Genomic DNA, 56010 nt, shown 5'->3' with positions numbered 1-56010 from the left:
TCAACAACCGCTATTTTCGCCTCTACTGCCAGGTCCAGCACAAGCATGATCTGACGGCCCAGATTGAAGAAGCGTCGTTCGACTGGAACCGTCATCGGCTGTCGGTGACCGGGATGCTGGCGAATCTGGCCGGACAAAGCGGCCATGAAAGTCCGATCCCGGCCAGCCATCTGATTCAGTATACCGGGCTGCTGGGGATGAAGCTGACTTGCCCGCTGGCACTGAAAGCCATGCTGGAAGATTACTTCTCGGCGGAATTTGCGATTGAGCGCAGCGCGCTGGAATACCTGCCGCTGACCCCCTGTTCCCTGACGCAGATCGGGCGGACCGGACAGAACCGGCAACTGGGTATGGGCGCGCTGGTCGGGAAAACCACGCCGATGGCCGGACAGAAACTGAAGATCAAAATCTGCCCGAGAGATTATGACCATTATCTGGCGATTCGCCATGACAAAGCCATGATCCGTGCGCTGGACCATCTGGTGCGCAGTTACATGGGGGTCAATACCAAGTACGCCCTGTATATGAAAGTGAACAGCGAGTATCTGCCGCGCGTGAGACTGTCCGGGCGCAGTGACAGCGCATTACGTATCGGCCAGTCGGCCTGGATGAATCATCAGACGGAGCACCGGCAGTTTGTCGAGATGCCACTGACGTTAAGTTAGGAAAACCCATGATCAATATCGAATTACAGAGTCTGGTCAAAAGGCTGACCCCGTTGCTGAAAAACGCGCTTGAAGCGGCAGCAGGCGAGTGCGTCAGTCGCGGCCATTTTTCCATCGAGCCACAACACTGGTTTTTGCATCTGCTGCAACAGTCCAAAGGCTGGGAAACCGCATTAAATCAGGCCTCGGTGGCCAAAGAAGCGTTGCTGGAAGGTCTGAACACCTATCTGTCCGGTCTGACGCGGGGCAATGATGCGTCACCATCCCTGTCGCCTGAGCTGGTGGAGCTGCTGAAAGATGCCTGGATGATTGCCTCACTCAATCAACAGCAACTGAGTGTCAATGAATTTCATTTGCTGATGGTGCTCAAGCAGCGCCGTGAGCAAGGCGCTTACAACGGCCTGCTCAGTCAGTGGGTCACCGTGCTGTCTTCGGAATGGCTGCGCAGCCAGTCGCTGGCGGTGAGCGCGCCCAGTGAGATGAACACCGGTGCGGTTTCCCAGACGGCCGCTGAGCATGGGGACACCGCGACACCGGCACTCGACAAATACTCACAAAACCTGACCGAAGCGGCGCGAAGTGGCCGTCTGGATCCGATCTCGGGTCGGGGTGATGAGATCCGCAAAGCGATCGATATCTTGTGCCGCCGCCGTCAGAACAGTCCGATTCTGGTCGGCGATCCGGGCGTGGGCAAAACGGCGATTGTTGAAGGTCTGGCACAGCAAATCGTTGACGGCAACGTGCCGCCGGCGCTGGCGAATGTGGAACTGCGCAGTCTGGATCTGTCGCTGCTGCAGGCCGGTGCCAGCATCAAAGGCGAGTTCGAAAACCGCCTGAAAGATGTCATCAATGAGATCAAACAATCCAGCACCCCGATCATCATGTTCATTGATGAAGCGCACACTCTGATTGGTGCCGGTGGGACTGCAGGCCAGAACGATGCGGCCAATATTCTCAAGCCTGCGCTGGCGCGCGGAGAGTTCCGTTCGCTCGCGGCGACCACCTGGGCCGAGTACAAACAGTATTTTGAATCCGATGCGGCACTGACCCGCCGTTTTCAGGTGGTGGCAGTCGGCGAGCCCAGCGAAGCCGATGCCGTGCACATGCTGCGCGGAGTGAAAAAGAGCTTGGAGCAGCACCATAACGTCAAGGTGATGCAGGAAGCGATCGATGCGGCGGTGTCCCTGTCGGTACGTTATCTGCCGGAGCGCAAACTGCCGGACAAAGCCATCAGCCTGCTCGACACCGCGTGCTCGCGGATTGGCCTGAGCCAGAGCGCGACGCCGCGTCAGATGGAATCCATTGCGGAGCAGATTCGCTATGCGGACAACGAAATTGAAACCCTGACGCATGAAGCGGCGCTGTGGTCGCTGGAGGATCCGCGTCTGCAGGAAGCGAAGCTGCGCCGTGAAACGCTGGCTGAGCAGCATGATGATATTGCCCGCCGCTGGGCGCAGGAATCTCAACTGGTGGAAGAAATTCTCGCGCTTCAGTCCGCTCTGGATACGCAGTTCCTGGCTGGCGAAGACCTGGAAGCCGGTAGTGAACGGGCGCAACTGGCCGAAAAAATGGCGCAGCTGCATGCCATTCAGGGCGAGCAGCCCCTGGTACTGCCGCAGGTCTCGCAGCAGACCATCGCCGAAGTGGTGGCGCTGTGGACGGGGATTCCGGTCGGCAACATGCTGAGCGCGGAAGTCGAGCGCCTGATGCATCTCGAATCTCAGATTGGTCAGCGGGTGATTGGTCAGGTGACGCCGATTGCGGAAATTGCTCAGGCGATTCGCATGGCCCGGGCCGGGCTGACTGATCCGCGTAAACCGGTCGGCGTCTTTCTGATGTGCGGCCCGAGCGGGGTGGGTAAAACCGAAACCGCGCTGGCGCTGACGGATCTGTTGTACGGCGGTGAGCGCAACATCACCACCATCAATATGACCGAGTTCAAAGAGGAACATAAAGTGTCGATGCTGCTGGGTTCACCGGCCGGTTATGTCGGATACGGCAAAGGCGGTGTGCTCACAGAAGCGGTGCGTAAAAATCCGTACTCCGTACTGCTGCTGGATGAGATGGAAAAAGCGCACCCTGGGGTGCACGACATCTTTTATCAGATCTTCGATAAAGGGACGATCTCCGACAGTGAAGGCCGCGAAATCGATTTTCGTAACACCATCATCATCATGACGTCGAATGCCGCCGATGGCGCAGTTGTTCATGCGTGCCAGGATGGTCGTCCTTCGGTCCCGGAACTGACGCAGACGATTTTCCCGGAGCTGCAGAAGTTCTTCAAACCGGCGTTTCTGGGCCGGGCGACCATCGTGCCTTATTTCCCGCTCAATGATGAGGAAATGGCGCAGATTTCAACCCTGTCCCTGAACCGCATCCGCAAACGCGTCGCGGCACATTACGGTGCCAGCTTTGAATACCATCCGGACGTGGTGCAACTGCTGGTCGCGCTGAATCAGTCTCCGGAAACCGGTGCCCGTGCGGTTGAGCAACTGATCAACCGGCAACTGATGCCGGAACTGGCGAATCAGTGCATCGTGCGCATGAGCGAAAGCAAGCCGGTCAAAGCGGTGCGGGTCGATGTCGAAGACGGCCGGTTCCGGATTCAGATTGACTGATCACCAGCGGGTTACCCGGGTAACCCGCGCTCAGCTGCAATCACCAGATAACAATCACCAGAAAGCAAGCACCAGATAACAAGAACCAAAACACCAATTGTTGCCGCACCAGATGCCAGACGTCTGATTAATTGAGCAACGCATACGACGAGTAGATGACATGACACATTCAGTTTTTTCGCAGACACAACTGGCGTGGATACGCCGGCATCTGAAAGTGGCCGTGATTCATGGGGGCGACAAAACGCAAACCGGTAGTTTTATTTTTGAAAACCTGAGCCCGCGTTCAACCAAAACCTATGCACCGGTCGCCCATGATATTGCTCAGGCGCTTTCGGAATCCGGCTTTTGTCATGTTGAAGTGCTTGCGGAAGACATTCATCTGGCTCAGCAATTGCGTGAAAAAAGCATTGATCTGGTGATCACCAACAGTGGCGGCCTGCAAGGGTTTGACTCGATGTGTCATCTGCCTTCCATGCTGGAGATGCTGGGCGTGCCGTACGTCGGGCATTCCCCGATGACCGCCGGGATTCTCGATAACAAACATCTGTTCAAGCATGAGATCAAAGCGGCCGGGCTACCGACGGCGCCGTTTGTCACTGTCGGCATTGATGAAAGCTTCGATGACCCGGGCAAGCAGTCCGCCATTGATGAGATTGCGGCGGGCTTTCACGAGGGATTTATCGTCAAGCCGGTCTCGGGGCGCGCTTCGGTTCATGTCTACCCGGTGTTTGACCGTCGTGAGCTGGCTTCGGTGGTGGAAAAAGTCCGTCTGGCAACCAACAACACGGTGATGATTGAACCGTTTCTCGGCGGACGCGAGTTTGTGGTCGCGGTCGCCGGAGAGTTCGTCTTTAAAGACGGCAGGCTGATGCAGTCGACGACGCCGCTGGCGTTTTCGATCACCGAGCGTTTGCTCGACGCGGACGAGCCGATTTTCACGTCGATGGACGTCAAACCGATCACGCAGGACCGTCTGGTGGCGGTCGACGAAGAGCCGCTGCGCGGTCAGTTGGCGGCAATTGGTCAGAAGATTTACCGCCAGCTTGGCTTGCAGACGCTGGTCCGGGTGGATTTACGCATGGACAAGCAGGGCAATCTGTATGTGCTGGAAACCAATCCGAAACCTGATCTGAAGCGCCCGGCAGGGAACCAGGTCAGTCTGGTCTGCCATGATCTGGCGCGTGAGGGGATGAGTTATACGGATCTGGTTCAGTCGCTGGTGTTCAACCGCCTGTCTTTCCTGAAAGCCAGACGTCCGCTGGCGCTGGCCCATTGTCTGACGGCGCAGTTTGATGCGCTGGCCGATGTTCAGGGGTGATGATTGAACGCGATGAAGCAATACAGCCGACTGCTGCTCGGTGCACTGCTGGTGGTTTTGTCTCTGTCACTGATTTGGGTGGTTGGTTACGCACAGGCGCAGAAAAGTTATCAGCAGCAAAGCCGCGATGCGATTCTGGCCCAGACGGAAGCGGCAAGAATCGGTATCGAGCAGATCCTGAGCTCGGGCGTGCCGCTGCACGAGATTGCCGGGCTGGAAAAAGTGCTGGCGCCGATTGCGCAGTCGGATGCCTCGGTCGTGGATTTACGGGTCGTGTCGGGTCAGCAGGCGTTGTATCGCTACACCACCGAGCAGATGGAAGGCAGTCTGGTGAGCATTCCGCTCAACAATAAATTTGCGCAGGCGGGCGTGCTGGAAATTCTGCTCAGCAATGACGAGACCGAAAAAGTCATCGATGCACACTTTCAGCCCATGTTGCTGTTGGTGGCATTGCTGGCCGGGCTGTTTGTCTGGCGGGTGCTGCGCAGCATCCGTCCGAACCGCTATCTGACGGCCTTTGGTCTGGTGTTTGCGGTGATGTCGCTCAGTGTGATCCTTATGGTGGGCGTGCTCTATCAGTCGGGGCTGCAGCATAAAGCAGACTCGATGGCCAACATCGTGACGCAGCGACTGGCGCCTGTCCTCCGGCTGGGGATCAGCCCGCATCAGGTCAGCGGGATGGATACCATGCTGGACAGCTTTCGTCAGTCCAATCCGGAAGTCTCCCGCATCACGGTCACGCACAATGAGGTCATGATTGCCCGCAGCCAGAGCCCGTCAGACATGCTGTCGGCGGAGGGGATGGCGCAGTTTTCGGTGGCAGATCACCGGGACAATCTGGTGACCATCGCATTTTACCCGAAGGCAATACTGGCTCAGCTGGCGCACATCCTGAAAAATTTCGCCATCCTGTTCGCCGGGTGTGCCCTGATTTGTTTTGCGTTTGTCCGGCTGCTCAGTCACGCCGGGACACAGTCGCGCAGCGAGCAGGTGCTGGCAAAAATCAAGCCCTTGCTGCTGGTGACGGTGCTGATGGAAGCGCTGATGGCGCCGGTATTACCGCAGTACCTGTCTGAGATTGCAGTGCAGAACGGCGGCACAGCGAGCTGGTCGTCGTATTTCTTCACGCTGTATTTTGTCGGATTTGCAGCCATGTTATTGCCGGCAGCACGTATGGTGGACCTGTTTGATATCCGCCGCGTGCTGAACGCAGGGATCGCCTGTTCCGCGGTCGGCTGTCTGATGCTGGCCTTTGACGTGCAGCTGTGGTCTGTGCTTGCCGCCCGGCTGATTTCCGGCATGGGCCAGGCGATGATTTTTATTGCCGCGCAGGGGTATCTGCTGCGGTTCAGTGACCAAACCAACAAAACCCGGGCCGCCGGCATCATCGTTTTTTGTTTTAACGCCGGCTTTATTGCCGGAGCGGCAATCGGGGCCTTGCTGGCAGAATCGCTGGGTGTTCAGGGGATCTTTCTGCTTTCAGCGGCGGTCGGGGTGTTGATGTTCCTGTTCGCCCTGAGCCTGCCGTCTATTTCTCACAAGACAGGTTCTCAGAAGACAGGGTCTCAGAAGACAGGGCGCCAGTATCCAGGGCACAGCGCCACGCCGTCTCACGGCTCACTGGCCGAGAACCTGCGGGTCATGGTGCAGGACTCGGTGGCGCTGATCCGCGTGCCGTCTTTCGTCCGGACCATGCTGCTGGTCGGGATTCCGACCAAGATGATGCTGACCGGCGTGGTGTCGTTTGCAGTGCCGATTTTGCTCTCAAAGCAGGGCGTGGCGAAAGAGAGTATCGGCCAGGTGCTGATGGCTTACGCCTTTGCTGTTTTGTTTGTCAGCGGGAAGGTTTCCCCGCTGATTGACCGGATGGGTTCGGCGAAATGGGCCTTGTGTCTGGGCAATGGCGTTGCTGCCGTGTCTTTGGTGGTGCTGGCGTCAGCATTCTCGTTTGAAAATATCACCGCGCTGGTGGCAACCGCCACGGCTGCAATGCTGATCATGGGCGTCTCGCATGGCCTGATCAACGCACCGGTGGTCACGCATGTGGTGTCGGTGGCCGGAGAAAGCAACGCTAACGCCGTGGCATCGACCTACCGCTTTCTCGAGCGGATCGGGCATGTGGCGGGGGCCGTTGTTGTCGGTACGCTGCTGGCGCAGTTCGGCCAACTGGCAGCCTTCTGGAGTCTGGCGGCATTCTTTGCGCTGGCCGGGTTACTGATGTGGGGTGCTGACCGCACACCGACGCAGGAGGCGACCGCATGATCAGACCGTTAATTTTGATCGCCGGGATGTTGTTTTCCGCACTGGGGTGGGCGCAGTGGCCGCAGTGGCCGCAGTGGCTGGGTGAGCAGCTGAATGAGCAACATCAGCAGCGCTGGGAGATTGAAGCCGGAGCCGATTCGGTCACGTTCACACCGCGCGGTGTGCATCCGCAGGTATGGGTGCTGATGTCGCGCAAGGCCAGCGCTTACGACACCGCACTGTCTTCCTTACTGACGACGTTTCGCCGTGACCTGCCCAGCGCCTCGTTCCGGGTGTTTGTGCTGCCGCAGGAGCCATCAGAACTGGAACGCTGGACAAAGCGCGCGGAGCAGGAAGCTAGCCTGATTTACAGTGTTGGCTCCCAGGCCACTGCGTCCCTGTACCGAGTCTATGCCGGAGGCAAATTGCCGGTGGTTTCGGTGAACGCGAAAGATCCGGTATTGCTCGGGCTGTCCGACGGGTATGCCAGCAGCGGGAACAACTTTGCGTTTACGTCGCTCAATTTACCCGCGGATATCACGTTCAGCTTTTTGCGCCGTTTTCGTCCGCAACTGACTCAGATTGGCGTGCTGTACGCCAGCGCGAACACCAGCGCCTATCTGACTCAGTATCTGCCGCTGAAAACGGAAGCCGAACGCCGGGGCGTCCGGGTGTTCCCGATTGAGGTGGATGAAAGTCACCCTGATCAGGGGCTGGAAAAAGTCCTGAAAAAACAGGTAGCCGACATGAGAAAACAGGACGAACACCTGGCGCAATCGCTGCTGTGGTTGACCGGCAGTTCGAGCCTGCTGGAGCGGATCGGTGCGATCAACGCTCATTCCGGGGGCTTACCCCTGCTGACGGCGGTGCCGGATGCGGTGAACGGTTCGGCGCAGAGCGCCCTGATGTCCGTGGGCGTCGGGTTTGAAAACAATGCGCATCAGGCCGCGCTGTACGGGATCCGCATTCTTCGGGATCACACACAGCCTGCTGCGTTGCCGGTCGGTGTTCTGTCACCGCCGGACATTTCGATCAGTTTCAGACAGGCGGAACGGGTCCAGACACCGGTGCCCTTTGTCCTGATTGAAATGGCGAGTGATATCTACGCCCGCGACGGCAGCAGCGTGCGGGCAGCTGGCATGAGTATGGAGAATCCGCAGCCATGAATGACCGATTTTGGAGCACCCTGATGGGGCTGTGTGTGTTCAACCTGTTGGTGATCAGTCTGTGTGTATTCAGTCCCGGCTCGCTGGCATACAACCGCCCGGAGCGGCTGTTACTGGCGACGCAGTCGTGGTTCCCTTACCAGTATCAGGAAAACGGGGTGATGAAAGGGCCGGGGATCGAGAAAGTGAAGTGTGTGATGCGTGTGATGGCGCAGCCCTATCAACTGACGATGACTTCCTGGGACCGGGCACAGCTGCAAACGGAAGTCGGCTCTCAGCACGGATTTTTCCTGGCGTCCCATAACAGCAAGCGCGATGAGTACGCAGTGTCTTCTGAACCGCTGGCTGAGCAGAAGTGGAGCTGGTTTTCTTTGTCTGATTCCGTCGAATTCAACAGCTCGATGTTTAAGTCGCAGGTGGAAGTGGCGGCGTTGTTCGGTTCCAACAAATGGTACTGGCTGCAGAAGAATGGCTATCAGGTCACCAAAAAGCCGCGCACACCGGAAGCCTTGCTGGCACTGATGCTCAACGGCGATGTTGGCGCCATCCTCGGCAACGATGCCGTGATTGAACAGACCATTCAGAAAATGGGCATCAGTTACCGGGCAATCACCCGGACCCGGGTGAAGTCGCAGCCGCTGGGCGTCTACTTCTCCAAAGCATTTATTCAACAGTATCCCCGTTTTCTGACGGAGTTTAACCTCGCTGCCAGCCAGTGTCGTTAAGCGGCGTCGCGGAATTAAAGCAAAGGTAAATCATATGCCGCTATCAATCAGAATTATCAGTTCTCCGGACGGCGAAAGTATTGCGCAGTGGAATCAGGCTTTTCCTGAGGAAGGGGGTGATATCGGCCGTTCATTCGGCGCGACGATGCAGCTCAGCGATGCCACCCGGGAAGTGTCGGGGACGCACGCGATCATCCGCAAGACGTCGCGTGGTTATCAGATTGCCGACAACAGCACGAACGGGGTGTTTATCAATGGTTCAGACGAGCCGCTGGGGAAAGGCAATCAGTCCACCCTCAGTGATGGTGATGTGCTGGACATCGGCCGTTATCGCCTGCTGGTGTCGTGTTTTATTCCGGAAAAAGCCAAAGCACAGCCGTTACAGGAGGCCGCAGCCCAGTCTCCTTTTGGGGATGATCCGTTCCGGACAGAGTCGGTTGCCGCTGCGCCGGTTCAGGCGGTTGAGCCGGAAGAACCTGAACTGACCCGCTCGGATTTTGACGTTGTCGATGACGATCCGTTCCTGAGCGAGGATGTCACCCGGGAACGTCAGCGGCTCAGTCTCGATCTGGAATTTCAGACCGAAGAAGACGACCCACTGGCCGAGGATATTTATCAGACGGCATGGCCTCAGACTGCATTGCAGGCGCAGAACCCGCAGGCTTCTCCGTTTGCTTCGCAGCCGGTTCATTATGCGCTGACGGAATACCGCCAGCATGAGCAACGCTTGCAGCAACAGACCGACAAGGCGCTGGAAATGGCGCTGACCCGTTTGCTGGCGGATATCTCGCCGCAGGCAATGGAGTCGATGTTCGACGATCTCTCCGGTTCCGGCTTCTGGCCGCGTAAACCCAAGCACTGGGAGATGTACAAGCGTTATTTTTCGCGTCAGGTCGAGAACCGGGACTGGCAGGTGAAGTTCCACGCCTATTTTCAGGACGCACTACGTCTGCAACGCAACCTGGAAGGAGAGAAATCATGATGCGCAAGCTGAGCCTGCGGATGCTGCCCCTGATGTTGCTGTCCCTGATGGTGTCGGGATGCAGCCTCTGGAGTGAGGACCTGACGGCGCCGCAGCTGGTGGTGAATATCCGGGCGGCGTCAAACATTAACCCGAATGTGGATGGTAAGCCGTCACCGGTCGAGTTGCGCCTGTATCAGCTGACCGACAGCCAGGCCTTCAATCAGGCGGATTTCCTTCAGATTTACAACGATGAACAGGGCGTCCTGAAAGCGGAGCTGTTGCTGACGCGTCAGCTGTCCAGCGTCTTGCAGGGCGAAAGTCGTCAGGAAGTGCTGCCGCTGGCCGCAGAAACCAAATACATCGGCGTGATTGCCGGTTTTGCGGATTACCGTGAAGCGAAAAACAAGGTGATTTACAAGCCGCTGGTGGTCAGCTCGGCGGCCATCAACATCGACATTGACGGCATCAACCTGTCTGTATCGGGTGAAGAGGAAGACTAATGGATAACAATAAAGTCGTCTGGAGTGAGGGGATGTTCCTTTCTCCGCAACATTTTCAGCAGCAAGAGCGCTATATCGAGCATTTTGCCCGTGAGTTTGCCGGGCAGATCAGCCCGCAGTCTTTTGGTCTGACACAACTGGCGCTGGACCGGTCGCTGCTGAGCATCGGGAAAGTTTCGGTGCGCCGTGCGCGCGGCATTTTCCCGGACGGGACTCCGTTTGATATTCAGCAGTCGCTGGTCCTCGATGTCGCCAAAAATACCAGCCACAAAAAAGTTTATCTGGCCCTGCCGGTGACGCGTCCCGGTGCGGTCGATGTCGGTGAGGACCGCCGCCTGCGCCACAGTGCCAGCGAACATCCGGTGTTTGATACCAGCCGTGAGCACAGCGATCCGGTGCCGCTTGAACTGGCGACCCTGAATATCGAACTCAAGCTGGAAGGCGATGAGCTGCAGGATTACACCCTGATTGCGGTCGCGGAAATCAGCGAACACAAATCGGAGGGAGCCGTGGTGTTGAATCAGGCGTTCATTCCGCAGAGTCTGCACTTTGGGGTGTCCAGCTATCTGAAAGACTGCGTCGCCGACGTGTTTGCACAGGTGCAGTACCGGGCGCGGGCGATTTCGGCCCGCTTGCAGGCAGAAACCAGCAGTAAGAGTTATCAGGCGCTGATGCGTGATTACCTGTGGCTTCAGGTGCTGGGGACCTGGATGCCGAAGCTGGAGCAGTGGAACAGCGACGGCACGCTGCTGACCCGTCATCTGTATCTGGAATGCGCGTCGATGGCCGGGCAGATGCAGGGGCTGGAAGGCAAGATGCCGAAGTCGTTTCCGCTCTGGAATCAGCATGATCTCTACGGGATTTTCTCTGCGGTATTTTCGGAATTACTGGTGCTGCTGCGCGAAGTACAGATTGATAACGTGACCACGCTGAAGTGGGATCGCCAGCTGTTCGTGACCCGTCGCCTGCTGCGAACGCTGGTTCAGGACCGCAGTCTGTACCATCAGGGACGCTTTATTCTGGTGGCGACATCGTCGATCGGTGCCGCGCGGCTGGGCGAAGAGTTTCCCCGTGCCACCAAACTGGCCGGAAACAGTGACATTGCCGGTCTGGTGCGCAACGCCTTATCCGGGGTGGCACTGCGTCATTTGCCGTACGCGCCGTCTGAGCTGAAGTCCCGTCATGATGCGGCTTATTTTGAAGTCGATACCAAGTCGGAACTGTGGCAGTCGCTGGTCAAAAAAGATGAAGCGATTGCGCTCCATATCGACGAGCGCATTGAAGACATCCACGTTGAATTTCATGTGATCAGGTAGGTCGTTGTGGCAGGACTTTTTAACGAAGAACCCACGGTTCAGATCCGCCGCGTCGCGGACAATCCGGCACGAACGCAGCGCGTGGCCAAAACCAGTCAGGCAGACATCTCCGGCACGGAACGTCTGATTGAAAGCTTTGCGGTGTACGGCAGCCCGTTACTCAATGCTGCGACGGAGCTGCTGGGAATTCTGGTGACGGTACCGCGTCAGGGTTCGCCGCGCGATATCGACCGGTTCCGTCAGAAACTGCTGGATGCCATTGCGCTGTTCCGTCAGCGCGGGCTGTATCTGGAATATCACCCGAGCATCATTGATAAAAGCTGCTTTGTGCTCTGCGCCGCCTTTGATGAGGCCATTCTCTACACCTCGTGGGGAGAGCGGGCACGCTGGGAGAATCATTCGCTGCTCAGCAAAGTGTTTTCCCAGCGCAATGGCGGGGAAGCCTTTTTCGCGCTGCTGGAGAAAGCCAGTCAGCAACCGGGCAAACTGGTTGATTTTATCGAGTTGCAGTACGTGTTGCTGATGCTCGGTTTCAAAGGCCGTTACCGCCATGATGACGAAAGTCCGCTGCACGAAATCAAATCTGACGTGTATGCCCTGATCCGTCATTACCGTAGTGAAAGTGCGCTGCCGGTGCCCCGGACGCCGGAGCTGCTCGAAGACAAACAGCCATGGCGCATGCTGAGCATGGGGAAAACCCTGGGACTGGCGACGCTGATTGCTGCGGCGGGCTATGGTGCGTCTGAATACTGGTACTACAACCGCAGCCAGCCAATTCTGGAGCAGTTCAGTACCATTGATATGTCCGGCGTGAATCTCAAGCGGTCGGAACAGGAACTGGTTTATCTCAGTACGGATGAAGACATTGGCCGTGCCCCGCCGGATCTGACGGCCAGTGCCGCCAAACCGGAGAAAGAGACGGCCCAGCAGTGGGAAATTGTGCTGGCGGTGTTTTCCCGTGCGGATGATGCGGTGCGTCTTGCATCCGAGCTGAAACAGGGCGGATACGATTCGTTTACCCGCGAAACATCCCACGGCATCGAGCTGTTCATTCGCGCCGGCGACAATCTGGCGGCGATCCGGAAGCTGAAGAATGAGCTCAATGTTCGCCTGGATCTCAACGCGACGATAAGAAGAGCGCAGAAATAAGATGATCAAGAAAATACTCGCATTGATACTGGCTGTCGTGATGGTTGCCGTGTGCACCGCGCTCTGGCTGTGGCTGCCGGAGACGGCACCGCAGTGGCTGAAGTGGGTCGCCCTGGCGGTGACCTTCCTGATGATCGGGCTGGTGAGCTTCTGGTGGTGGAAACAGGCCCGCAATGTACCGCAGGATCAGGCGCTGCACGACCAGCAGGTGCTGCTGAAACAGGACACCAGCGTGATCCAGCAACTCTTCCGCCTGGCGACGAAGAAAATTCGCGGCCACGGCCGGAATAAGCTGGAAAGTGTGTACAGCCTGCCGTGGTATCTGTTGCTGGGCGGTGAGAAAGACGCCAAAAGCGCCATGCTGCTGCAAAACGGTTTTGAGCCGGTGACGGAGCGTCATCTGGAAGACAGCGATACCGAGCAGTATCTGCGGTTCTGGAGTAACGACCATGCGGTGGTGATCGAAGCCGGTCACCGCATTTTCGACAGCGAAGGGGTTGACGAAGCTTTGTGGCAGGTGCTGGCTCAGCAATTGCTGAAGTACCGGCCCCGTCAGGGACTGAACGGGATCGTGACCGTGATTGGCTGCGACCGTCTACTTAAAGGTGATCGCAAAGCCCGTCAGAAGCTGGCCAGTATTTATCAGGAAGCGGCGCTGTCGATGGGCGGCGCGCTCAACATTCATTTGCCGGTCTATAGTGTCTTTTCCAAAGCGGACGCGATTGCCGACTTTATCGAATTCTTCGAAGGATTTTCCGGCTGTGATGTTGAGAACCCGTTTGGCGTGACATTCGCCTGTGATGCCGATCGTCGTTACAACAAGCATGATTTTGAACTGCAAGGCAAAGCGCTGCTGAAAACGCTGGCGGAACAGCAGTTTGAACTGCTGCGGAATATCAGCAGCGAGAAGTCCGGTTCCGTGATTGCGCTGCCTTATCAGCTGCGGATTTTCTTTGAGCGGGTCAATGAACTGCTGACCGACATCGGCCGTGAGAACCGGGTGCGTGAAGCGGTCTGGATTCGCGGTGCTTACCTGCTTTCATCCGGACAGAAAGGGGCGGAACACGACCTGCTGACTCAGGTTGTGGCCGAACGTGCCGAGTTCAACTCGCAGAGCACCCGGGAGCAGCTGCCGGGCCGTCGCAGTTTCTTTACCTCGCGCTTGTTCCGGAATGTGATTTTGCCGGAGAGAACTATTACCGGGGTGAATGAATGGCGTCATACCGGTTATCTGGCGTTCCGTTCACTGGTCGTTGTGGCTGTCGTCGGGGTGTTGTCTGCGGCGGGTCTGGTCCTGAAAGACAACTGGAATCAGGATGAGCGGTGGCGCGCCGACGCGATGACTCAGCTGCGTTTATACGGCAGTGACCTGCAGCGTCTGGAAAAGAACTACGCCATGGCAGATATGATCGCCGTGCTGAATGAACTGAGGACGGTGGCCGTAGAAGGCATCCAGCCGAAAGCTTGGTATCAGCGGGTCAGTATCAAACAGGGCGATACTGCGGCCCGTATTTACCGGACTTATCAGGAGCAGCTGAACCTGATCCTGCTGCCGAAGCTGGAAGAGCTGATCAGCAGCGAGCTGTATGTCTACGTGAACCTCGGCAACCCGAGCAAAATTTTTGAGATCCTGCGTTACTACCAGATGCTGTTTGACCGTCAGCAGCTCGATATTGAGGGCATGCAGACCTATCTGCTGGATAACCTGAAAGATCAGGGCAATGTGTCTTCAGACGATATCAATACGCTGTCTCTGCTGATTGAAGATCTGTTCAACAGTGATTACGACCAGCGTCTGGCGCCGAACGATGAGCTGATTGCCGTCGCGACCAACAATCTGGAAGGGCTGTCGCCTGAGCGCCTGATCTATGCCCGGATTAAAAGCCTGCCGGAATACCGAGCTCAGGTGGATATCCGCCGCCAGCTGGGGGAGAAATTCGACAGCATGTTCGCTTTCTCTGACGGTTTTCACGGTTATCTGATCCCGGAAATCTTTACCAAACAGGGATACAGCCAGATCGATCTGAGCGCCAAGTCTGAGCTGCTGCGTCGGCAACTGAGCGAGTTCAAAGCGATTCAGGGGGATATGTCCGGTGCGTCAATCACAGAGCTGACCGATCTGAGCAAACAGATTCAGCGACTCTATTTCGCAGATTACATCTATTACTGGAAAGATCTGATCAACAACATCCATATCCGCCAGTTCAACAGCCCGGTGGAATTCGCCTATGCGCTTCGCAGTGCGCGTGAACCGGCGACCAGCCCGGTTCTGGATGTGCTGGACGCTGTGGTGGTCAACACCACGCTGGCCGTTGAAGAGCAGCCCGATACCAAAGGCAATGCGCGGGTGGCTAGTCAGCTGGGGCTGAAGAAGGCGGCCAAAGGTCTGCGTAAGGCGGACAAACTCAACCGTGCCGTCGGCGAGAAGCTGCTGCGTTTGCAGCCTTCGTTTGTGGTGAATGAGGCTTTCCTGTCGTTTGCCAATTATGTCAACGGCAGCGGTAAAGCCGGGGATGCCGTGCCGCTCGATGGTCTGATTGAACAGTTTGACGGGCTCAACACCTACTATGACTCGGCGCTGTCCAGTGCCAATCCGGGCAAGGCATTCCACGGTTATGCACTGGCGCATGCGGAAGGCAGTCAGGATGCGATTGTGGCCTTCCAGCGACTGGGCAGCAAAGCGCCGGGACCGGTTGCCGAGTGGACCAAAAACATCAGCGCTCAGGCGTGGCATCAGGTGGTGACCGGCAGCGCGGGTTATCTGAACAAGCAGTGGGACGAACAGGTGTATCAGTTCTACGTAGCTGCCATTGAAGGCCGCTTCCCGTTCGCACTGCAGGGGCGGGGCGAAGTGAATCTGAACGATTTTGCGCTGTTCTTCAAACCGCAGGGGCGGGTGGAGCAGTTCGTGGATCAGTTCCTCAAGCCGTTTGTCTACTGGGATAACGGCGCTCTGAAGCTGCACGAAGTGGATGGCGAGACACTGCCGATCAGCCAGAACAGCCGTCAGCAGCTGCAACGGGCACAGAAACTGAGCAAAACGTTCTTTGGCCCGACCGGTCAGGAACTGGCGCTGAAACTGAGTCTGAAAGCCAGCTCGATGAGCACGGATGTCACCGAGTTTCAGCTGCGCGAAGCCGAAAGCGTGTTCACTTATAAACACGGCCCACGGGTCTGGCGTGAGGTGGACTGGCCGACCACCGGGGTCGACGGGTATCTGAGCGCGAATTTCTATAAAGGCGATAACCGGGTGGCGACACAGTCGTACACCGGGCAGTGGGCGCTGTTCCGGGCACTGTTTGACGGGGACAGCAGCGCGACGGCGAGCCGTCTGGTGCGCAAGCTGAATTACAAGATCAGTGAGAACAATATCGTGCTGGATTACACCTTGCGTGATTCCGGCCAGACGCTGGATAAATCTCTGTTCACGCACTTTAACCTGCCGAAGCAGTTGTGATGAATGCGGTTGAAAGAACGCTGAGACATGCCGGGTCTTCTGGTGAAACAGAAACTTACGTGAAGCGCTATGCGTTACCGGAAGCCATGTGGCAGGAATGGACGGCACTGAATGAGTGCCGCGGACCCGGCATACAGCGTGTAATTTCAATCGATCCGGACGCGCAGATGTTAACGCTGGCTTTTGATCCCGATGCGGTGCCGCTGAGTACGTTCGGCGAAGCGGATCTGGGGCTGTTTATGAAAGTTTTGCCCGCGATCGTGTCAGTGATTCAGCACTGTCACGGTCGGGGCTGGGTACACGGGGACATCAAGCCCTCGAACATACTTTATGTTCCCGCAACACAAACGATTCGATTGATCGATTTCGGTGCAAGTCATCGTATCGGCACTTCCCGGGAAGCGCTCTCTGAGTGGCAGGCGACACCCATGTTCGCCTCGCCGCAGCAGATGAATGGGGAAGGGCTGGTGCACACGGGAGATGACTGGTACGCGCTGATGAAAATCATCGATCAGGTCATGCCTTTGGTGCATGACCGCTTTTTACTCCGGACGATTCGGGGCGTCCGGGCCGGTGTTGTAGCCGATTTTCAATATTCTGAGAGAACAACAATATGATAGATGATTTACAAAATGCGACTTCCTTAGGCAAAACCATCTACGACCAGGCGACGACCGGTGAGTATAACGGCGTCGCCATCGGAGACAGCGCGTTTGATTTCACGACCGGGGTGTTTGACAACTCGCCGCTCGGTCAGGCCATTGATATTCCGGTAGAAAAAATTGAGCTGGGTTTCAGCAAATTAGAAAAAACCAGAGCGGTGGAAGAGGTCAAGCAGAAGTTCCACATGTACGTCAGCCAGAAAACAGCCAACAGCGTCTCTGCGTTTACCACGCCGAGTGTGCTGGCTGCGGACCGGCGTTCACAGCTGCAGGGCAAGACAGGTCAGGCCTGGCTGACCGGCGCACAGCAAATCTATGCCAAGCATCAGGGAGAGCGCCTCTACAAAATGCAGCGTAAAGCCCAGGATATGGCCCGCTCGCTGAAGAAGAATCCGATGAAACTGGCGAAAGTACCGCTGAGCGTGGTACCGCTCGGTGAGATCGCCAAACTGGGCATCAAAGCCGGAGAGTACGCGGTCGGTAAATTCACCGCGAAACGCCGTGCGCGGAAAAAGGGTGAGTATACCTCGGGCAACAATCAGGTGCTGGAAGCCAAACTGGGCAAGCAGGAGTACAACCGTAAAAAGGCCAAATGGCAGGCAAAAGACATTGCTGACCTGGGGCCGCAGATTCAGCGTAACCTGTATAAGCTGAAACAGTCGGTGGAGATTCTGAACGCACGGAAAGAGCAGATGAACCTGAGCAGTCAGAAGTATCTGCAGGATCCGTCCAATGCAGCCGCTTTGGGTGCTCTGGTGAAAAGCCGGGAAGATGCGGCGATGAGTCTGTATGAAGTGAAGCACTACGTTGAAAAGATAACGGCCATGTGTAAAGCCATGGAAGCGACCGCCTTTACAATCGGTGCTTATATGGAAGGTCTGGATCAGATCACGGATCAGTCTGAAAAAGACATCCTGAACACCTTCTGATGAAAGAACAAAGGCCGTGAGGAATCACGGCCTTTCTGTTTGTTGTTAGCTTTAGCGCTGATAACGCTTCCGGTACTCCAGCGGGGTCATGTCGTTGGACTTTTTAAACAACTCCCTGAAGTAGCGGACGTCTTCGTATCCGACTTCACGACTGATGTCCTCAATGGTTTGCTTGGTCTTCTCCAGCTTGTCTTTTGCGATGGATAAACGGATCTGCTGAATATACTGAATCGGCGTCTGCCCCGTGGCCAGTTTAAAGCGACGTTTCATCTGCCGTTCACTCAGGTGAACCCGTTGACTCAGCACATTGACCGAAAATTCAAGTGTCGGGCTGCTGTGCATCCAGTCCTGCAATTGATGAATCAGCGTATCGTTGTGCTGGCGATAGGGGATGAAGTTCGCCAGCGCTTTCTGCTGAACCTGATCGGTATCACCAAAGACAAACTGATGGCAGCTTTCACGGATCGTCAGGCCAAAAACCTGCTCGACGATCAGCATCATCACATCACTATAGCCACTGATCCCCGACGTACAGTAACGCTTGTGATCACAGGTCACGCGTCGATCCACCTGCAATCGGGTGTTTGGAAACATATCGCGAAACAGATTGGCAAAGTGCCAGTGCGTGGTGGCGGTCCGGTTTTCCAGCATTTTTGCTTTGGCCAGCACAAACGCCCCGGAACAGATCGACACGATCGGAATGTCGTGCGACTCAAATTGTTTCAGCCAGTCCAGGGTGGCATCTTCCAGCGTCTCTAAGTTGGTGTCCGGAAAACCGAGGGAGCCGACCAACAGGATATCGGTCTGTCTGACTTTTTCGATGTCGATGGTCGGAGAGACAATGACGCCGCCAAGTCCCCGGATAGGCTGGTTGTCCTGAGTGACAATGTGTATGACCGGCTCAGGTGCGCCGGCAAGCTGCGCAGCAACAGACAAAACTTCAATGGGCCCGGAAATCGATGTTGTGGGTGCATCAGCGAAAGCCAGGGCGGTGAGTGTTATTGTTTTTCTTTCCACAGGATACCTTGTCAAATGAGAGAAACCCTATGCCTTCCTGCCGTGAAATCCCGGCGGTGCAGCAAGGAAAAAGCCCTTCAGCGTGCATTTCTTCCCATCATTGTTGAAGCAAAGGGTGAATGGCGGAGCATGACAACACACGAATTTCCCGCTTTCAGGTCACATTTTGCATAGATATGTCCGGAAGATGACTCATCACGACAATGAATTGTTCTACACGAAAATCTGAAAGTTGAACCTGAAATATCCCGTTTTTTATCAAATTCCCCCACAGCTTCAACATAACGACCAAATTTGATTGTCAGAACAGCAAAAGCATGCGTGCATATTGAAGCATCTCACTGGTGTTCTGTTGTCTAAGCTACTGATTATAATATCAAGAAAGCGGGAGGCACCAAAGCTTGGTTTTGCTTTATCTTTGATCGCGAGCTTGATGACCTGACTGTTCACAACGCCCGTTTCTGAACGACCAACCCGCCGGTGGATGTTGCCAGTGACGTATGGTTCGACTGTCGTTGTTCTGCGCTGAAGGAGGGGAGGCGGTCAAAGGCGTTCAAGGAATATCAATGAAAAAACAAGAAATTCAGGACTGGAAATCAAGTCTGAAAAGCCCTGGATATTCTCCCGGGCTTTGGAAATGACAGACTGAAAGACTTACTCTGAAATGAGTTTGTCTCTCAGAGACAGTGAATCAAACGGATAGTAGAAGTCATCTGATAAAGATAATCGGTTTATTTCTTCTTCCGGCAGTGATTGTAAGATGGTTTTCGCTTTGCCTCCGATAGGGCTATTCAGTGCAATCCAGTCTTTCAGGCTTTTCAGGTCACCCGTTTCACCGGCCTGTTTCACCAAAGCCCAAGAGTATTTTCCTCTTGTCTCTAAAGTACAGCGGTCCATCGCTCTTGTTGACAGTTCAAAAAGAACGGCACGTTTCTGAACTGCACGCAATGAATCAAACCAGGCATCCTGAATAGCATTGACCGGACGATTTTTCATTTTCAGGCAGCGAGCTGTTTGAATATTTACGTCCTGATACGCTTCTTCAAGTGAATAGCCCGCGTTCGCAACAAGAGGTAGCAGCAACAAAGAAGCAGTGGCTAGCTTTTTCAACGCACTCCCAAAACAGTATTTCTTTTTCATATGTCTCTCTCGGCCTTGATTCAGTGGGCATATTTACATGATTTTTGGTCATTGTCGTTACTCTTCCCAGGAATTACGGTGTCTCTATGCTATGTATATTACGTCTCCGCTTGGAACGACGAGAGTTGCTTTGGACCGCAACCTGCCGGGGGCGGGATGGACTGCCTTGATCAGAATCGGGGTGGCACTGCCCTATGCTGAAAGGGGGCCTGTGAGGGGTACTGTGAACGGAATTCGGGCAATTTCAATGAAGTTACAGGAAATTCAGAATGACGCAGAAACTGAAAAAAACACAGCAAAATCAAGGTGTCGCCGGTGACTACCCTTCCCGCCGTTTCTCCGTCGCACCCATGTTGGATAATGCGCACAATTAGCGCCCTGTCTGGGCTCGTGCGCTATATACGTACCGAATACGTAGCTTTTTATCATAATTGGTTAATAAAAATCTGCCAAGAACGAATGCTAATAGTGTGATTGATGATCTCTATAGGAGTTGATTCTTGTTGTAAAATCACAATATGAGATAAATCGAAAAAAATCACTCTGATTTGGTCTAACTTTATTCGAGTAAGCCATGAGATAAATGTATGGTTTATTTTCAAAGGTCGTGATAGCTGATTTATTATTTTTTCATTTATAAAGATGTATCTATAGGGCTGCATCTTTATAAATGAATTATAGGGGATATACCATGTATGATAATATTGAAATCGTTTTGGGTTATATTAAGTTGCACTTTGAATTATTGTTTAAAGAAAAATTCAATGTGAGGCCAGATTTTCGATTCGCTGAATATACTTCTGAAAATTATCGCTTCATAGTTCATGCTGATTTTATTCAAGCCAGAGTAGACTCTGACAAAGAAACACCCATTGAAAAAAGGATTGATGATTGTTTAGATGGGTTTGAAATAAATAAATCTAAAACTTATGAATTCATCAAGGTCGATGTAAATAAACCAATGCCTCAAGAATATGCGGTTAAAGTGTCCTCTTAGATAAAATATAAACTCTGACTGTGTTTAATATATTTATAGTCAGAGTTTTTATTCTTATTTTTACATCCTCTGCCCAGACCAAACAACCTCGCCAACCACTTCAAAGTCACTGCTCATTATTTCTTCTTTGGTTAGCTCCCATGGCTGATAGCTGTCGTTGTCACTGGTAACAGACAGGCCGTGCTTTGAAAGTTGCAGACGTTTCACCATCACAAGACACATTCTTGATCGTTGGCTACATCCAACCACAGTTGCAGCACTGCCGTCCTTCTCCTTTTTCCTGAAACTTTCCTTGTCTGTATGTATAATGCGCCCCTGCTTTGAACGAAGAGAGTTGCTTTGTACCGCAGCCTGCCGGGGGCGGGATGGACTGCCTTGACCTGAATCGGGGTGGCCTGTCCTATGCTGAAAGGGGGCCTGTGAGGGGTACTGTGAACGGAATTCGGGCAATTTCAATGAAGTTACAGGAAATTCAGAATGACGCAAGAAACTGAAAAAACACAGCAAAATCACGGTACTGCCGGTGATTACCCTTCCTGCCGTTTTTCCGTCGCACCCATGTTGGATTGAACGGACTTTCAGGCTATTACCGGGCTAAGGTGTTTTGAGGGGTACTATAGGGGGACCGGATTATAGAATTGGTCCACCCTGAATTATCTCATTGGTCTAAGCGGCACTTCCTAAAATATATCCATCAACATTATTAATGCTTTTTGGAGTAAACCTTAGCGTGCCGCCTTTTGAGGTTGGCCAGATAGCTTTTAAGTTAGCATCTGAAATAACTTCATTCCTGCCACTGGACAGTTTTGTTGCTCTAAAAACACACTCTCCAAAAGCTTTTGGGTGCTTCTCTGGATATAGTCCAACTAAGGTAACCAAAGTTTGACTAACAGCTAATCCCACTCCTATATCAAGAGCTGGTAGCTCATATCGCTTCATTAATATCTCGTTAACGATTTCACGTGCAATACCAATTGCATTTTTCGCTGCTCGATGAGCGGCATAAATCGCTTTTTCTTTATCATCATCATCGACCCGAAATAAGGCTAATGCACCATCACCCAAATATTCAGTAACATTGCCCTCTTCTTCGCGAACTACATAACCGATAGCAGGAAGCAATGCTGAGGTTTCGTAATATACACGCTGTAATCCCGAAACCTTTGATCTTTTGGGGCTAGTTGCACACATCAAGTGTTTTGAAGAATCACGCATATCAGCTACAAATGCGATAAAAGTATCAATGACTGTTTCACCGTCTTGTACAATTGCGTGTCCAGGAATCTTAGATGGCTCTGCTGAATCCATAACTTTCTCAGAAATGGATTCAAACTGTATTTTATTTACAGCTAGTAAGTATCCTCCGTCTTTCCAATGCTTCTCAGCTTTATCGAGTGAGTCATTGATAATTCCTCTGAGTATTCCTTGTTTAATTGATGAAAGCATTAAAACCCCACTTTAAGAAGAGAAAAAATCCATAGTGTCATTCCAGAGATAAGTCCTAAAAACGCTGAATTAACACACATTGCTGTTCTGCGAATTTTTACATCACGAATGTAAACTAGTTTATAGACTTCGATTGACAACTCATCAATTACAGCATTGACATTTGATGGTAGTTGGTTAGTAAAATCGGTTGGCTGCACGATTGGTTTGATAGGGAAAGTTACTAGATTATCGAAAAAATTAAAGTGAAAAAGGTCACCGTTGTAAAATCGCCCTTTAGCTGAAGTATTTGTTTCCTCTAGGGAGGGGTTTACTATTGATTTTACGGCTAAGAGCAAGCAGTAAAGTCCAAATATCCAGAGAGTGGCGGTAAATAGTGAAGCGTAATAATACATATCACTAACTTCTTTCAAGTTATTGAAAACTTTAAATATTTCATTAAACCCAATCATGGGGGATAAAAATAAAACGAACAGGAACCCTAATTTCACGTCGGTTGCTCGTATCGTTTGTTGAGTATCAGCGATAGATTGGTATAAAAACTCAACTTTTCTTTGCTCATTTTCCATTTGAATATCACTGTATTGATGTGTTTAAGTTGTTGTTTTGTATAACGGCTTTTCTTTATCAGTTATAGTTACATCCGCTGCCCAGACCAAACCACCTCACCAATCACTTCAAAATCACTGCTCATGATCTCTTCTTTGCTCAGTTCCCATGGCTGGTAGTTGTCATTGTCACTGGTAACAGACAGGCCGTGCTTTGAAAACTGTAGACGTTTGACCATCAACTGACCTTCAAATCGAAAGACGTAGATTCCATCACCAGTAAAATGATCGATTCGGTTCACCATGACCAGACAGCCATTTTTGAGCGTTGGGTACATGCTGTCACCCTTCACAGGCATCAGGAAGATATTGGCCGCTTTTACACCGACTTCGTTCTGAATGTAGGATTCACTGAAAACGATATCGCTCGACTTCTCTTCACTGACCACTAAAGCGCCATGGCCTGCACTGGCTTCTACCTCGAAGAAATCGAGGGTCACATATCCTTTTGGCGGAGCAATCACACCATTTTGTGATATTTGTCTCGCTTTTAGGAAAATATCTTCAGGGATTTTTTCACGTGTCTTCCATGACTGAATGGTCTTCGGAGATACCCCCAGAACCTTTGCCAGATCTACGTTCTTCGCAGTATTCGTTAGCTTCTTTAACTCTGCAATCTGCTCGTCGATGCTCTGCATGTGTGCTGCTCCATGTCTGCAAATGTATTGCTAAGTGAAAAATGATCGGCAATAATGCTGCCAGATGTTTTTGCGGGTGATTTGCGGGTGTTTGAATCACTCCGAATTGCTCCAAGTGTACTACATAGAGGCTGTATGAATACAAATTTTGCACTGCTTGCACGTTTCCAAAGTCCTACCGTTGAACTGAAACAAGTCTGTCAGGAGTTCTTTGGCATCACGCCTAAGACGGCCGAGCAGAAAGCCAAAGCATGTGATTTTCCTGTTCCTACCTTCAAGCTGCGCGACTCTGAGCGCAGCCCTACCTTAATCAAAATTGATGACTTGGCGGCTTACATTGACCGTCGTTATGAGCAAGCCAGAACAGACTGGCAGTCTGTACGCGGCTAGGGGGCAACCATGGATCCGATTCACGCCCCTTGTCCTGACATGGCTGGCATGGTCAATCCTGACCCGAAGAAACGCCAGCGTGCCCGGTTTCTGCTGGGTAAATTGCGGGAAAAGCACGGGATACGAAAGCGCACCTACACATCCCGCCCGCTGAATTACAAATGTACACCGTCCGGCTGTTATGAGGTTCAAGAGTAATGCAATACGGTACTGTTTTTACTCGTCATTTCTTAAAGCGTCTTCCGCAAATCGTCCGTCAGGATATCCGCACCAAAATAGCCAGCCGCCAGCAGCGCGGCGGGGCTACCCGCGACAATCTCGACCGCTTCGCCGATGAGGCGGTCAAGTTCGGTCTGAAAGTCGCGCCCTTCATTGAAGAAAAGTTTTCCTTTGTGGACTTCCGCAACCGGGTCAAGTCTGAGCGCCTGACCCACCACATCCTGATGAAAGATGAGGCGGTGCGAAAGCTCGCACGTCTGGTCGCTGACGAGAATATGCAGGCAATGCAGGACATTGACCCGCAGGTTTTTGACAGCTTTCTGGATGCGATGAAGCACATCTATTCAGTCTTGGCTGAGAACCTGCGCGTCATTTCCGTCAATCCGCCTGTATTACCCGGTGGCAAGGTGGAGATTGAACGCGCAGAGCAGATCCTGACGGCTGCGACGCTGAAAATGCAGTCTGAAGAGTGGATTGAGCGCCGCCTGATGCATCTGCGTTCCCAGTACATTGAGTACGCACAGATTGCCCTTGAGCGCGTTGGCGACAAGGGGCACCAGTCGAAATACATTTCCTATCCGTCTTTCCAGAACTGGAAGAACAAGCAGCGTGAAGCGGAGCGGTTCATCCAGAACACCGTTGTTTACAACGAGGCTACCGGGGAGCATTTCGACCTTGAGGAAGTGATCAAACGCACCACGGCCAACCCGGAAAACCGCCGGATTGAAATGATGGTGCGCTCCCGTGGCTTTGAAGAGCTGGCGCAGGATTTGGGCTATACGGCGCTGTTCCTGACATGGACATTGCCAAGCAAATATCACCGCAACTCGAAGAAGTGGAACGGCGCGAGCGTCAAAGAAGGTCACGGTAACCTCATGCAGCAGTGGGCGCAGGCCCGTGCGCTGATTGCCAAAGAAGATATTCATTACTTCGGCTTTCGTGTGGCTGAGCCGCACAAGGACGGCACCAGTCACGGTCATTACTTCCTGTTCTGCAACCCGAAAGACAAAGACACCCTGATTCAAATCATTTCCGGCGTCGCAACCGCTGAAGACCGGGATGAGCTGGGTCAGGACATTTCCCCGCGTTTTGACGTCAAGGAAGCCGACCCGGCCAAGGGCGGCGCAACGGCGTACATCGCGAAGTACGTTTCCAAAAACATCAATGGCCAGCATATGCCGGAAACCGAAGCTGAAGAAAGCGCGTTTCGGGTTCGGGCGTGGGCGTCCGTGCATCGTATCCGCCAGTTCCAGCAGTTCGGCGGTGAACCTGTGTCCCTGTGGCGTCATCTGCGCCGGGCCACGGAAGAGCAAACCCGCATTGATCCCAAACTCGAAGCCCTGCGACAGGCGGCGGATTCCTCCAAATGGTCGCTGTTTTGCCAGCTCGCCACTGATGCCCGGCTGGCCTATGAAGAAAAACAAAACCAGTACGGCGAGACCGTAAAGAAAGCCATCGGCTTTCACTGGATCTCTGAAGGGGTAAGCACCTTCATTGCGACCTGCAGCGAGACTTACCGACTCGTGAAAAAGTCTGAGTTGGGGGCGCTTTTAGAGTCGCGGAGCGGCTCCCCTTGGAGCACTGAAAATAACTGTAACTCCCAGCTCGGAGAGCACCTTCAACGGGTGACCGGATGGAGTCTTGCCGGGGTGCAGTGCCTGATGAAACCCCTGTTGGCCGGGGCCAAAGTGCCAATTGATAAAGATTGCCAGCTCAAGCTGGCAAACAACCGAATCGTGATGAGCAGAGGAGAACTGTGATGATTCAAACCATGACCACCGAACAGCTACGCCACGCTGAGAAAGCCATTGAGACCGCTGAAGCCCTGTCTGTAGAGGTGAAAGCGGAGATTGAAAAGCTCAAGGCGCTGGATATGAAAGTGCTGGTGAAAAAGGTGTCTGCCGTGATGTTCAGCGGCGGCTCCCTGAGCTTGGAGGCGATCGGCCTGCCGGGTGACTTCTTCGAAAAGCTGGAAATGCTCGACGGGATCAGCGCAAAAGCTCGTGCCGGCTATCGGGCTGAAGTGCAAGCGCGCCTGGCACAACTGGCCGGGGGCGAAGATGAGTAAGAACCCGACCCGCGGCTATATCCGCTGCACCGTGCCGGACTGTGGCGAGGTCTGTACGGTTCACATGACCGGGGAGCACCGCCTGATGGAATCCGGTGAGCCGCCGAAGAACCCCCGCAACATCGGTAAGCTCTATTACCGCTGCCCCCGGTGCGGGAACAGTACAAACAGCAGTGCCATGCATGAATACATTGAAAAGCACAAAGTGGAAACGGTTCAGGCACTGGGGGAAACGCCCATTGAAACAGTCAGGGAAACCGCAAAAGAGTCGGTTCAAACCGTTATCGAAACGCTCCCCGTGAGCGTTTCCCAAACCAGTGATGACGGGTTTCCAGCGTTAACGGAGCCGGATAAAGAGCCGGGGAAAAACGCCCCGAAAATCCACTGGAAAACCCTATATCCGTGGTTCATCGGGTTATTTGTGCTGGTAATGATTTTGATTGGTCTGAGTAAAGGAAAAAAAGATGACAGCGACAGCGGAAAACTTGCAACAAACTGAGATGTTCGATCTCCCGGAAGAGCAGCCGGCGGCGGATGATTGGTCGGACTGGGGCGCGGCGATTCAGCAGCTTGAATCACAGGAAACCCCGGAGCCGGATGACGTGGCGCAGGATGCCGCCAACGATGACGACGCGGCAGAAGCGGCGGTGGATTTGCTGGACTTGGGTTTTGTCCTGTCTGAGCAGGCGATCAGCTTTGCCATCGGCATGGACTTTGAATACGACGAGAAAGCCAAGGGCAAGGTTTTGAAAGCTGCCGGGCCACTGATGCAGAAACACGGGGCAACGTGGCTGAACTGGCTCGGCCAGTACAAAGAAGAAATCCTCTTCTTGGTGGCCGTGGTCGGTCTGGGCGGCGTCACGGCCCGTCAGGTGAAAGGCCTTCGGGCGGAGAAGCGCGCCCAACTGGCCGCAGCGCAGGAACAGCAGGAGGTGGATGATGGCGAAAAAGCCGATCCTGAACTTGCCGCGGCCTAAGAATTCCAACACCCATCTTGACCCGTTGCACCGGGTCATTATCGGCGGCACGGGCAGCGGGAAAACCTCACTGGTCAAACACGCGAAATTCATCACCGCCAAGGCGCAGGCGGTGTTCTTTGACCCCTATGAGAACTACGCCGGGAAACTCTTTCAGGGCCAGCAGGTGCGGGGCTACCACTCTAAAGCGGATTTCCTTAAGGCACTGGTCAAAGCCCGTCAGGGGCACAGCGCTTTCAAAATTGCCTACATCCCGGCGGACTTGGTGTTTGATGAGCTGGAGTTCTTCTCGGCGGTGGTGTGGTCGGTGCTGGATGGCCGCAAAGCGCCCCTTGAAATCTGCATTGAAGAACTGGCGTCCTGCTCGCCCACGGCGGGCACCCTGAAGGGGAAAACCGGGGAGCTCTTGCGCGGTGCCCGACAGTATGGCGGTATCGTGACGACGGTATTCCAGCGGGGGCAGGAGGTGCCGAAAACCATCACCACCCAGTCCCCGACGTGGTATCTGTGTGCGGTCAATTCGATGAATGATGCGAAGTATTTATCGGATGCGAAATCCGTTCCCGTGGCAGACATTGCGGCCTTGCGCTCGGCCAAAATGAACAAGCTGGAAATCAACAAACCGATCGCGGATTTCATCCACGTTGAGGACGGTGTGGGGAACTACCGCAAAGGGGCACTGAACTGCCAGACGGGCCGGAAAGTTTCCCTGACCTACCGGAAAAACAGCCAAAAAGCTGCGTGACCTCACTCACATCTAAACCTATAGGTTAAACGCCCAACCTATAGGTTTCTTCACATTTTCAACCCTGCCGAAAGTCGTTTTCATAGCCCTGCCAATACGGCGCTATCTTCCAACCACACAAAGGAACGCTATGAAAAAAGAGCACAAAGTGTTGCTAATGACGGTACTGGTCACGCTGGTGATTATCGCAGTGATCAACAACGTCTCCAGTCTGAAAAAAATCAAAGAAACAATCTACGGTAACGGGTGGTTTTAATCATGAGTGTTGTTGCAGTAACGCCAGAAGCGCAGGCGCAAGCCATTGCCAATTACAAATACCAAGGGGTCAAGAAACTAAAGCTGTCGAGCTTCAGCGGCGTGACCTATAACGGCCGCTCAACGCTGACGGTGCCGACAGGCCAGACGTTTGATGCGTTCATGTTTAACACCAACCTGCCGCTTGAACGGCTGGAAATCACGTTTCGCCTGAACAGTAACGCCTTTATCAGTGGTATTCCGGCGACCTTCTTCCAGACGCTGGAGCAGTACAAGCAGATGGACGTTCCCGCAGCCCTTGCGCCGCAGGGTGAGCAGGTCTTCATCGTGTCCTTTGCCGACCTGTCCCTGAAGCTGAAAGACGGCCAGCAACTGACCTCACTGGTCACCATGCTGGGCGAGTCCCTTCAGATTCAGGTGGATATTGGCGCTAAGAAAGAAGGTGACCCGGAAACACCAACCCTTGAAGTGATCGCTGAGGTGAACACCCCGCAGGCGGTGCGTATGTACCTGCCGCGTATCGAGCGCTTGCAGATTGATATGCCAGCGCAGGGCACCAACACCTTTAACACCCTGCCGAACGACATGAAGCGCAGCATTCGCCGCATGCACTTCATGACCGACGCCATCGAAGAGCTGGAAATCAAGCGCGATGATAACGTGGCCTATGAGACCACTGCATGGCGTGAATGCTACATGGCGAACCGTAATGATCTGATGTGGCAGCAGGGTATGTTCCATCTGGACTTTCTGATGCGCGGTTTCATCCGCAATGAAATGTTCCCGACAGCACGGGCCAAAGAGCTGCTGTTTACCTTCAAGACCAGCAAGCCCGCGGGCAGCGTGACCGTGATTACGGAATATCTGGACGTTGAGCGCACGGCGGCACAGGTCGCGGGCTAAGGGGGCTGAATGCTGGATTGGCTGAATAATGCTGTTGATAAGGGCAGCGAAATGCTGGGCGGTGCATGGGATGACACGACGGATTTCGCGGGCAATTGGTGGAATGAATACCTTGCCAGCAAACCGACCCCGAACAGTACCCAAGACCCGGCAGCGAACGAGACGGGCAATACGGCCAAAATCACCCAGCAGCAACCCCAGTCGATGCCTTATGGCTGGATCATCGGCGGGGCGGTTGTCTTGCTGTTGGTCATCGTTCTGATTATGCGGAGGTAGACATGCCATTAGTCCCTCTATTAATCGGCGGTGGGGTGTTGTGGGGCAGCGGTGCCCTTGTGGGCGGCTCCCTCGGCTATACCGCTGCCGACGGAACCAAGTACCTCAGTGCGGGCGTGGTGGCCGTGGGGGTCATCGTGCTGGTACTGGCCTTTATTTATTTTCGCAGGAAGGGGGCATTGTGAGCGGTGCATCTTCAGGAGGCGGGTTAGCCAGTCTGGCCGGAACCGCCGCCGGGGCCAGTATGGGCTTTCCCGGCATGGATATGTCCGGGGCATTCGGTGCGCTGGAATCGGTGAACGACAGCGGGCCGATGACCACGACCAACGGCCCGGTTGAAATGAACTTTGAGGCGGGGGGCGTGACCTTCGGGGCCAAGTCTACGAACTACACCCTGATTGTGGTCGCGATTGCCGCCATGGTGCTGCTGTTTTTCTACATGAAGGGGCGCTGATATGGGTCTGCTCAGTTCGAAAAGGAGCACTAACCAGAACATCAACCAGAGCACCAACACCTCCAACAGCATGGGCGTGAGCGGTGACAACAGCGGGATGATGTTCAGCGGTATCAGTGGCACCTTGACCATGACGGATCACGGTGCCATGGAAGCCGCGGGGGAAATGGCCAGTGATGCTATGACCCTCGGCTCGAATGCGTTGGCGGCGAACAGTTCCGCGTTGAATGACGCTTTTACTTTCGGGCTGGAAACCTTCAACGGGGCGCTGAATTCCCTCGGCGGCATGGCATCAAACCAGAGCAATCTGGCGACACAGTCCATGCAGCTGGCGAACAGCATCAACGCCAGCGCCAACACCGGGGGCGCCAGTGATATCGGGCAACTGAACACCCGCGTCATGATGGCCTTCGCGGCAGTCATTGGCTTGGTGCTGCTGGTTGTTTTGCTCAAGAGGTAACGGATGTATCAGACACAGAAAATCATCGAAGTACAGCTACAGGCCGGAGAAAAAATTATCTCGGCTGTCAGTCAGTACCTGTTAATCCGTGACTGTTCCCATACGGTCACCTTGCTGGCAAAAACCCAGAACCGGGAAGTCGGGACTGAGCTGAAGAAAAACGATGTGGTGCCGCTGGGTGGCTTCGAGACTATCGAGCTGTACAACCATCACAGCACGGCGGTCACGCTGAAATATCAGCTTACCGATATTCCGGTGAACACCCAGTCTGACGCGGTGGCAATCAGTGGCGCGGTGGAGGTGCACAGCATCCGCGAACCCGTGACCATCGATGCTATTCAGCAGACGGTCCCCGTGTCGTTTTCGGCCCCGGTGTCCGTTGGGAACTGGCCCACGGTGCAGCCTGTAAGCGGAAAGATCACCGTAGGCAATTTACCTGAAGTGCAGGCGGTACGCGGGGAGGTGGCGATCACCAATCTGCCCGCCGTGCAAACCGTCAGCGGTCAGGTGGATATTGGCAATCTGCCACAGGTGCAGCAGGTCAGCGGGCTGGTTGCAGTGGCGAGCAGTGACGGGCTGGTCAGTGCCGCAACCACGTTAGACCCGGCCGTGAGTACCCAACTGATGGAAGCGAACAACACGCGCCAGTCTGTACTGGTTCAAACCGACCGGGGGCTTTATGTGGGCGGGGAAGGCGTGGACAACCTGAGCGGGATTTATATTGCCGCCGGGGAGTCCATGACGCTGGAAACCGGGGCGGCGGTGTTCGCCTATGCGGTGGAAGGGGCCACCGTCCGGACACTGGCGGAGGTGCGTCATGGCTAGGTTACATGGTGGCAGCGCCGGAAGCTGGAAAAGCGGTGATATCAAGATCCATAACGGCACCCTTGAATCTATCCCGCTGGGCTGGGTGCTCTGTGACGGTGAAAACGGGACGCCGGATATGTGCGATCGGGCGGTGGTCGGTGCGGGCGGCGCTTATCAGCCGTGGGATGAGTTCGGCGAGGATAGTTTTCGGCCTGCAAAACCAATCGTCAGCGTCGGATTCCATACCTTGTCGGCGTCTCAGATGCCAAGTCACGGCCACCCGATTAAGTTCTCCAGTGCGACGTCAGGCTATGGGGATTCCCGTTATGGCGGTGCTGCCAACAGTGGCTACACGAAGCACACACAGAACACCGGGGGCTCTCTGGCACACGGGCATAGCGTGTCTGTAGGTCAGGTGGGGGCCGTGGATACACGGCAGAAATCAATTGCAGTTATTTGGATCATGAAGTTATGAAAATTACAGCAGTCACACAAGACCAAATCATCCTGATTGATGGCATTCCCGCCATGATGGCCGAAATGGGCGGATACAACATGCAGCGCGGTGAATGGGCCGTGCATTTTGATACCGAATTAGGGGGCGGCCATATCGAATATCTGGATAACCGGGGAAATCAGATACTCACGCGTGATCTGTTCGAGCGGGCTTACGCGTGGCTGATTGACGAGCACACCCGCTATGTGACGGCCATGGCCGAACAGGAAGCAGCAGAGGAAGCGGCACGCAATGAGCAGCAGCAAGATCCTATTGATACTGAGTTTGATTCTATTGGGGATGGGAACCATGACGATTTATAAGCCGCGCGGCATTCGTAACAACAATCCGGGCAACCTTGAGGACAACGGCACCGCATGGCAGGGCCGGGTTGGCAGTGATGGCCGCTTCGTGATCTTCGACAGACCGGAGAACGGCATCCGGGCACTGGCCCGAACGCTGAAGACTTACCGCAACCGCCACGGCCTGACCACAGTGCGGGGCATCATCAACCGCTGGGCGCCGCCCGTGGAAAATGACACCACCGCCTATGTAAATCACGTCGCCGGGGCGTTGGGCGTATCGCCGGACACTTCGCTGTCAGAAGCGGAAACAATGGACATGGTGCCCCTGATTATCCGCCATGAAAACGGCATGCAGCCCTACAGCGACCGAGTGCTGAAGGCTGGGATTCAGGCGGCGTAATGCTGGGTGCATTGATGAGCCTCATCACGGGCGGGGTGGCGGCTTGGCAGCAGCACAGCCAGAACCAGGCGGAAGCCCTCAAGCGCAAAGACGAGCTGGCGCAGGCCAAGCACGCCGCCCGGCTCAAGCGGCTGGAATATGGTGACGAGCAAGCGGCCAATCTGGATGAACTGAGTCTCAAGGGCCGGGGCTGGAAAGATGAATTCATCCTGTTGGTTGTGTTCACGCCCTTGGTGCTGTGCTTCTGGCCTGACTATGCGGTGTATGTGGATGCGGGTTTTCAGGCGCTCAGGGGTATTCCAGAGCCGTACTGGTACGTGGTCGGTGCCATTGTCGTGGATGTGCTGGGGATGCGCTCCATGGTGCGCTACCTGCTCGAATTCTTCTCACAGAAACTCAGAGGCAAACCAACATGATAGAAATACTGCAACAACTGACAGCGATGGGCTTACCGCCAACCATGATCGCGCTGCTCATCGTCCTGTACAAGCAGGACAAGCGCCTGACAATACTGGAAACGAACGTACAACTGGGGAAAAAGAATGGCTAAGACAGGACTGAAAAGTAACGGCACACTGAAGAAAGGCTACCGCTTCGCGAAAGGGGGCCGAGTGGTGAAAGCGAAGAATGCTACGGTGAAGCGAAAAAAGTAAAACGGAAATAGAATATATTGATAAACCGCTAATTTTGGCGGTTTTTTTGTTTTAGTTATTGCTTATTGAATGAGCTTCAAACAAGATTGCAAAATGCCTATATAATAAGTCAAAATTACAGTAGGATACTTGCGGTTTCACATCTATGTCCCCTCTTAAAAGGTTGGTAAAATTTAATTTTTTAGGAGGTAAGCTGATGGCAATTTGTGAATTTGACGTTGAAACATTTCGCTACAACATTGATTCGAATATGGAGGCTACTGGTATGCCAACTGTTCAAAATGTTTATGGCACTGCCTTAGCTGTTTTAGCGGCAATTAAAAGTGTTGATGAGGCAATTACTGCCAGAGGTACATTGACACAAATGAGTTTTACTAAAGCAACAACCACTACAGCTGGTGCTATTTTGGCATCGTATTGGGCCGGTGTTGCTCTTGGTTCGGCATTGATGGCGACAAAGCGCGCTACTCGATGTGATTTAGGGGAGTTAAAATCTTTTGCTGAGCAAATTGGCCTAAGAGGTGGCTGGATTGAGGAAACAGTTGCAAGATATCCTGAAATATTAAGGTGGCATGCGTGAATAGCTATCTAAAAGATAGAGTTTTGCTCTTATTGGTTTCGGTCATTGCTGTTATTATGATTACCGTACTTTCTTTTTGGACAGATGGGTGGATATTTACCGTTGTGTTCGGCTTGGTTTTGATGCAATGGATTTACTCAATCGTCAAAAAGATAAAATCTGGTCCAAATGATAGAGCTTGATATCAGAAAGCCCGCAATTTATAGCGGGCCTAATTATTTTTTAATACTGTTCATGCAATTTATGCGGGTAGAGTTGGGTATAAACTTGCCACAGAATGTTTAGATTCCTATGCCCAGTCACCTGCGCTACTTCTTCAATGCTATATCCTCTCTCAAACAAGCGGCTGGCACCTTCACGACGTAAGTCATGATAACGCAAATCTTCAATCCCTAGGCTGTTACGGACTCGCTGGAAGCCCGCTGTGACGCTTCGAGGATTGTACGGAAATATCAGCTCATTTCTCTTTTCTTGCCGCATGGCAATATCGAAAGATTCACCCAGTAGCGGTACTATCATGTGATTGCCTTCTTTCTTGCGCGGGTCTTTGCGATCCCGAACAAGCACAGTTTTATGTTCTTCGTTTAGGTCTTCCCAACGAAGCCCACAGACTTCACCGATACGCATACAAGTTAAGATGCTGAAATCCAAAATATCTGTGAATGGAATTCGGGTTGGGCCATTGCTTCTATATTCCTGTCTGGCTTTTAGGCCCTCTTTAAGGCGCTCAATCTCGCCGTCGGTTGGGCGGCGAGTCCGTTTCTGGCTTTTTCCCACCAAACCCATATCAATCAGAACCGGCACTGCTTCATCAAAAATGTCCGGGTTGGCTTTGATATCAAATACTGGACTGGCCTTTTTCATAACAGAGCGAAGGTAAGCAACGTCGTGGTAAATGGTGGCTGGAGCAGCTCCTGCATTCATTCTGTTCTCACAATGCTCGATAAGGTCGCTTGTTCTGAGTTCGTTACTTAAGACTCGTGCGATGTCGCAGTCGCGTAACATCTGAATGACATATCGTTTTGTGCGGCCAGTTTTCTCCCACAAGTTCTCTTTCAGCATGTATTTATCCAGCAGTACCCCCAGGGGTACAGGCTTACCTTTCAGTACCCCTTCAGTTTCCAGCTCGCTGACCTTGTTTCGGCCATATGTCCGGGCAAGCTCCTTTTTCCTGAAAGTTTTCGATTCCCTATGTATAATGCGGCCCTGCTGCTTGACGAAGATTGTTACTTTGTACCGCAGTTCGCCGTTTTTGAGTTGTCGTTTTTCGATCGTGAATGAGGCCATGTTGTCCTACTCTCAAAGGGGTACTGTGAGGGGTACTGTAGAACGGAATTCGGGCAATTTCAATGAAATTACAGGAAATTCAGAATGACGCTAGATGCTGAAAAAACTCAGGAAATTCGTGGTCTCGCGGGTGATTACCCCTCCTGTCGCTTCTCTGTGGCTCCGATGTTGGACTGGACTGACCGCCATTGCCGTTACTTCCACCGGCTGCTGTCTGAGCATGCGCTGCTGTACACCGAGATGGTGACCACTGGGGCCATTATTCACGGCAAGGGCGACTTTCTGGCGTATAACGAGGAAGAACATCCGCTGGCATTGCAGCTGGGTGGTTCGAATCCGGCGGATCTAGCGCATTGTGCCAGGCTGGCGCAGGAGCGCGGTTATGATGAGGTGAACCTGAATGTGGGTTGCCCGTCGGACCGTGTTCAGAACGGCCGCTTTGGTGCTTGTCTGATGGGCGAGGCGGATCTGGTGGCACAGTGTGTTTCTGCCATGCGTGAAGTGGTCGATATTCCGGTGACGGTGAAAACCCGGATCGGGATTGATGAGCAGGATTCGTATCAGTTCCTGGTTGATTTTGTCGGCACTGTGTCTGAGAAAGGCGGTTGCGACAATTTCACCATTCATGCCCGTAAAGCCTGGCTGAGTGGCCTGAGCCCGAAAGAAAACCGCGAAATTCCGCCACTGGATTACCCGCGTGTGTATCAGATGAAGCAGGACTTTCCGCATCTGACGATGGCAATCAACGGCGGTGTCAAAACACTGGCCGAGATTGAAGCGCATCTGGCACATCTGGATGGCGTCATGGTCGGGCGTGAGGCGTATCAGAACCCGTATATGCTGGCCGAATTGGATCAGCAGCTTTTTGGTTGTGATCGCCCAATCAAGAAGCGCCGCGAAGTGGTCGAGGCCATGTATCCTTACATTGAGCGCCAGCTGGCAAATGGGTCTTATCTGGGCCATATCACGCGCCACATGCTGGGATTGTTCCAGAATATGCCGGGTGCACGCCAATGGCGTCGCCATATCAGTGAGAATGCCCACAAACCGGGCGCAGGCATTGAGGTGGTACAGCAGGCGCTGGACAAGATTCCTGCACATCTGGATGTGTGATCCGGATGAAAGCAATTTGGTGAATTTGACCGAAGGGTCTGGTGAAATTCGCTAATCTGTGCTGAAGACGCCGCGGCCTCGGGTTGCGGCGTTTTTGTATCTGATTGATAGATAAAGATTTGATTCAATTCGGGAGGTTGGCCCGAAACCTGCTAAGTTATCTGTATTATCATCCTCAGAAACATGGTGAACTGTGTTCTGTCTGAGAATTTCTGGTGTAAATGGAGAGATTGGAATGGTTGAAATTTTATTTCTGCTGGTATTTGCCGGTGTGTTGGTGATGACGGGTGTCAGTCTGCTGGGCATGATGGTTGCCATCGCGGCCGGATTTGTGGTGATGGCGCTGGCAGGTTTGCTGGGGGTGGTCATCAAGCTGTTGCCATGGATTATCCTGATTGCGATTGGCGTTTGGATCTATCGAAATGCACGTCGGGATAACCCGTATCGCAGCGGTCGTTATCGCGATATGCATAGACGCAAATAACAGCGTGTTCAAAAAGTGAGCTTGACCCAAATCCCTGATTCTCATTGACGAAATGCGGTTTTCTTAAACAGCATCTGGTATAGTCTGGCGCAGCAAAAGCAAAGCAAAAGATAACGAGCGGAGACTCAAAAATGAAAAAAACGATGCTTTCAGCAGCGGCTGTAGCAGTGGCGCTGGCGACAGCTGTACCAGCCCAGGCTGATATGCTGTTAGGCGGTACTGTGGGCGCGGATGCGTGGTTTAGCAGTGCTGAAATTAACGACGCTGTAGACGGTGGCGATAACACAGTTCCTTCGTTCTACGCCTCGTTTGAACATTTTGTTCCACTGATTCCAAATGCGCGAATTGCTTATGCCAATATCGAAGCGGATGCAGTGGCATTTAAACAAACAGACCTGACTGCTTATTACGAGATCCTGGATAACGATCTGGTTTCTGTCGATGTGGGTGTATCTCTGATCAAATTCACCAATGGTGAATACAATGCTCAGGGCCATATTCAGACGTTCGACGATGAGTGGCAGCCTGCTGTTTACGGGAATGTCGAGATTGGTTTCCCGATGACACCGCTGACTGCCTTTGCTGAAGGTAACGTGGGTGAATTCGACGGCACCAGCACGCTGGATGCAAAAGCCGGTCTGAAGTTCACGATTCCGCTGGTAGCAGCCGATCTGAACCTGCGCGGTGGTTACCGTGTGATGGATTACGATTTTGACGCGATCAACAACCCGCTGGGTGGCAAAGTGAAACTGGACGGTTTCTTTGCCGGTGTCGAAGTCGATTTCTGATCGACCTATCAATGCTGAAAAAAGCCATGCTTCTTGCATGGCTTTTTTGTTGCCTGTTTTTCCAGTTATGAGCCATGTTTAAAAGGGCAATCACGCAGGAATCAGGCCGATGACAATTACCGAGTTACAGCGTTTATACGCCAACAGTGAAATTGTAGAAGCGGTTATTGAGCCATCTCTCCAGGCAAACGGCTGGGTGGTGGAGTTTCGTCATCGCCGAGGTGGCTTTGTCACCCTGACCGACGGTGCTGGCAGTGAAAAGTGCTACCGGGACATTGATACCGCCACTGAGCGGGCGTTTGAAGTCGGTTTCCATCAGGTCCGGATCGCTGATCATTTCTGATCTCTGTGTTGCCCAGTCTCCGGATTGGGCACGTTTTCTTCTTCTCTGCTGATTCTCTCTTCCAAAAAGTTATAAAACATTCTTATCTATTCTTTCTTGTTATTTCGTCGAATAGCTAATCTACCCATTACGCAATGTAAAGGGATCGTCGTGTCATGTTACTTAAGGAACTCTCGGCTTTAGCCAGCCCTCTCAATGATCAGCAGATTGGTCAGTTGCAACAGGCAGTCGCAGAACTGTCGTCCCAGCAGCTGGCCTGGATCAGCGGTTATTTTTGGGGACTCAGTCAAACCCAGTCGGCAGGTCAGCAGCCTGCCGGTCAGCCTGTGGCCGCGGTGGCTGCCAAACCGGCTGGCAAACTGACCATTATTTATGCCTCTCAGACCGGGAACGCCAAAGGCGTGGCTCAGGCGCTGAAGGAGGAAGCGGTTGCAGCCGGTATTCAGGCGGATGTATTTGCATCCGGTGACTATAAAGGCAAAAACCTCACCAAAGAAACGCATGTGGTGATTGTCGCTTCCACCCACGGTGAAGGGGAAGCTCCGGATGACGCCATGGAACTGCATGAATTTCTGCAGTCCAAGCGTGCACCGAAGCTGCCGAACCTGAACTACGCCGTGCTGGGTCTGGGCGACTCCAGTTATGAATTTTTCTGCCAGACGGCAAAAGACTTCGACAGCTATCTGAGCAAGCTGGGTGCCAAACCTTTTGTGGATCGGATCGACTGTGATGTGGATTACGATGCACCTGCTGCCGAATGGCGTGCCAAGGCGCTGGAATCCATCAAAGACGAACTGCTGGGCGGCGGTGATGCGGAAGTGGTGCAACTGCCGGTCGGGCAGAGTGCGCAGGCGGCCGTTTCTCAGTACAACAAGCAAAATCCGTATCCGGCTGAGCTGCTGCTGAGCCAGAAGATCACGGGCCGTGATTCAGGCAAGGATGTTCGCCATGTCGAGATTGACCTGGGTGAGTCCGGCCTGACCTATCAGCCGGGTGATGCACTGGGTGTCTGGTATGACAATGATCCGGCACTGGCTGAAGCTCTGGCCGCCAAGGTTGGCCTGAGCGCTGATGCAAGTGTTGAGGTGGACGGTGCAACCCTGAGCCTGAAAGACGCACTGGTCAGCAAATATGAAATCACGGCTGCCAACCCGCAACTGGTGACCAAATTCGCTGAACTGTCCGGCAGCAAAAAACTGCTGAAACTGGTGGAAGACAAAGACAAGCTGCGCGAATACGCGGCGAACACTCAGGTGATTGATGTCTTTGCCGAGAAGAAAACTGAGCTGACGGCCGAACAGCTGCAAGGTTTGCTGCGCCGTCTGACGCCGCGGCTGTACTCCATTGCTTCCAGCCAGGAGGAAGTGGGTGAGGAAGTGCATCTGACAGTCGGTCTGGTGGAATACCAGCAGGGCGAAGAAAGCCGCTTCGGCGGGGCCTCCGGTTATCTGGCCCACCGCCTGGAAGAAGGCGCGAATGTCCGGGTCTTCGTGGAAGGCAACAACAACTTCAAACTGCCGGCTGATGATAATACGCCGGTGATCATGATTGGTCCGGGAACGGGTATTGCACCTTTCCGTGCGTTTATCCAGGAACGGGATAACCGTGACGCAGAAGGGAAAAACTGGCTGTTCTTCGGCGATCGCACCTTTACGGATGATTTCCTGTATCAGGTGGAATGGCAGAAATACCTGAAAGACGGTGTTCTGTCCCGACTGGACGTGGCTTTCAGCCGTGACCAGCAAGAAAAAGTTTATGTCCAGCACCGCATTCTGGAGAACGCGGCGGAAGTATGGCAATGGCTGCAGGATGGCGCCCATCTTTATGTCTGTGGTGACGCGAACCGGATGGCCAAAGACGTGCATGAAGCACTGATCACTGTGGCCGAGCAGCAGGGCGGCAAGAGCCGTGAAGATGCAGAGCAATATTTGAATGATTTGCGTAAAGCCAAACGCTACCAGAAGGATGTGTACTAATGACTGAGAAACTGTCCGATAACGAACGTCTGAAACGCGAAAGTGACTTCCTGCGCGGGACTATTGCAGAGGATCTTCAGGACCGCATTACCGGTGGCTTTACCGCAGACAACTTCCAGTTGATCCGTTTCCACGGTATGTATCAGCAGGACGACCGCGATATTCGCCCTGAGCGTCAGAAGCAGAAACTGGAACCGCTGCACAACGTGATGCTGCGTGCCCGGATGCCAGGCGGGATCATTACGCCAAAACAATGGCTGGCGATTGATCAGTTCTCGCAGGACAAAACCATGTACGGCAGTATCCGTCTGACCACCCGCCAGACGTTCCAGTTTCATGGTGTGTTGAAACCGAACATCAAACTGATGCATCAGACGTTGAACGACTACGGCATCGACTCGATTGCGACCGCCGGGGACGTAAACCGGAACGTTCTGTGTACCTCGAACCCGGTTGAGTCTGAGCTGCACCAGCAGGCGTACGAGTGGGCTAAGAAAATCAGTGAGCATCTGCTGCCGAAAACCCGCGCCTACGCGGAAATCTGGCTGAATGGTGAGAAGCTGGAAGGCCATAAAGATGAAGAGCCGATTCTGGGCTCGAACTATCTGCCGCGTAAATTCAAGACCACGGTCGTGATCCCGCCGCAGAATGATGTGGATGTTCACGCGAACGACCTGAACTTCGTCGCGATTGCGGAAAACGGTCAGCTGGTCGGCTTTAACGTGCTGGTTGGCGGCGGTCTGGCGATGACGCACGGCGACACTGCGACGTATCCGCGCCGTGCTGACGACTTCGGTTTTGTGCCGCTGGAGAAAACTCTGGATGTTGCCGCAGCCGTTGTGACCACGCAGCGTGACTGGGGGAACCGTTCAAACCGGAAGAATGCGAAAACCAAGTACACGCTGGATCGTGTGGGTGTTGACGTGTTCAAAGCTGAGGTTGAGAAACGTGCGGGTGTGGCATTCGAAGAAAGCCGTCCGTATGAATTTACCGGCCGTGGCGATCGTTTTGGCTGGGTCAACGGCATTGATGGGAAGTACCACCTGACGCTGTTTATTGAAAACGGCCGTCTGCTGGATTATCCGGATAAGCCGCTGAAAACCGGTGTGGCTGAGATTGCGAAGATCCATAAAGGGGATTTCCGCATGACGTCTAACCAGAACCTGATTATTGCCGGTGTGGCGCCGGAAGACAAAGCGACGATCGAGCAGATCGCCCGTGCTCACGGCCTGATCGACGACGGTGTCAGCGTTCAGCGTCAGAATTCGATGGCTTGTGTGTCGCTGCCGACCTGTCCGCTGGCGATGGCCGAAGCCGAGCGCTTCCTGCCTGATTTCGTCACTGATTTCGAAGCTCTGCTGGCAAAACATGGTCTGAGCAAGGATGAGCACATCATTTTGCGGGTCACCGGCTGTCCGAACGGCTGTGGCCGCGCCATGCTGGCAGAAATTGGTCTGGTGGGTAAAGCGCCGGGCCGTTACAACCTGCATCTGGGCGGGAATGTAAACGGGACGCGTATTCCGAAGATGTACCGTGAAAACATCACGGTTGATGAAATCATGACTGAGTTAGACCAACTGGTCGGCCGCTGGGCGACTGAGCGGGAAGCCGGTGAAGGGTTTGGTGATTTCACCATTCGCGCTGGCATCATCGCTCCGGTTGAGGTCTCTGTGAGGGATTTTTATGCCTAAATATGCGTTGGCGGATCTGCTGAATGCAACGAAAGTTGAGCAGATCCTTCAGCTGGCGGAAATTAACGCCGAGCTGGAGCAGATGACCGCCCGGGAGCGGGTTCGCTGGGCGCTGGAATTTCTTGACGGCAATTATGCGCTGGCGTCCAGTTTCGGCATTCAGTCTGCTGTGATGCTGCATCTGGTCACGCAGGAATCACCGAATATTCCGGTGATCCTGACGGATACCGGCTATCTGTTCCCGGAAACGTATCAGTTCATTGATTTTCTGACTGAGCGCTTGTCGCTGAACCTGAAGGTTTATCGTGCTGAACTGAATCCGGCCTGGCAGGAAGCCCGTTATGGTCAGTTGTGGACGCAGGGTGTGGAAGGCATCAAGCAATACAATAAGATCAACAAGGTGGAGCCGATGCGCCGTGCGCTGGATGAGCTGCAGGTGAATACCTGGTTCTCCGGTCTGCGCCGTGAGCAGTCGTCCTCCCGTGCAACACTGCCGGTACTGGCGATTCAGAATGGGAAGTTCAAGTTTCTGCCGCTGATCGACTGGACCGAGCAGGATATTGATGCGTATCTGATGAAGCATGATTTGCCTTATCACCCGCTGCGAGAGCAGGGATACCGCTCAATGGGCGATGTGCATACCACGGCGAAGTGGGAACCGGGAATGAAAGAAGAAGACACGCGCTTTTTCGGTCTGAAACGGGAATGCGGCTTGCATGAAAATGACGTGGAGAGCGATGGTTCCGGTATTTAAGTTCGTGCCTGAACCGTCATACTTTACATTGCAGATATGAAAAAACCTGACCGGGAAACCGGTCAGGTTTTTTTATTTGAGAATCAGAAAATTGACCTGCGTCTGACAGCTGAAATGAGTGAACTCGTTACGCTCGCCTGTTGTCTGACTTGGGTCAGTTAGCCAGCGGGTGTCCAGATTTTGGTCAGGGTATCAATCAGGCCCGCACTGGCGCCCTGGGTGCCCAGGAATTGAGTGATAATCGGAACGAACTGGCTGATCATGCTTGCGTCCAAGCCTAAAGCGGTAAATACCGGGCCCAGCGCATCCATGTTGTTCAGCATGCCGCCCAGACCTGCCGGAATCGCATCCATCAGGTTTTCGGAACCGGGGATCAGTTTGGTCAGTTCAGAAGCCTGATCGCCGCTCAACTGGCTGGCAGCCATGGACAGCAGTGCACCGGCACCGCCCGCAGCCTGTTCAGTGCTGACGCCCAGCTGGTCGGTGAGCATGCTGGCAAGGGGGTTGTCGGCCAGTGCTTCCATTTTGTCGTCACCGCCGCCGAAAATGTCGGAAAGACTGAAGGCGTGGGCAGCAGGGGTGATGGCCAGAGAGGCCATTAAAGGTAACGCAACCAGCCACATGCGTTGGACTAAAGCTCGGATCATAGTGTTCTCCTTAGAATCGTTATCAGGTTTTCCCGCGGGGGAAGCCACAGCTACTCTAAGCGTAGACGGGAAAAGAAAAAAGAGGGCACTTTGTCAGTTTATTGTCAGGGCATGTGATTGATATGAGACAAAAAAACGGCGCCGAAGCACCGTTTTTTCTGAGAAGGCGACAGGACTTACAGGATGTCCAGCAGCTCAACTTCGAAGACCAGCGCTGCGAAAGGAGGAATCGCTGCACCGGCACCACGCTCGCCGTAGGCCAGGTTTTGCGGGATATACAGTTTCCACTTCGAGCCGACAGGCATCATTTGCAGGGCTTCAACCCAACCAGCGATAACGCCGGTAACCGGGAACTCTGCAGGCTGACCGCGGGTTACGGAGCTGTCGAACACAGTGCCGTCAGTCAGTTCGCCGTGGTAGTGAACACGGACTTGTTTGTCAGACGTTGGGATTTCGCCGTTGCCTTCAACCAGAACTTCGTACTGCAGACCAGAGTCAGTGACTGTTACTTCAGGGCGCAGTGCGTTATCTTTGAGGAAGGCTTCGCCTTCAGCTGCAGCGGCTTTTGCTTGCTCCTGACGAGCTTCTTCCGCACGGGTGTGCAGGTCACGCAGCGCGTTGTTGATCTCGTCGACAGGAATTTCTGGCATGTCACCAGTCAGCGAGGTTGCGATGCCTTTGGCGATAGCAGCAACGTTCAGGCCTTCCAGGCCGCTTTGAGCAAGCTGCTGGCCCATTTGCAGACCAATACCGTAGCTCGCTTTAGTTTCAACTGTATCTAGTTTAACGTCAGACATAGTGTCGTCTCTTTATGTCGAGTGAATTAAGCGGGCAGGATAACAGTTTCAGCCCTCAGGGGTAAACTTTTGTGAACAGGGGTCGCAACAAAGCGTGATCCCGAAGTTTTGGCGCAGAGTGATGGAGAGTAGTTGTTATGGGACAAGCGAAACGCCGTAACAGGAAAAAAACAGCACCGGCACTGCCCAAGGTGCCGTGGGCAGAATGGAAAAACCGGCTCGGTGATCTGAACTGGCGTGCGGCGTGTCAGGCGAAATGGCAGATGGCCAGACAGCATGTTGCACCTTACTGGCAGCAGATGCCTGTGTTTCACCGCAGAGCACTCATGGTGCTGGTACCGGTTGTCTTCATCCTGTTGCTGCTGCCTGCTTCAGAACCTGAACTCAATATTCCCGGCAACCAGCCGGTTCGTCAGGAAGTGGATCTGAATCTCGGAGAAGCGCCCCGTTTACCGGTCGGACAGCGTCCGGAACCGCCATCACCGGTCCGTCCGGAGCCCGGCCGTTCATCCATTGAGCAGCCTCAGACTCAGGTGACTTCGTCGGCATCGGCAGGCTGGCAGAGCTATGAAGTGAAGCAGGGTGAAACTCTGGCGACGATTTTCCGTGCCCGTTCCCTGCCGCTGACAGATCTGTACGCGATTGCGGCCATCGAAGGGAAAGATAAGCCGCTGAGCCAGATCAAATCGGGTCAACTGATGCGTTACAAACAACGGTCCAATGGCGATCTGGATGTGTTGCAGATTGAAAGCCGCAGCGGCGATCCGGTGATGTTCTTCCGTCGCTCTGACGGCAGTTTTGCCCGCGGCCAATAATCACAATCCCGGCTATTTCTGGAATAGCCGGGGCTGATCTCAGACGGCGGACTGATTTTTGGTCAGCCGCATATCAATGTGAGGGATCCCATCTTCCAGGTATTCTTCGGAAAAGGCGGTGAAGCCAAAGCGGTTGTAATAGCTTTGCAGGTGTGACTGTGCACCAATCTCAATGTTCTCTCCCGGCCACAGCTGCTCGGCGTAAGCTAGTCCCTGACGGAGCAGTTCGCTGCCCAGCCCCCGGCCTCTTGCAGATTCTGAAGTGATCACCCGGCCAATGCTGACACCGTCATAAGTCAATCCGGCCGGTAATAGTCTCAGGTAAGCCATCAGCATGCCATTTTCATAAGCGACAACATGGTAGGTGCCTTGAACTCGGTCGTGGCCGTCAATTTCCGGGTAAGGACAGTTCTGCTCCACCACGAAAACATCGACCCGGAGTTTCAGGATGTCATAAAGTTGATCCGTCGTGAGCTGGTCAAACCCAAGGCATTGCCATTGCATCCTTTGTCCTCTTTATCAATACATTTATCATCAATCAGAATATGGGGTGACGGCTGGCGATGCAATCCCCGGATTACTGAGATGATGGTTTATGCAGGTGCCGTTTCAGACTGCTGAGCTGACTCAGGGAGAGATCCAGAAAGGAAGCCAGTTGTGGTTCGGAAATTGCGTCGGCCAGTTCTCCCAGGCTTTCGGTGAATAACGCATATCGTCGGGCCGGACTGTAAAGCCGCATGAATTGTTCTTTTTGCTCCCGGAACAGCAGTTGTCTTTCAGTCAGCGCGATATAAAGCTCAGGGCAGTGTGCACGCCAGCTGAGGATCAGTTCTGTGGGCAGCGTCAGGATCTGGCAGGCCGACAGCGTTTCCAGCAGATAAGGTGAGCCTTCTTCCGTCAGCAGGCTTTCAAAGCCGATGAGCAGTTCCTGTTCCCAGTAAAAGTCACGGGTGATCGCATCTCCTTCCGCCGTGAGATAACAGGCATGACAAAGGCCGTCGAGCAGGAAAAAGGCCTGAGTTGCCAGTTCACCCTGATTGATCAGAATATGCCGGGTCGGTAACTCCAGCGTTTCAGCCAGATTTAAAGCCTGTTCAATGGTGGCCGGATCGGCCCCGTGCAGTTCAAGAAATTGCGCGAGTGGTGAGGTCATGATGGTGTGTCGTTGGTGATGGTTTAATGAAAGCTTATCAAAAAATACCGCGACAGGTGTCGCGGTATTCAATGAGGTGAGCGGTCAGACTCAGCCTTGCAGATCAATCCGGTAAACCGCAAAGCCTTCAGCGTTGGTTGAAACCTGCTTCATCGGATACTGGCCTTTCACTTTGATAAAGTCGCTGGCTTTGGTGCTTGGCGAGGTTTCAAAGCGGATATCCAGCTTGGTTGCGCTCTTCAGCGGGGCAAAACGCCAGTTGTTATCGGCACTCGGTACGACCTGTCCTTTGTCTTTACTGACCCGGTTGATGTAGTTTGCCAGAACGGTGCGGTTTTCATCCGGGGCCGAGAAGGCGACATACTGCTCACCGGTCCCGGCAAATTTCGCGCCGTAAGCCCGGTAATTGTTGGTGGCAATCATAAATGGCTGCGCCGGGTCGATGGTTTTCCCCTGATACGTCAGCTGACTGATGCGCTCTGATTTTGGATTGATCAGCTGACAGTTACCGTCATACCGGGCGGGTTGTGACACATCAATCTGATACTGAACGCCGTCAATCACATCAAAGTTATAGGTGCGGAAGTCTTCCCAGTTGATCAGCGACTGCGGGGCACTGGAGGTCAGGTCAATCTGATTGAACTGGCCGGCAGCACATTCCAGCCATTCCTTGACTTCTTTTCCGGTCACTTTCAGGGCGACCAGGGTATTCGGATAAAGATAAAGATCGGCTGCATTACGGAAAGTCAGCTGACCGGCTTCTACTTCGGTGTAGTTGCCCGGATCATTGGCCCGGCCACCGGCTTTGAACGGCGCCGCTGCCGACAGCACCGGAATTCCGTCCAGATTCGGATCGCCCTGAATAAAGCGTTCCACATAATCCTTCTGTGCCATGTTGACGATTTGCACGGTCGGATCATCCTGAACCAGTGCCAGATAGCTGTACATCACATCGCTGGCTTTACCGATCGGCTGATTGACGAAGCTACGGGTATTTTTATGGTCATCGGCGACGGCTGCCAGCAATTTGCGGTCGGCTGCCACCAGAGATTTGCCGTTTTCAAAGATCGGGCGGGCTTCGGTCTGGCCTTGTGTCACTGCCCATTTTCCGTTTTGTTGCGTCAGCACCAGATCGATCACGCCCAGGTGATCGCCCCAGCGGCCCGGCATGACCGACGGCACGCCGTTGATGGTACCGGAGGCAAGATCAGTCTGCGGCAGGCTGGCGAAAGTTTTGCTCGGGAACACGGCATGAGAATGACCAAAGGCAATGGCATCAATGCCTTTGACTTCGGTGAGGTAGTACACCGAGTTTTCTGCCATGGCATGGTATGGGTCGGCAGAGACGCCTGAGTGGGGGATTGCCACGATCACATCCGCGCCTTCGGCTTTCATCTTTGGCACAAAATATTCAGCGGTCTGCTTGATATCTTTTGCTTCGACTTTGCCTTCCAGGTTCTTTTTATCCCAGATCAGAATTTGTGGCGGGACAAAACCGATGTAGCCAATTTTGATGTCATGCTCATTCCCGTCTGTATCTTTCAGGCGGTAGGTTTTAATCAGGTATGGCTTGAAGAGGTTTTTGCCTGTCTTGAGGTCATAAACGTTGGCATTGATATACGGGAAATTTGCCCCGGACAGGGCCGTCTTCAGGAAGTCCAGGCCATAGTTGAACTCGTGGTTTCCGATGTTCCCCACTTCGTAATTCAGCTGATTCATGGCTTTATACACGGGGTGAACATCACCAGCTTTGAGCCCTTTACCGGCCATGTAATCGCCCATCGGGCTGCCTTGAATCAGGTCGCCGTTATCGACCAGCACACTGTTGGTCACTTCCTTTCTGGCTTGCTCGACAAGCGTTGCAGTGCGTACCAGACCGGTTTTCTCTGTGGCCTTATCTTTGTAGTAGTCGTAGTCCATGACATTGGCGTGAATGTCAGTTGTTTCGAGGATACGCAGCTGAATGGTGTCTGCCAGTGCAGGACCTGCCGTAGTCAGCAGGGCACCCAGTACGGCGATGGAAAGTGGTTTGGCTCTTAAGGGCATGATTTTCACCGTGTTATGAACAATAGGAACGCGCTAAAGGTAGCAAAAATACAGTTCCTGAATTGCAAGTGCTTGTCAGATATGTGACACGAGTTTCGTTTGCTGCAGATGTAACCTGTTGAAGATGTGGGCGGCTCTGATCGGCACGGAGCTCGCCTGAGGAGTACCTCAGCGTTAGAACAGAAAGGCATAAGATAAGCAATCACCGTAAGCGTTGAGCCGAAAAAAGAGTTGTTTTATAGGGTGTTACCCCATCTCTCAGGCCGAAACCATGCCCATGCTTCCTGAAATTCCTGAAAGTAGAGCAAGCTAAACTTTTGGGAATAAAAAATGAAATTTTAGAATTTCAGGTAATATCTTGCCCCGTCTATAGTGCTGTTAATTACAGCGAGTATGAGCAGCGACTATGGACTATTTACCAATTTTTGCCGATTTAAAGCGTCGTCCATGCCTGGTAGTAGGTGGAGGAGAAGTGGCCTGGCGTAAAACCCGGATGCTGCTGAAAGCCGGTGCCGACGTCCGTGTGATTGCTCCTGAGCTGAATGCAGATTTTCAACAGGCGGTCAAAAACGGTCAGGTGACGCTTCTGGCTGATCAATTTACGCCTGACCATCTCGACGGCATCTTCCTGGCGATCGCAGCAACGGATCGCAAAGCCATCAATGCACTGGTGTACCAGTCTGCCAATCAACGCCAGGTACTGGTGAATGTGGTGGATGACACCCAGCGCTGCAGTTTTATCGTTCCGTCGATAGTCGATCGTTCCCCGATTATTGTTGCGATTTCCTCTTCTGGTAAAGCGCCGGTGCTGGCCCGTCTGGTCCGGGAGAAGCTGGAGGCACTGCTGCCTCAGCACCTCGGCAAAATGGCGTCACTGGCGGGAAATTTCCGGGATCGCCTGAAAAATACCGTTCAAAGCCTGACGGCACGCCGATTGTTCTGGGAGCAGGCCTTTGATGGTCGCTTTGCGGAACTGGTTGCGGCAGGCAGAGAGCAGGAAGCCGAGCAAGAACTGATCCGTCAGTCCCAGCACGTTGCCACGCAGGGCCAGGTGGCCCTGATTGGTGCGGGTCCGGGAGATGCAGGTTTACTGACACTGCGTGCCTTGCAGCTGATGCAGCAGGCCGATGTGGTGCTCTATGACTATTTAGTCTCTGATGAAATCATGGATCTGGTCCGTCGCGATGCTGAGCTGGTATGCGTGGGCAAACGTGCTGGTTTCCATAGTGTGCCTCAGGAAGAAACCAATCGCCTGCTGGTGGAATATGCCAGTCAGGGGAAACGAGTCGTGCGCCTCAAAGGCGGTGATCCTTTCATGTTTGGCCGCGGTGGTGAAGAACTGGAAGTGCTTTTCGATGCCGGGATTCCGTTCCAGGTCGTACCCGGAATTACCGCTGCTGCCGGCGCGACCGCCTATGCCGGTATTCCGCTGACACATCGCGATTACGCTCAGAGTGCCCTGTTTATTACCGGTCACACCAAGCCGGACAGCGATACCCTCGACTGGTCAACACTGGCGCGCGGCAAGCAGACGCTGGTGATCTATATGGGCCTGATGAAATCGAGTCATATCCAGCAACAGCTGATTGAACATGGCCGGGCAGCAGAAACGCCGATCGCTATCATTGAGAGAGGCACACAGGCATCGCAAAAAATTTACAAAGGTCAGCTGAGTGAACTGGCTCAGCTGGCAGAGCACGCGGAATCACCGTCACTCATTGTGGTGGGTGAAGTGGTGAACCTCGCGCAGAAATTACATTGGTTCGGAAAGCAGGAACAACAAGGGCAACCACACCCCGCTGTCGTGAGCCTGGCTTAACATGGAGAGAAAGATGGATCCGAAACGCCTTACCCACCTTAAGCAGCTCGAAGCGGAGAGTATTCATATCATCCGTGAAGTCGCCGCTGAGTTCGATAACCCAGTGATGATGTACTCCATCGGTAAAGATTCTTCGGTGATGCTGCACCTGGCCCGTAAAGCTTTTTATCCGGGAAAAATCCCGTTCCCGCTGCTGCACGTTGATACTGACTGGAAATTCCGCGAGATGATCGAGTTTCGCGATGCAACAGCAAAAAAATACGGATTTGACCTGCTGGTTCACAAAAACCCGGAAGGGATTGCGATGGGAATCAGCCCGTTTGAGCACGGTTCTTCCAAGCATACGGATATTATGAAAACTCAGGGCCTGAAGCAGGCACTGAACAAATACGGCTTTGATGCTGCCTTCGGCGGTGCCCGTCGTGACGAAGAGAAATCCCGTGCGAAAGAGCGTGTGTATTCTTTCCGTGACAAAAACCATACCTGGGATCCGAAGAACCAGCGTCCTGAATTGTGGCGGACCTATAACGGCCAGATCAATAAAGGCGAAAGTATCCGTGTGTTCCCGCTGTCCAACTGGACCGAGCTGGATATCTGGCAATACATCTATCTGGAAGGCATTGAGATTGTGCCGCTGTATCTGTCTCAGGTACGTCCTGTCGTTGAGCGCGACGGCATGCTGATCATGGTCGATGATGATCGTATGAAACTGCGTCCGGGCGAAGAGATCCAGCAGAAGAGTGTGCGTTTCCGTACGCTGGGCTGCTACCCGCTGACCGGCGCGATTGAATCTGAGGCTGGTACTCTGCCGGAAATCATTGAAGAAATGCTGGTCGCGACCTCCAGTGAGCGTCAGGGACGGGCGATCGACCACGATCAGTCTGGTTCCATGGAATTGAAGAAACGTCAGGGTTATTTCTAAGGAGTCGGGACATGAACAGTGCAATTCAACAACAAGTGGCTGAGCTGGGCATTGAAGCCTATCTCGATCAGCACCAGAACAAGTCTCTGCTTCGTTTCCTGACCTGCGGTTCAGTCGATGATGGCAAAAGTACGCTGATTGGCCGTCTGCTGCATGATTCTCAGCAGATTTATGAAGATCAGCTGGCGGCAATTCATGCGGACAGCCAGAAAGTAGGCACCACGGGCAGCAAACCGGATCTGGCTTTGCTGGTGGACGGCCTGCAGGCGGAGCGTGAGCAGGGCATCACTATCGATGTTGCTTACCGTTATTTTTCGACGCAGAAACGCAAATTCATTATTGCCGACACGCCGGGACATGAGCAGTACACCCGCAATATGGCGACCGGTGCCTCAACCTGTGATGTGGCGGTGATTCTGATCGACGCCCGGAAAGGCGTGCTGGATCAGACCCGTCGTCATTCTTATATCGCCAGCCTGCTGGGGATCCGTCAGTTCGTGGTTGCCGTGAATAAAATGGATCTGGTGGGCTTCGAGCAAGCGCGTTTTGAGCAGATCCGCGATGACTATCTGGCATTCGCAGAAAAACTGAATGCGGATATCAACATCCAGCTGGTGCCCCTGTCTGCACTGGACGGAGATAACGTTGTGACGCTCAGTGAACAGACGCCCTGGTATCAGGGGGAGTCGCTGCTGTCATTACTGGAAGACGTGGAAGTTAATAAGAAAGATGATGGCGAACTGCGCTTTCCGGTTCAGTATGTGAACCGTCCGAATCTGGATTTCCGCGGCTTCGCCGGCACACTGGCTTCAGGCACAGTCAAAGTCGGAGATGCCGTGAAAGTGCTGCCGTCCGGTAAGACATCAACCGTTGCCCGCATTGTCACTTTCGATGGTGATCTGACTGAAGCGCATTCAGGTCAGGCAATCACGCTGACGCTGAACGACGAAATTGATATCAGCCGTGGTGACACTATTGTTCACGCGGAAGATACAGTGCCGCTGAGTAACCAGCTTCTGGCTGATATTGTCTGGATGGCTGAGGCGCCACTGGAATCCGGCCGTCAGTACGACATCAAAGTCGCAGGTAAGAAAACGGTGGGTTCGGTGAGTGCGATTCGTCATCAGGTGGATATCAACAATCTGGAAACCTTCATTACAGATGTGCTGCCCCTGAACGGGATCGGCTTGTGTGAAGTTTCGCTGAATGAGTCGATTGCGATTGATTCATATCAGGATTGCGCTGACACCGGTGGCTTCATTCTGATCGACCGTCTGACCAATGTGACTGTGGGTGCCGGTATGGTGCGGGAAGCACTGGCAGAATCGGCACCGGCTCAGCACGGCTACAGTGCGTTTGAAGTCGAACTGAATGCCCTGATCCGCAAGCACTTCCCGTACTGGGGTGCCAAAGATCTCAGTAAGTTGCTGGGGTAACTGCCTATGGCATGGGAACAAGCCCTGGTACTTGCCATGCTGGTGGTGATCATTACCTGTCTGATCACCACCAGGATTAAACCTGCATTTCTGTTCGCAGGCGCGGCTTTTGTCGGCTTTCAAACCGGGATGATCGAGCTGTCGACCCTGGCTGGTAACTTCACGAATGCGTCGTTGCTGACTCTGGTTTTGTTGATCCTTGTTTCTATTGCACTGGAAAAAACGCGCCTGATCAGTTGGGTCGGGCGCCAGATCTCTCAGGGAGGACAAACGTCGGTCGTCGCCAAACTTGGTTTGTCGACGGCGTTTCTGTCTTCTTTTACCAATAATACGGCTGTGGTGGTGTCACTGATTGGTGCGGTAAAACGCAATCAGCGTCATGCGCCGTCACGCCTGTTGATTCCGCTGTCATATACCGCCATTTTAGGCGGTACCCTGACTTTGATTGGTACCTCGACAAATTTAATCGTTAACAGCTTCGTTGAAGATGCGGGTTTACCCAGTCTGGGATTTTTTGCCCCTTCGATGATCGGGCTGGCGGTTTTACTGACTGGTCTGGCGGTTCTGGTGCCTTTGAGCCACCTGCTGCCGAATTATGACGACAGCAATCAGGATGAACTGCCTTATTTTCTGGAAGCCAGGATCACTGAGACTTCACCGCTGGCCGGGAAAACGGTGGCAGAAAATGGTTTGCGTGCCCTGCGACGTCTGTTTCTGGCTGAAATTATTCGGGATGGCCAAACCATTGCGCCCGTCTGTCCGGATACGGTATTGCACGCCGGTGATAATCTGCTGTTTTGCGGCGACGTCGAAAGTGTCACAACCCTGCAGGAAATTGAAGGGTTAAAGTTATTCGGCCAGCATCATCTGAATGGTCAGTCGATGATGGAAGTGATTGTCAGTCATTCCGCGGGGATCCGGGGTAAATCTCTCAAAGATGTCCGGTTCCGTGAGCGCTTTGATGCTGTTGTGGTTGCGATTCGTCGCGGACATGAACGTTTGGCGGGCGGGTTAGGCAATATAGAGCTGCATCCGGGAGATACGCTGGTGATTGTTCCCGGGAAGACCTTTCAGGAGAAAAAACAAACGCTGAACCGCGAGTTTGTTCTGATTAATGGCCTGGACTCCAGCGCCCGTCTGGACAGTTCAAAAAGCATGGCGGTTTTGGGTGGTTTCGTTGCCGTCATCGCAGCCGCTTTACTGGATGTTCTGCCGTTGATCAAAGGACTGGCTGGTTATCTGCTGGTTCTGCTGGCAACCGGCATTATCAGTTTTGCAGAAATTCGCCGTCGCTTCCCAATCGATATTGTTGTCATTGTTGGTTCAGCATTATCGTTAGCGCAGTTAATGCTGACCAGTGGCCTGTCTGAGCGGATGGGTAACCTGATGATGACATCTTTCAACGGCTGGGGTGTTTACGGCGGGTTAGTGGCCGTGTATCTGCTGACCTTACTGATGACCGAGCTGGTAACCAACAATGCAGCCGCGGCTTTATCATTCCCGTTGGCTTACAGCCTGGCACTGAGTTACGGTGTTGATCCGATGCCGTTTATTATGGCCGTTCTGTTTGGGGCCAGCGCCAGCTTTATATCACCTTATGGTTACCAGACGAATCTGCTCGTTTATACCGTAGGTAATTACAAACTGCGTGACTATCTGAGAATCGGACTGCCTTTTTCTATTATGTATTCAGCGGTCGTACTGACCCTGATCCCGCAGTTTTTCCCTTTTTAATGTGTTTTAGCAACGGAGTGTACAATGACCGCTGTCGTTCAATCCCATGAAAATGAAAATGTGGTCTGGCACAATCACCAGACAGATAAAGCACAGCGTGCTCAGTTGAAAAATCAGAAACCTTGTGTGCTCTGGTTTACCGGATTGAGTGGTGCAGGCAAGTCGACAGTTGCAGGCGCATTGGAAAATCGTCTTGCGGGTCAGGGATTTCATACGTACCTGCTGGATGGTGATAACGTTCGTCATGGGCTGTGTAAGGATCTCGGCTTCTCATCAGAGGATCGGAAACAGAATATCCGCCGCATCGGTGAAGTGGCAAAACTGATGGCGGATGCCGGACTGATTGTCTTGACCGCATTTATTTCTCCTCACCGTGCTGAACGTCAACTGGTAAGGGATCTTTTGCCTGAGGGCGAGTTCATCGAAGTTTTTGTTGATACACCATTAGCCGAGTGTGAAAAGCGGGATCCGAAAGGTCTGTATAAAAAAGCCCGGGCTGGTGAGATTAAAGATTTTACCGGTATCGACTCGGAGTATCAGCCGCCTGAAACGCCAGAGATTCATCTTCACGCGGGAGATACATCAGTGGATACGCTGGTCACTCTGTGCATGGAAGCGTTAAAGCAACGCCGTATTATATAAGACAAGGAGTCAAGCGTGAGCGCACTACTGGAGTCTGTTTACCAGATTGCCCTGGAAGCCGGGCAAGTCATTATGGATTTCTATCACAGCAATGTTCAGGTTGAAGAAAAGGCAGACAGCAGTCCTGTGACGGAAGCGGATCTGGCCGCGAACACAGTGATTGTTCGTCACTTGTCAGAACTGACCCCTGAGATCCCCATTCTTTCTGAAGAGTCGGCCCATACCGAATGGGAACAGCGTCAACACTGGGAATCCTTCTGGCTGGTGGATCCGCTGGACGGAACGAAAGAGTTCCTCCGCAGAAACGGAGAGTTCACCGTGAATATTGCATTAATAAAGCAGGGAAGGCCGGTACTGGCGGTTGTCCATGCGCCGGCGCTGGATAAATTCTGGCTGGGCGACAGTCATCAAGCCTGGATGCAAACAAAAGGCGGACGTGAACCGATCCGAACCAGAGAAGCAACCGTCCCGACAGTGGTCGGAAGCCGCTCTCATCCCAGCCCGGATATGGCTGACTTTTTGGAAAAGCTGGGCCAGCATAAGATGACGGAAGTGGGATCATCTCTGAAGTTCTGCCTGGTTGCTGAAGGACGGGCACAATTCTATCCGCGTTTGGGACCAACCATGATGTGGGATACCGCTGCAGGGCAGTGTATCGCAGAAAGTGCAGGCGCGAAGGTCACTTTATTGAACGACGCACCCCTGCAATATCATCGTGAGGAGTTGTTGAATCCTTTCTTTCTTGTTTCTTACAAGTAATCGACTCTGTCCGCCGGGTATCACGGCGGACTTTTTTGTATTGAACCTCTCCTTTATCAGTCTCTATATAGCGGGAATATCTGCATCTCTGGACTCGTACAAAACGCGTCGTTTTCTTTCTGAATACCGTTATTGCTGCTTTTCTGTGTTTTTTGGCTGGTTCGGGTCAAAAGATCGCCTTTCGTAATAAAATAATAAAAAAACACTTGCTGCATCTGAATTACTCCCTATAATGCCGCCTCACTGACAGGGCACGACAGTGTTTGAATAAGTTCTTCGTAACTTGTGTATAACTTGTGGTGAACTGAAAGGAGCGCAAAAATAGAGAAAAATCTGGTTGACAGTGTTTTTTCTTTTTGAAAAATGCGCATCCTCACTTGAGAATTGATTCAAAGCTTTAAACTTTGATGTTTTCCTTAGTGAGGGCTTGGTTAAGAAGGTTTTTGAAAATTATTTCAAAAATAATGCTTGACTAAGAAAAAAGGCTCGGTATTATACGCAGCCTCTGACCAACGAGATAAACGTTGAGTCAACGTTCTTTAACAATTTGACCATGCAATCTGTGTGGGCACTCGACAATGATACAGTCAAAAAGATTTTATCAGTGAACTGAGTGACCAATCGAAAGTTCTTTAAGAACTTCGGCACAGTCAATTTATCAGTAATCACTGAGCCGCTTTTCTTCGGAAAGGCAACAAAATTCTAATTGAAGAGTTTGATCATGGCTCAGATTGAACGCTGGCGGCAGGCCTAACACATGCAAGTCGAGCGGCAGCGACATGACCGAACCTTCGGGGGACGTCATGGGCGGCGAGCGGCGGACGGGTGAGTAATGCCTGGGAACATGCCTTAGTGTGGGGGATAACCATTGGAAACGATGGCTAATACCGCATAATCTCTACGGAGCAAAGCGGGGGACCTTCGGGCCTCGCGCGCTAAGATTGGCCCAGGTGGGATTAGCTAGTAGGTGGGGTAACGGCTCACCTAGGCGACGATCCCTAGCTGGTCTGAGAGGATGATCAGCCACACTGGAACTGAGACACGGTCCAGACTCCTACGGGAGGCAGCAGTGGGGAATATTGCACAATGGGGGAAACCCTGATGCAGCCATGCCGCGTGTGTGAAGAAGGCCTTCGGGTTGTAAAGCACTTTCAGCAGTGAGGAAGGGGTGAGTATTAATAGTGCTCATCCTTGACGTTAGCTGCAGAAGAAGCACCGGCTAACTCCGTGCCAGCAGCCGCGGTAATACGGAGGGTG

At 53.2% G+C, this 56010-nt stretch carries 60 protein-coding genes and 1 rRNA gene (1 of these 61 only partly in view); 50 read left to right on the top strand and 11 right to left on the bottom strand.

Translation table 11 applies throughout. From position 1 onward, the window contains the following. The 13 genes from ACYP03_RS19465 to ACYP03_RS19405 form a co-directional block, all read left to right on the top strand. Positions 1–665: the 3' portion of a type VI secretion system baseplate subunit TssG gene (locus ACYP03_RS19465; RefSeq protein ID WP_459781778.1), read on the top strand. Its footprint begins 319 nt before the window's first position; only the last 665 of its 984 coding nucleotides appear in the window; the start codon falls outside the window, past its left edge; its stop codon occupies positions 663–665. Positions 666–673: 8 nt separating this feature from the next. Beyond that, positions 674–3283: a type VI secretion system ATPase TssH gene (gene tssH, locus ACYP03_RS19460; protein WP_459781777.1), complete on the top strand. Its 2610-nt coding sequence runs from the start codon at positions 674–676 to the stop codon at positions 3281–3283. A 160-nt stretch (positions 3284–3443) separates the two neighbouring features. Further along, on the top strand, positions 3444–4604 hold the full coding sequence (locus tag ACYP03_RS19455; protein WP_459781775.1) for a D-alanine--D-alanine ligase family protein: 1161 nt from the start codon (positions 3444–3446) through the stop codon (positions 4602–4604). Positions 4605–4607: 3 nt separating this feature from the next. Next, on the top strand, positions 4608–6866 hold the full coding sequence (locus tag ACYP03_RS19450) for an MFS transporter (protein WP_459781774.1): 2259 nt from the start codon (positions 4608–4610) through the stop codon (positions 6864–6866). After that, positions 6863–8011, top strand: coding sequence for an ABC transporter substrate binding protein (locus ACYP03_RS19445; protein WP_459781772.1), 1149 nt, complete (start codon positions 6863–6865; stop codon positions 8009–8011). Before ACYP03_RS19450 ends, ACYP03_RS19445 begins: the two co-directional genes overlap by 4 nt. Positions 8012–8034: 23 nt before the next feature. Then, positions 8035–8736: a type 2 periplasmic-binding domain-containing protein gene (locus tag ACYP03_RS19440; protein WP_248144366.1), complete on the top strand. Its 702-nt coding sequence runs from the start codon at positions 8035–8037 to the stop codon at positions 8734–8736. 34 nt (positions 8737–8770) lie between these two features. Next, positions 8771–9718, top strand: a complete 948-nt coding sequence (locus tag ACYP03_RS19435; protein WP_459781770.1) for a type VI secretion system-associated FHA domain protein — start codon at positions 8771–8773, stop codon at positions 9716–9718. Further along, on the top strand, positions 9715–10200 hold the full coding sequence (tssJ, locus tag ACYP03_RS19430) for a type VI secretion system lipoprotein TssJ (protein WP_459781768.1): 486 nt from the start codon (positions 9715–9717) through the stop codon (positions 10198–10200). Before ACYP03_RS19435 ends, tssJ begins: the two co-directional genes overlap by 4 nt. Further along, positions 10200–11516: a type VI secretion system baseplate subunit TssK gene (gene tssK, locus ACYP03_RS19425; protein WP_248144241.1), complete on the top strand. Its 1317-nt coding sequence runs from the start codon at positions 10200–10202 to the stop codon at positions 11514–11516. Before tssJ ends, tssK begins: the two co-directional genes overlap by 1 nt. Positions 11517–11522: 6 nt before the next feature. Further along, positions 11523–12665: a type IVB secretion system protein IcmH/DotU gene (gene icmH, locus ACYP03_RS19420; RefSeq protein WP_459781766.1), complete on the top strand. Its 1143-nt coding sequence runs from the start codon at positions 11523–11525 to the stop codon at positions 12663–12665. A 1-nt stretch (position 12666) separates the two neighbouring features. Continuing rightward, complete coding sequence (gene tssM, locus ACYP03_RS19415; RefSeq protein WP_459781764.1) at positions 12667–16122, top strand: type VI secretion system membrane subunit TssM; 3456 nt, start codon at positions 12667–12669, stop codon at positions 16120–16122. Beyond that, entirely contained in the window at positions 16122–16739 is a 618-nt protein-coding gene (locus ACYP03_RS19410) for a protein kinase domain-containing protein (protein ID WP_459781762.1), read from the top strand. Before tssM ends, ACYP03_RS19410 begins: the two co-directional genes overlap by 1 nt. Beyond that, positions 16736–17713, top strand: coding sequence for a hypothetical protein (locus tag ACYP03_RS19405; protein WP_248144237.1), 978 nt, complete (start codon positions 16736–16738; stop codon positions 17711–17713). The genes ACYP03_RS19410 and ACYP03_RS19405 overlap by 4 nt, the downstream gene beginning before the upstream one ends. Positions 17714–17764: 51 nt before the next feature. Here the strand turns inward: ACYP03_RS19405 and ACYP03_RS19400 are convergent, their stop codons facing one another. Next, positions 17765–18730: a GlxA family transcriptional regulator gene (locus ACYP03_RS19400; protein ID WP_248144236.1), complete on the bottom strand. Its 966-nt coding sequence runs from the start codon at positions 18728–18730 to the stop codon at positions 17765–17767. 654 nt (positions 18731–19384) lie between these two features. Beyond that, positions 19385–19870 carry a hypothetical protein gene (locus ACYP03_RS19395; protein WP_459781760.1) on the bottom strand — a complete coding sequence of 162 codons (486 nt, stop codon included), beginning with the start codon at positions 19868–19870 and terminating at the stop codon, positions 19385–19387. Positions 19871–20561: 691 nt separating this feature from the next. On the opposite strand from ACYP03_RS19395, the gene ACYP03_RS19390 reads away from it, so the two are divergent. Continuing rightward, a complete protein-coding gene (locus ACYP03_RS19390; protein ID WP_459781759.1) occupies positions 20562–20867 on the top strand; it encodes a hypothetical protein in 306 nt (101 codons plus the stop codon). A 666-nt stretch (positions 20868–21533) separates the two neighbouring features. On the opposite strand, the gene ACYP03_RS19385 is transcribed toward ACYP03_RS19390, so the two are convergent. The 3 genes from ACYP03_RS19385 to ACYP03_RS19375 all read right to left on the bottom strand — a co-directional run bounded on the left by ACYP03_RS19385 (position 21534) and on the right by ACYP03_RS19375 (position 23559). Beyond that, a complete protein-coding gene (locus ACYP03_RS19385; RefSeq protein ID WP_459781757.1) occupies positions 21534–22313 on the bottom strand; it encodes a hypothetical protein in 780 nt (259 codons plus the stop codon). Next, a complete protein-coding gene (locus ACYP03_RS19380) occupies positions 22313–22882 on the bottom strand; it encodes a hypothetical protein (RefSeq protein WP_459781755.1) in 570 nt (189 codons plus the stop codon). The genes ACYP03_RS19385 and ACYP03_RS19380 overlap by 1 nt, the downstream gene beginning before the upstream one ends. Before the next feature lie 68 nt (positions 22883–22950). Beyond that, on the bottom strand, positions 22951–23559 hold the full coding sequence (locus ACYP03_RS19375; RefSeq protein WP_459781753.1) for a S24 family peptidase: 609 nt from the start codon (positions 23557–23559) through the stop codon (positions 22951–22953). Positions 23560–23694: 135 nt separating this feature from the next. Between ACYP03_RS19375 and ACYP03_RS19370 the strand changes: the two genes are divergently transcribed. The 21 genes from ACYP03_RS19370 (at position 23695) to ACYP03_RS19270 (ending at position 33729) form a co-directional block, all read left to right on the top strand. Then, complete coding sequence (locus tag ACYP03_RS19370; protein ID WP_120513600.1) at positions 23695–23949, top strand: pyocin activator PrtN family protein; 255 nt, start codon at positions 23695–23697, stop codon at positions 23947–23949. Positions 23950–23958: 9 nt separating this feature from the next. After that, on the top strand, positions 23959–24147 hold the full coding sequence (locus tag ACYP03_RS19365; RefSeq protein WP_459781751.1) for a hypothetical protein: 189 nt from the start codon (positions 23959–23961) through the stop codon (positions 24145–24147). Beyond that, entirely contained in the window at positions 24147–25928 is a 1782-nt protein-coding gene (locus ACYP03_RS19360; RefSeq protein ID WP_459781749.1) for a replication endonuclease, read from the top strand. Before ACYP03_RS19365 ends, ACYP03_RS19360 begins: the two co-directional genes overlap by 1 nt. Then, complete coding sequence (locus ACYP03_RS19355) at positions 25928–26236, top strand: hypothetical protein (RefSeq protein ID WP_303566439.1); 309 nt, start codon at positions 25928–25930, stop codon at positions 26234–26236. Before ACYP03_RS19360 ends, ACYP03_RS19355 begins: the two co-directional genes overlap by 1 nt. Beyond that, the gene (locus ACYP03_RS19350) at positions 26229–26735 is read left to right on the top strand and encodes a hypothetical protein (protein ID WP_459781746.1); all 507 of its coding nucleotides are present in this window, start codon (positions 26229–26231) and stop codon (positions 26733–26735) included. The genes ACYP03_RS19355 and ACYP03_RS19350 overlap by 8 nt, the downstream gene beginning before the upstream one ends. After that, positions 26701–27213, top strand: coding sequence for a hypothetical protein (locus tag ACYP03_RS19345; RefSeq protein WP_459781744.1), 513 nt, complete (start codon positions 26701–26703; stop codon positions 27211–27213). Before ACYP03_RS19350 ends, ACYP03_RS19345 begins: the two co-directional genes overlap by 35 nt. Further along, positions 27176–27958 carry a hypothetical protein gene (locus tag ACYP03_RS19340; protein ID WP_459781743.1) on the top strand — a complete coding sequence of 261 codons (783 nt, stop codon included), beginning with the start codon at positions 27176–27178 and terminating at the stop codon, positions 27956–27958. Before ACYP03_RS19345 ends, ACYP03_RS19340 begins: the two co-directional genes overlap by 38 nt. Before the next feature lie 130 nt (positions 27959–28088). Then, positions 28089–28214 carry a hypothetical protein gene (locus tag ACYP03_RS19335; RefSeq protein WP_256549311.1) on the top strand — a complete coding sequence of 42 codons (126 nt, stop codon included), beginning with the start codon at positions 28089–28091 and terminating at the stop codon, positions 28212–28214. A gap of 2 nt (positions 28215–28216) precedes the next feature. Continuing rightward, the gene (locus ACYP03_RS19330) at positions 28217–29116 is read left to right on the top strand and encodes a major capsid protein P2 (RefSeq protein ID WP_459781741.1); all 900 of its coding nucleotides are present in this window, start codon (positions 28217–28219) and stop codon (positions 29114–29116) included. Positions 29117–29125: 9 nt separating this feature from the next. Further along, positions 29126–29392, top strand: coding sequence for a hypothetical protein (locus ACYP03_RS19325; RefSeq protein ID WP_459781739.1), 267 nt, complete (start codon positions 29126–29128; stop codon positions 29390–29392). A 2-nt stretch (positions 29393–29394) separates the two neighbouring features. Further along, positions 29395–29577, top strand: coding sequence for a hypothetical protein (locus tag ACYP03_RS19320; protein WP_303567241.1), 183 nt, complete (start codon positions 29395–29397; stop codon positions 29575–29577). Beyond that, the gene (locus ACYP03_RS19315; RefSeq protein ID WP_459781737.1) at positions 29574–29846 is read left to right on the top strand and encodes a hypothetical protein; all 273 of its coding nucleotides are present in this window, start codon (positions 29574–29576) and stop codon (positions 29844–29846) included. Before ACYP03_RS19320 ends, ACYP03_RS19315 begins: the two co-directional genes overlap by 4 nt. 1 nt (position 29847) lies before the next feature. Further along, positions 29848–30306: a hypothetical protein gene (locus tag ACYP03_RS19310; RefSeq protein WP_459781736.1), complete on the top strand. Its 459-nt coding sequence runs from the start codon at positions 29848–29850 to the stop codon at positions 30304–30306. A 3-nt stretch (positions 30307–30309) separates the two neighbouring features. After that, a complete protein-coding gene (locus tag ACYP03_RS19305; RefSeq protein ID WP_459781734.1) occupies positions 30310–31131 on the top strand; it encodes a hypothetical protein in 822 nt (273 codons plus the stop codon). Further along, positions 31124–31588, top strand: coding sequence for a hypothetical protein (locus ACYP03_RS19300; RefSeq protein WP_459781732.1), 465 nt, complete (start codon positions 31124–31126; stop codon positions 31586–31588). Before ACYP03_RS19305 ends, ACYP03_RS19300 begins: the two co-directional genes overlap by 8 nt. Further along, the gene (locus tag ACYP03_RS19295; RefSeq protein ID WP_459781730.1) at positions 31585–31932 is read left to right on the top strand and encodes a hypothetical protein; all 348 of its coding nucleotides are present in this window, start codon (positions 31585–31587) and stop codon (positions 31930–31932) included. Before ACYP03_RS19300 ends, ACYP03_RS19295 begins: the two co-directional genes overlap by 4 nt. Beyond that, complete coding sequence (locus ACYP03_RS19290; protein WP_459781729.1) at positions 31919–32314, top strand: structural protein; 396 nt, start codon at positions 31919–31921, stop codon at positions 32312–32314. Before ACYP03_RS19295 ends, ACYP03_RS19290 begins: the two co-directional genes overlap by 14 nt. Continuing rightward, positions 32314–32730, top strand: a complete 417-nt coding sequence (locus ACYP03_RS19285) for a hypothetical protein (protein WP_459781728.1) — start codon at positions 32314–32316, stop codon at positions 32728–32730. Before ACYP03_RS19290 ends, ACYP03_RS19285 begins: the two co-directional genes overlap by 1 nt. Then, entirely contained in the window at positions 32727–32864 is a 138-nt protein-coding gene (locus ACYP03_RS19280; RefSeq protein ID WP_202601876.1) for a hypothetical protein, read from the top strand. Before ACYP03_RS19285 ends, ACYP03_RS19280 begins: the two co-directional genes overlap by 4 nt. A 299-nt stretch (positions 32865–33163) precedes the next feature. After that, on the top strand, positions 33164–33547 hold the full coding sequence (locus ACYP03_RS19275; protein ID WP_459781727.1) for a hypothetical protein: 384 nt from the start codon (positions 33164–33166) through the stop codon (positions 33545–33547). Continuing rightward, entirely contained in the window at positions 33544–33729 is a 186-nt protein-coding gene (locus ACYP03_RS19270; protein ID WP_459781726.1) for a hypothetical protein, read from the top strand. Before ACYP03_RS19275 ends, ACYP03_RS19270 begins: the two co-directional genes overlap by 4 nt. Before the next feature lie 40 nt (positions 33730–33769). Here the strand turns inward: ACYP03_RS19270 and ACYP03_RS19265 are convergent, their stop codons facing one another. Continuing rightward, entirely contained in the window at positions 33770–34834 is a 1065-nt protein-coding gene (locus tag ACYP03_RS19265; protein ID WP_459781725.1) for a tyrosine-type recombinase/integrase, read from the bottom strand. 84 nt (positions 34835–34918) lie between these two features. On the opposite strand from ACYP03_RS19265, the gene dusA reads away from it, so the two are divergent. The 7 genes from dusA to ACYP03_RS19230 all read left to right on the top strand — a co-directional run bounded on the left by dusA (position 34919) and on the right by ACYP03_RS19230 (position 41983). Then, complete coding sequence (gene dusA, locus ACYP03_RS19260; RefSeq protein WP_459781724.1) at positions 34919–35947, top strand: tRNA dihydrouridine(20/20a) synthase DusA; 1029 nt, start codon at positions 34919–34921, stop codon at positions 35945–35947. A 235-nt stretch (positions 35948–36182) separates the two neighbouring features. Further along, complete coding sequence (gene pspG, locus ACYP03_RS19255) at positions 36183–36431, top strand: envelope stress response protein PspG (RefSeq protein WP_248144865.1); 249 nt, start codon at positions 36183–36185, stop codon at positions 36429–36431. Between the two features lie 131 nt (positions 36432–36562). Continuing rightward, positions 36563–37219 (top strand): TIGR04219 family outer membrane beta-barrel protein, encoded by a 657-nt coding sequence (locus ACYP03_RS19250; protein WP_248144866.1) that lies wholly within the window; start codon positions 36563–36565, stop codon positions 37217–37219. Positions 37220–37328: 109 nt separating this feature from the next. Further along, positions 37329–37562, top strand: coding sequence for a hypothetical protein (locus ACYP03_RS19245; protein WP_036755575.1), 234 nt, complete (start codon positions 37329–37331; stop codon positions 37560–37562). 155 nt (positions 37563–37717) lie between these two features. Then, the gene (locus ACYP03_RS19240) at positions 37718–39538 is read left to right on the top strand and encodes an assimilatory sulfite reductase (NADPH) flavoprotein subunit (RefSeq protein WP_459781720.1); all 1821 of its coding nucleotides are present in this window, start codon (positions 37718–37720) and stop codon (positions 39536–39538) included. Next, entirely contained in the window at positions 39538–41229 is a 1692-nt protein-coding gene (cysI, locus tag ACYP03_RS19235; RefSeq protein ID WP_248144868.1) for an assimilatory sulfite reductase (NADPH) hemoprotein subunit, read from the top strand. Before ACYP03_RS19240 ends, cysI begins: the two co-directional genes overlap by 1 nt. Beyond that, positions 41222–41983 (top strand): phosphoadenylyl-sulfate reductase, encoded by a 762-nt coding sequence (locus tag ACYP03_RS19230; RefSeq protein ID WP_248144869.1) that lies wholly within the window; start codon positions 41222–41224, stop codon positions 41981–41983. Before cysI ends, ACYP03_RS19230 begins: the two co-directional genes overlap by 8 nt. Before the next feature lie 158 nt (positions 41984–42141). Here ACYP03_RS19230 and ACYP03_RS19225 read toward each other — a convergent pair whose 3' ends face one another. Together ACYP03_RS19225 and ACYP03_RS19220 are read right to left on the bottom strand one after the other, a co-directional pair. Further along, a complete protein-coding gene (locus tag ACYP03_RS19225; RefSeq protein ID WP_330961556.1) occupies positions 42142–42630 on the bottom strand; it encodes a DUF2780 domain-containing protein in 489 nt (162 codons plus the stop codon). A 176-nt stretch (positions 42631–42806) separates the two neighbouring features. Continuing rightward, positions 42807–43427: an FKBP-type peptidyl-prolyl cis-trans isomerase gene (locus ACYP03_RS19220; protein WP_248144870.1), complete on the bottom strand. Its 621-nt coding sequence runs from the start codon at positions 43425–43427 to the stop codon at positions 42807–42809. 137 nt (positions 43428–43564) lie between these two features. Here ACYP03_RS19220 and ACYP03_RS19215 point away from each other — a divergent pair, with 137 nt between their 5' ends. Continuing rightward, positions 43565–44242 (top strand): LysM-like peptidoglycan-binding domain-containing protein, encoded by a 678-nt coding sequence (locus ACYP03_RS19215; RefSeq protein WP_330961555.1) that lies wholly within the window; start codon positions 43565–43567, stop codon positions 44240–44242. A gap of 39 nt (positions 44243–44281) precedes the next feature. On the opposite strand, the gene ACYP03_RS19210 is transcribed toward ACYP03_RS19215, so the two are convergent. The 3 genes from ACYP03_RS19210 to ACYP03_RS19200 all read right to left on the bottom strand — a co-directional run bounded on the left by ACYP03_RS19210 (position 44282) and on the right by ACYP03_RS19200 (position 47441). Then, positions 44282–44746, bottom strand: a complete 465-nt coding sequence (locus ACYP03_RS19210; protein WP_330961554.1) for a GNAT family N-acetyltransferase — start codon at positions 44744–44746, stop codon at positions 44282–44284. 73 nt (positions 44747–44819) lie between these two features. Further along, positions 44820–45395 carry a Crp/Fnr family transcriptional regulator gene (locus ACYP03_RS19205; protein ID WP_330961553.1) on the bottom strand — a complete coding sequence of 192 codons (576 nt, stop codon included), beginning with the start codon at positions 45393–45395 and terminating at the stop codon, positions 44820–44822. A 90-nt stretch (positions 45396–45485) separates the two neighbouring features. Further along, on the bottom strand, positions 45486–47441 hold the full coding sequence (locus ACYP03_RS19200; RefSeq protein WP_459781716.1) for a bifunctional 2',3'-cyclic-nucleotide 2'-phosphodiesterase/3'-nucleotidase: 1956 nt from the start codon (positions 47439–47441) through the stop codon (positions 45486–45488). A 406-nt stretch (positions 47442–47847) separates the two neighbouring features. Here ACYP03_RS19200 and cysG point away from each other — a divergent pair, with 406 nt between their 5' ends. The 7 genes from cysG to ACYP03_RS19165 all read left to right on the top strand — a co-directional run. Continuing rightward, positions 47848–49260, top strand: coding sequence for a siroheme synthase CysG (cysG, locus tag ACYP03_RS19195; RefSeq protein ID WP_330961551.1), 1413 nt, complete (start codon positions 47848–47850; stop codon positions 49258–49260). 13 nt (positions 49261–49273) lie between these two features. Continuing rightward, positions 49274–50182: a sulfate adenylyltransferase subunit CysD gene (cysD, locus tag ACYP03_RS19190; protein WP_330961550.1), complete on the top strand. Its 909-nt coding sequence runs from the start codon at positions 49274–49276 to the stop codon at positions 50180–50182. 11 nt (positions 50183–50193) lie between these two features. Then, the gene (cysN, locus tag ACYP03_RS19185) at positions 50194–51618 is read left to right on the top strand and encodes a sulfate adenylyltransferase subunit CysN (protein ID WP_459781713.1); all 1425 of its coding nucleotides are present in this window, start codon (positions 50194–50196) and stop codon (positions 51616–51618) included. Between the two features lie 6 nt (positions 51619–51624). Continuing rightward, on the top strand, positions 51625–53352 hold the full coding sequence (locus tag ACYP03_RS19180; protein ID WP_459781711.1) for an SLC13 family permease: 1728 nt from the start codon (positions 51625–51627) through the stop codon (positions 53350–53352). 24 nt (positions 53353–53376) lie between these two features. Beyond that, positions 53377–53994 carry an adenylyl-sulfate kinase gene (cysC, locus tag ACYP03_RS19175; protein WP_459781710.1) on the top strand — a complete coding sequence of 206 codons (618 nt, stop codon included), beginning with the start codon at positions 53377–53379 and terminating at the stop codon, positions 53992–53994. A gap of 15 nt (positions 53995–54009) precedes the next feature. Then, complete coding sequence (cysQ, locus tag ACYP03_RS19170; RefSeq protein ID WP_459781708.1) at positions 54010–54753, top strand: 3'(2'),5'-bisphosphate nucleotidase CysQ; 744 nt, start codon at positions 54010–54012, stop codon at positions 54751–54753. A gap of 703 nt (positions 54754–55456) precedes the next feature. Beyond that, positions 55457–56010: ribosomal RNA gene (locus ACYP03_RS19165) — 16S ribosomal RNA — on the top strand; the annotation flags it as partial.

This window comes from Photobacterium sp. R1, assembly GCF_054600795.1.
This window is presented reverse-complemented; position numbering and strand designations above follow the sequence as displayed.

What these genes read in the sequence shown, in the direction of transcription:
- tssH (WP_459781777.1), top strand. Translation starts at nt 674, where the DNA reads ATGATCAATATCGAATTACAGAGTCTGGTCAAAAGGCTGACCCCGTTG.
- ACYP03_RS19455 (WP_459781775.1), top strand. Translation starts at nt 3,444, where the DNA reads ATGACACATTCAGTTTTTTCGCAGACACAACTGGCGTGGATACGCCGG.
- ACYP03_RS19445 (WP_459781772.1), top strand. Translation starts at nt 6,863, where the DNA reads ATGATCAGACCGTTAATTTTGATCGCCGGGATGTTGTTTTCCGCACTG.
- ACYP03_RS19440 (WP_248144366.1), top strand. Translation starts at nt 8,035, where the DNA reads ATGGGGCTGTGTGTGTTCAACCTGTTGGTGATCAGTCTGTGTGTATTC.
- ACYP03_RS19435 (WP_459781770.1), top strand. Translation starts at nt 8,771, where the DNA reads ATGCCGCTATCAATCAGAATTATCAGTTCTCCGGACGGCGAAAGTATT.
- tssJ (WP_459781768.1), top strand. Translation starts at nt 9,715, where the DNA reads ATGATGCGCAAGCTGAGCCTGCGGATGCTGCCCCTGATGTTGCTGTCC.
- tssK (WP_248144241.1), top strand. Translation starts at nt 10,200, where the DNA reads ATGGATAACAATAAAGTCGTCTGGAGTGAGGGGATGTTCCTTTCTCCG.
- tssM (WP_459781764.1), top strand. Translation starts at nt 12,667, where the DNA reads ATGATCAAGAAAATACTCGCATTGATACTGGCTGTCGTGATGGTTGCC.
- ACYP03_RS19410 (WP_459781762.1), top strand. Translation starts at nt 16,122, where the DNA reads ATGAATGCGGTTGAAAGAACGCTGAGACATGCCGGGTCTTCTGGTGAA.
- ACYP03_RS19405 (WP_248144237.1), top strand. Translation starts at nt 16,736, where the DNA reads ATGATAGATGATTTACAAAATGCGACTTCCTTAGGCAAAACCATCTAC.
- ACYP03_RS19395 (WP_459781760.1), bottom strand. Translation starts at nt 19,870, where the DNA reads ATGAAAAAGAAATACTGTTTTGGGAGTGCGTTGAAAAAGCTAGCCACT.
- ACYP03_RS19390 (WP_459781759.1), top strand. Translation starts at nt 20,562, where the DNA reads ATGTATGATAATATTGAAATCGTTTTGGGTTATATTAAGTTGCACTTT.
- ACYP03_RS19385 (WP_459781757.1), bottom strand. Translation starts at nt 22,313, where the DNA reads ATGCTTTCATCAATTAAACAAGGAATACTCAGAGGAATTATCAATGAC.
- ACYP03_RS19380 (WP_459781755.1), bottom strand. Translation starts at nt 22,882, where the DNA reads ATGGAAAATGAGCAAAGAAAAGTTGAGTTTTTATACCAATCTATCGCT.
- ACYP03_RS19375 (WP_459781753.1), bottom strand. Translation starts at nt 23,559, where the DNA reads ATGCAGAGCATCGACGAGCAGATTGCAGAGTTAAAGAAGCTAACGAAT.
- ACYP03_RS19370 (WP_120513600.1), top strand. Translation starts at nt 23,695, where the DNA reads ATGAATACAAATTTTGCACTGCTTGCACGTTTCCAAAGTCCTACCGTT.
- ACYP03_RS19365 (WP_459781751.1), top strand. Translation starts at nt 23,959, where the DNA reads ATGGATCCGATTCACGCCCCTTGTCCTGACATGGCTGGCATGGTCAAT.
- ACYP03_RS19360 (WP_459781749.1), top strand. Translation starts at nt 24,147, where the DNA reads ATGCAATACGGTACTGTTTTTACTCGTCATTTCTTAAAGCGTCTTCCG.
- ACYP03_RS19355 (WP_303566439.1), top strand. Translation starts at nt 25,928, where the DNA reads ATGATTCAAACCATGACCACCGAACAGCTACGCCACGCTGAGAAAGCC.
- ACYP03_RS19350 (WP_459781746.1), top strand. Translation starts at nt 26,229, where the DNA reads ATGAGTAAGAACCCGACCCGCGGCTATATCCGCTGCACCGTGCCGGAC.
- ACYP03_RS19345 (WP_459781744.1), top strand. Translation starts at nt 26,701, where the DNA reads ATGACAGCGACAGCGGAAAACTTGCAACAAACTGAGATGTTCGATCTC.
- ACYP03_RS19340 (WP_459781743.1), top strand. Translation starts at nt 27,176, where the DNA reads ATGGCGAAAAAGCCGATCCTGAACTTGCCGCGGCCTAAGAATTCCAAC.
- ACYP03_RS19335 (WP_256549311.1), top strand. Translation starts at nt 28,089, where the DNA reads ATGAAAAAAGAGCACAAAGTGTTGCTAATGACGGTACTGGTCACGCTG.
- ACYP03_RS19330 (WP_459781741.1), top strand. Translation starts at nt 28,217, where the DNA reads ATGAGTGTTGTTGCAGTAACGCCAGAAGCGCAGGCGCAAGCCATTGCC.
- ACYP03_RS19325 (WP_459781739.1), top strand. Translation starts at nt 29,126, where the DNA reads ATGCTGGATTGGCTGAATAATGCTGTTGATAAGGGCAGCGAAATGCTG.
- ACYP03_RS19320 (WP_303567241.1), top strand. Translation starts at nt 29,395, where the DNA reads ATGCCATTAGTCCCTCTATTAATCGGCGGTGGGGTGTTGTGGGGCAGC.
- ACYP03_RS19310 (WP_459781736.1), top strand. Translation starts at nt 29,848, where the DNA reads ATGGGTCTGCTCAGTTCGAAAAGGAGCACTAACCAGAACATCAACCAG.
- ACYP03_RS19305 (WP_459781734.1), top strand. Translation starts at nt 30,310, where the DNA reads ATGTATCAGACACAGAAAATCATCGAAGTACAGCTACAGGCCGGAGAA.
- ACYP03_RS19300 (WP_459781732.1), top strand. Translation starts at nt 31,124, where the DNA reads ATGGCTAGGTTACATGGTGGCAGCGCCGGAAGCTGGAAAAGCGGTGAT.
- ACYP03_RS19295 (WP_459781730.1), top strand. Translation starts at nt 31,585, where the DNA reads ATGAAAATTACAGCAGTCACACAAGACCAAATCATCCTGATTGATGGC.
- ACYP03_RS19290 (WP_459781729.1), top strand. Translation starts at nt 31,919, where the DNA reads ATGACGATTTATAAGCCGCGCGGCATTCGTAACAACAATCCGGGCAAC.
- ACYP03_RS19285 (WP_459781728.1), top strand. Translation starts at nt 32,314, where the DNA reads ATGCTGGGTGCATTGATGAGCCTCATCACGGGCGGGGTGGCGGCTTGG.
- ACYP03_RS19280 (WP_202601876.1), top strand. Translation starts at nt 32,727, where the DNA reads ATGATAGAAATACTGCAACAACTGACAGCGATGGGCTTACCGCCAACC.
- ACYP03_RS19275 (WP_459781727.1), top strand. Translation starts at nt 33,164, where the DNA reads ATGGCAATTTGTGAATTTGACGTTGAAACATTTCGCTACAACATTGAT.
- ACYP03_RS19265 (WP_459781725.1), bottom strand. Translation starts at nt 34,834, where the DNA reads ATGGCCTCATTCACGATCGAAAAACGACAACTCAAAAACGGCGAACTG.
- dusA (WP_459781724.1), top strand. Translation starts at nt 34,919, where the DNA reads ATGACGCTAGATGCTGAAAAAACTCAGGAAATTCGTGGTCTCGCGGGT.
- pspG (WP_248144865.1), top strand. Translation starts at nt 36,183, where the DNA reads ATGGTTGAAATTTTATTTCTGCTGGTATTTGCCGGTGTGTTGGTGATG.
- ACYP03_RS19250 (WP_248144866.1), top strand. Translation starts at nt 36,563, where the DNA reads ATGAAAAAAACGATGCTTTCAGCAGCGGCTGTAGCAGTGGCGCTGGCG.
- ACYP03_RS19245 (WP_036755575.1), top strand. Translation starts at nt 37,329, where the DNA reads ATGACAATTACCGAGTTACAGCGTTTATACGCCAACAGTGAAATTGTA.
- ACYP03_RS19240 (WP_459781720.1), top strand. Translation starts at nt 37,718, where the DNA reads ATGTTACTTAAGGAACTCTCGGCTTTAGCCAGCCCTCTCAATGATCAG.
- cysI (WP_248144868.1), top strand. Translation starts at nt 39,538, where the DNA reads ATGACTGAGAAACTGTCCGATAACGAACGTCTGAAACGCGAAAGTGAC.
- ACYP03_RS19230 (WP_248144869.1), top strand. Translation starts at nt 41,222, where the DNA reads ATGCCTAAATATGCGTTGGCGGATCTGCTGAATGCAACGAAAGTTGAG.
- ACYP03_RS19225 (WP_330961556.1), bottom strand. Translation starts at nt 42,630, where the DNA reads ATGATCCGAGCTTTAGTCCAACGCATGTGGCTGGTTGCGTTACCTTTA.
- ACYP03_RS19220 (WP_248144870.1), bottom strand. Translation starts at nt 43,427, where the DNA reads ATGTCTGACGTTAAACTAGATACAGTTGAAACTAAAGCGAGCTACGGT.
- ACYP03_RS19215 (WP_330961555.1), top strand. Translation starts at nt 43,565, where the DNA reads ATGGGACAAGCGAAACGCCGTAACAGGAAAAAAACAGCACCGGCACTG.
- ACYP03_RS19210 (WP_330961554.1), bottom strand. Translation starts at nt 44,746, where the DNA reads ATGCAATGGCAATGCCTTGGGTTTGACCAGCTCACGACGGATCAACTT.
- ACYP03_RS19205 (WP_330961553.1), bottom strand. Translation starts at nt 45,395, where the DNA reads ATGACCTCACCACTCGCGCAATTTCTTGAACTGCACGGGGCCGATCCG.
- ACYP03_RS19200 (WP_459781716.1), bottom strand. Translation starts at nt 47,441, where the DNA reads ATGCCCTTAAGAGCCAAACCACTTTCCATCGCCGTACTGGGTGCCCTG.
- cysG (WP_330961551.1), top strand. Translation starts at nt 47,848, where the DNA reads ATGGACTATTTACCAATTTTTGCCGATTTAAAGCGTCGTCCATGCCTG.
- cysD (WP_330961550.1), top strand. Translation starts at nt 49,274, where the DNA reads ATGGATCCGAAACGCCTTACCCACCTTAAGCAGCTCGAAGCGGAGAGT.
- cysN (WP_459781713.1), top strand. Translation starts at nt 50,194, where the DNA reads ATGAACAGTGCAATTCAACAACAAGTGGCTGAGCTGGGCATTGAAGCC.
- ACYP03_RS19180 (WP_459781711.1), top strand. Translation starts at nt 51,625, where the DNA reads ATGGCATGGGAACAAGCCCTGGTACTTGCCATGCTGGTGGTGATCATT.
- cysC (WP_459781710.1), top strand. Translation starts at nt 53,377, where the DNA reads ATGACCGCTGTCGTTCAATCCCATGAAAATGAAAATGTGGTCTGGCAC.